The sequence below is a fragment of the Methylobacterium sp. ARG-1 genome (assembly GCF_001262595.1).
Classification (GTDB): Bacteria; Pseudomonadota; Alphaproteobacteria; order Rhizobiales; family Beijerinckiaceae; genus Methylobacterium; species Methylobacterium brachiatum.
The window spans coordinates 55006-109275 of record NZ_LHCD01000011.1 but is presented as its reverse complement, the minus strand read 5'-3'; the positions used below and the strand labels follow the sequence as shown (position 1 = coordinate 109275).

Here is a 54270-nt window from a genome sequence, read left to right as displayed (position 1 = left end):
GCGAGGGCGCTGCCGAGCAGCGCCGCGAGGAGGGGCCGTGCCGGGCGCCCGATCACGGCTACAGCTTCTCGACGGGTGTGGTCAGGACGTAGCCCACGCCGCGCTCGGTGACGATCAGGCGGGGCGCACTCGGGTCCACCTCCAGCTTGCGGCGCAGGCGCAGAATCTGGACGTCGATGCTGCGGTCGAACACGTCCTCGTGGACCCGCGTGGCCTGCAGGAGGTGCTCGCGGCTCAGGGGGCGCTGGGGCGCATCCAGGAAAGCCACGAGCAGCGCGTACTCGCCGTTGCTCAGCGCGACGCCCTCACCGGCCGGGTTGGTCAGGCGCCGCCGCCGCCGGTCGAGCACCCAGCCGTCGAAGCGACTGCGATGCGAATCCTGCGCCTTTGGCGGAACGGGCGTCACCTCGGCCCGCCGCAGGATGACCCGGATGCGGGCCAGAAGCTCGCGCAGGCCGTAGGGTTTGACGAGATAATCGTCGGCGCCGAGTTCGAGGCCGATCACGCGATCGATCTCGTCGCGGCGATGGCCGGTCGTGATGATCACCGGCAGATCGCTCCGGGTCCGCAGGTCGCGCAGCAGGTCGAGACCGTTCTCCGAGCCCAGGCGCAAATCGAGCACCACGAGGTCGAAATTGTCCTCCACGAGCCACCGCTCCGCCTCGGCCCGGTTGGTTGCCGCCGTCACGTCGACGTCGTGGTCGGCGAAATGATCCGAGACGATGCGCTGCATGCCCGCATCGTCCTCGATGAGCAGGATGCGGGTCTTGCCGGGGCGCGGCCTCCGGCCCTGACCCCTATCCAGGCTGGGTTCGATCATGGGCACCTCACGCTTCGCGGCAGTGCGCCGCCCCGACCTCCGCGGCTGGATGGCGGCACCGTGTCGGGGACGCCGCCACCCGGGGGATCATCGAACCGTCGTCGCCAGCCCCTGCCCGACCGCCCTTCTAAGGGTGTCCGGGTGTCGGCCCTTCACCGCTGAGTTGATATCACGGCCCCAAAAGGATTGCGCCCACCACATTGTGCGAGGCAGCACAACGCGGACGAAAACTCTGAATGACGCCGTCTCGATCCGGAAAGAAGCAGTTCAGTTACGTTTGTAACCGGAGGCCGTGATGGCTGACATGCCGATGTAACTGCCGAATATGATCGTCACCCTTTCTGGATGAAGGGGTGATTATGACCGACGCTCTGATCCGAGATGTCTGCGGCGTAGGCCCGGGGCGCTTCAACAAGATTGTGCCCGATCGGTTGCCTCGTGGCGAAGATCTTCCAGCCTGTGGCCGCCCCGGTCCTCCGCTGGAGCGTATCGCGATAGCCTCGTCGCCAATCGCACCGGCCCGGCCCGCGCTCTTCGTCTTCGGACGGTGGCTTTTGGATACCCTCGTGGTCAGCTTCGCCCATGGCGGCTGTATCCATCACACCCATCCGGATTACGTCGCGTTCCTGCGCGGCATCAACAGCAACGCGCGGCGCTAGACCAGATCCAGCCCGAAACCCGTCGCTTCGGCAAAGACGTCGCGGCGAGCGCCACGGACTTTGGCGCTTCGATCTGCTCGGAACAGGCTGCGCGTCTCCAAGCAATGCGTGCGGACACTCCAGATCTGCCGCGTCGTCGCGCGAGTTCGCGCCGTGAATGCCAAATCCAATCGTCGATCGATCCCGAAACAGCGCGTTCCTGCGCAGTCCAATTGGGAAGCATCTCACATGTCGCTCAGCGTCTTGTGTATCTCGTGGGGAACCACGGGCAATCTCAGCCCCGTGCTGACGGCCGGACGGCAGCTGCGCCGGGCGGGGCATCGTGTGCGCATCATGGCCGATCCGGTGATGCGCAGCGAGGTCGAGGCGGCCGGCTTTCCCTTCATCGGATGGCGCCGGGCTCCCGTCGGCACCGATGCGGACCCCGCCGATTTCTCCGACCTCGCCGACTGGTTCCGCAAGACGCTGTTCGTGCCGGCCGGCGCCTACGCGGCCGACACGCTCGATGAGATCCGGCGCGTTCCGACCGACGCCGTCCTGAGCCTCGACCTGCTGCTGGGCTGCGCGCTGGCGGCCGAGGCGGCGGACCTGCCGCACGCGATCCTGTCGCCGCATATCAGCATTCGCCCGCTGCCCGGCATGCCGCCCGCCGCCAGCGGCCTCACGCCCCCGCGGACCGCCGAGGAGCACGCCGCGATGGCGGCGGCCACCGACGCGATCACGTCGGCCATGGAGAAGGGCCGCACGGCCCTCAACGCCACGCGGCGCGGCCTGGGATTGCCGCCGGTCGCGAGCGCGTTCGATTATTTCGATCGGGCCGACCGCGTCCTCCTGGCGATCAGCCGGGCCTTCGACTTCGGCGCGGCGACGCTCCCGGCGAATTACCGGTACATCGGCCCGCTGCTCGACGAGCCGGGCTGGACGCGGGGTGGCCCGTCGGCCTGGCCCGGCACCAGCCGGCCGCGCATCCTCGTCGCCGGCAGCACCGGCGCCCAGAACCAGACCGAGCTCCTGCAGCGGATCGTGCGCGCCGTCGGGACGGTCGACGCCGAGGCGCTGGTGACCACCGGTCCCCATGTCAGGCCGGAAGACCTGGCGATGCCCGCCAATGTCCGCGTCGTGACGGCGGCCTCCCACGAAGCCCTGATGGAGGAGGCGGCCCTGGTGGTCAGCCAGGGCGGGCACGGCACCGTGTCCCGCGCGCTGCTGCACGGCGTGCCGCTGCTGGTCATGCCGATGGCCCGCGACCAGACCGACAACGCCGCCCGGGTCGGCGCGCGCGGCGCCGGCCTGCGCCTGGCCCCCGACGCGCCGCAGGCCGAGATCGCCGCGGCAATGCGCCGGCTGCTCACCGAGCCGCAGTTTCGCGTCGCGGCCGGCACCCTCGGCGCGGCCGTCCGGGCGGATCTCGATGCGGCCGGTCTCGTCCGCGAGATCGAAGCGATGGCGGCGGCGCAGCGCCCCGGCAGGGCCGATTCGGCAGACCGGCGTTGGGCGTGATCCCGCTCACCGACGGGTGGATCCGGCCGCGCAGACGCCTCCGGCCGGGCACCGCCGCGTTCTCGGCCCTGATCGGTCTGCTGGCGGCGCTCCCGACCTTCGGCATCGACATGATCCTGCCGAGCCTGCCGGACACGGCCGCCGCCCTGCGGGTCCCGTCCTCCGCCATCGGCTCGGCCATGGGGATCTATCTGCTGAGCCTCGGAATCGCCCTGCTGGTCTACGGGCCGCTCTCGGACCGGCTCGGCCGCCGGCCCACCATCATCGGCGGCTGCCTCCTCCTGATCGGCGGCAGCCTCGGTTGCCTCGCCGCGCAGACGCTGCCGCAATTGCTGCTGGGCCGGGCCGTGCAGGGGTTCGGCGCGGCGGGGCCGGGCCTGGCCGCCATGGCGATCGTGCGTGACGTCTCCGAGGGCGAGACCGCGCGCGCCCGGATGTCGTTCGTCGTCCTCGTGATCAACGTGGTGCCGACGATCGCCCCGACGGTCGGGGCGGCGCTGATGGGTCTCGGCGGCTGGCGCCTGATCCACGCGGCGCCGATCGCCGCATCCCTCGCGGCTCTCGTGGCCGTCCGGCATGTCGACGAGACCGCGCGGTGCACGCCATCGCCAGGCCTGAATGCGCGCGCGGTTCTGCAGGGCTACGCGCGCATCCTCGCGGACCCGGTCTTCCGCGGCAACGCCCTGTGCAACGCCGCTTCGGCCGGGGCGGTCTTCGCCTACATCACCGGCTCCGCGCTGGTCTTCATCGACGCCTTCGGCGTCAGCCCGCAGACCTACGGCATCGTCTTCGGCGCGAGTTCGCTGTCCGTCATGGCCGGCGCGTTCCTGAACGGCCGCCTCGTCGCCCGGGGCGGGCGGCCCCGTCAGGCGATCGGAGCGGGTCTCGCCCTGGCGACCGCCGTCGCGGCGATCCTGATGGGCTCGGCCTTGGCCGGACGTCCCTCGCCGGGCCCGGTGGTCGTCGCCATGGTCGGCACGGCGCTGGCCTTCGGCCTGATCTCGCCCAACGCGCTGCATGGGGCCACGGAGCCAATGCCCGAGGCTGCCGGCGCGGCCAGCGGCGTGGCGATCTGCCTGCAGATGCTGGTCGGCGCCCTCGCCAGCGATGGCGTGGCGCGGACCTTCGATGGCCGCTCCGCCCTGTCGATGGCCGCCGTGATGCTCGGGGCCTGCCTGGCGGCGATCGCCGCCATCGCAAGCCTCCCGAGTCCCGCCGCCGGGCGATCGAAGCCCCGATCCTGATCATACGGAGATTCCCATGACCTTCGAACCGCCCCGGTGGCAGCCCGTCCATCTGGCCCGCGACGGCGTCCGGCTCGCCCATGTCGAGGCCGGGCCGATGACGCCCCAGGGCCACCCCCTGGTGCTGATCAACGGCTGGACCGGCGATCACGGCATCTTCACGCCGCAGATCCGGCATTTCTCGCGGCTCCGGCGGGTCGTCGCCGTGGATCTGCGTGGTCACGGCGCCAGCGACGCGCCGGAGCAGGATTACACGGTCGCGGGCTTCGCCGACGACGTCGCCTGGCAGTGCCGCCAGCTGGGCTTGGTCAAGCCGATCGTCATCGGCCACAGCTTCGGCGGCGCGGTGGGGCTCGAATTGTGCGGGCGCCATCCCGACCTCGCCGCGGGCCTGGTGATGATCGATTCCATCGTCCTGCCGTCGCCGGACCAGCACGGCAATGTCGAGCTGGCGCAGCTCCTGTCCGGCGTCGGCGGTCCGGATTACCCCGCGGCGGCGCTGGCGGCTGCCTGGTCGATCGGGGGCGCCTTCGACGAGCCGACCCGGCGCCAGGCGATCTTCGACACGTATGTTCTCGGCCCCTGCCGCAAGACGCCCCAGCACGTGGCGCATTCCACGCTGCACAACATGGTCCAGAACCACGATCCGATCCCGGCCGCGCGCGCCTGCCGGATCCCGATGGCCTACATCTCCGCCGACGTGCCGCTGATCGAGTCGGCGCGCGATCTCGAACGGCTGAGCGAACTCTGCCCGCAGCTGGTGACCGCCAAGACGCTGCTCGCCGGCCATTTCAACACGATCGAGGTGGCCGAGCAGGTCAACGCGATGATCGACCGCTTCCTCGCGGTCGGGCTGAAACCCCGGGCACGCTGACCGGGCTGCCGGATGACGCGCGGCGCCGGGGCGATCTCCGCTCCGGCGTCCGGCATTCTTCCGTTACTGCGCGCGCCTGCGGCCGCTGAAAGTCCGGCCGGAAGCCGGCTCGTCGCCCAGGAGACGCCGGGCCGATGCGATGACCTGGAGGGTCTGGGAGCTGAGCTGCTCGCTCCGGGCCCGCAGGTCGAAGCGCCTCAGGCGCGCGATGAGGTGCTGGCCGTCATCGGTGCCGCCGATCACCGAGTCGGTGATCAGTCGCCGCAGCAGCATTTCGAAGCGATCGTCCGGACTGGGCTCGCTTGCGATCATGGCGATACCTCCTTGCGAAGCATCGTCGTTCTGAGCCGCGCCCGTTACGGCACGATTTCGGAATCGCTGACGACCGAAATAGCCTGGCGCCCCGTGCGGGTCCGCGGGATCCGGGTCGCCGGCATCGACGCCCGGCGGTCGATCGAGCGGAGATCGGCCGCACCGGCGCCGCGCCACCGGGGCTCCTCGGGCGGCCCGAATGTTATGACCGTAACCAACGGCCGCTCTTTCGAAATCGTCCTGTAGTTCGGCCTTTCGAGAATCCTCTCGCTTGAACAGCAGCGAGGATGTGTCGATGAAGTGTCACAGGGACGAGCACGGATACGTCGGAAGCGCCGGGGCCCGCCACGCTGTCCCGACCCTGTCCGTCGCTGAACTCGAGGCCGACCCGCACGGCGTGTTCCGCACTTGGCGGCCCCGGGTGCCGTTCATCATCCATGAGATCGGCGGCTACATGGTCCTGCGCGCGCAGGACGTCGATCAGCTGATGCGGGATCCGCGCGTCCAGGCGACCGAGACCCTCTATCCGGAGATGCGCGAGATCCCGCAGGGCCGGCTGTTCGACATCTTCGCGCACGGCATGCTCACCGCCAACGGTGCGGTCCACCGGCGGCGCCGGTCACCGTTCACCCGGACCTTCGCGACCCGCCTGGTCGAGAATCTGCGCCCCCGCATCCGAGACGCCGCCGAGGCCCTCGTCCGGGATTGCATGGAGGAGGGCGAGGTCGATCTCGTCGCGAGCTACACCGCCCTGATCCCCGCCCAGACCATCGCCGACATCCTCGGGCTGCCGCGCGGGGACATCCCCCGGTTCACGCGGCTCGCCTACGAGGTCTCGCGGGTCCTGAGCTTCACCTTCGGGCCGGAGGACCTGCCCGAGATCGAGGCGGCGGCGGTCGCCTTGCAGGATTACGTCGTCGAGATCCTCGAAGCCCGGCGCGCGGCACCCCGGGACGATTTCCTGTCCCGCTTCCTCGCGGAGGCGGATGCGGCCGGCGAGCTGACGCCGGATGAGGTGGTCATCCAGCTCGTGCAGATGATCATCGGCGGCACCGACACCACGAGGGGGGCCGGCGCCATGCAGATCGCCCTGTTGCTGCAGCATCCCGAGCAATGGGAGGCGGTCCGGCAGGATCCCGGCCTCGTGCCGGCCGCGGTGGCGGAATCGTTGCGGTTCGAGCCGAGCGTCGGCTCTGCCGGACGCGTCGCCAAGGAGGATATCACCCTCGGCGGGCACGTCGTACCGGCCAACAGCCTGATCATGCTCTCGATCCTGTCGGCGATGCGCGACGAGCAGGCCTATGAACGGCCCGACGCGTTCAACATCCACCGCACCGACCGGCCGCGCCTGCACCCCGTCTTCGGGGGCGGGGTGCACCGGTGCCTCGGAGAGGCCCTGGCTCGGATCGAGCTGGAGGAGGGGCTGGGCGCCCTGATGCGGCTGGCTCCGCGGCTGCGCTTCGCCGGCCCGGTTCCGATGCTGCACGGGCACAGCGGCATCCGCCGCATCGATGCGCTGCGGGTCGCCTGGTAGCCCCGCGGCCGGGCGTTCCAGCCGTAACCGTTTCGGCGTCCATCCGCAGCCGTCGCGTAACGGGCGGCCCCCAGCCTCGCGCCTGGGTCGCCGCATCGGCGCGGTGCCCGCTCCCCACGCGAAGACAGGACGAGCGCGATGAAGATCCTCCTCTGCTCCACGCCCGCGACGGGCCATCTCAACCCGATACTGGCCATCGCCCGCATACTGGCCGACGAGGGCCACGAGGTCATGGTGCTGTCGGGCTCGGCCTTCCGCGACCGCATCGAGGCGGCCGGCGCCCGGTTCGCAGCGCTGCCGGGCATCGCCGATTTCGACGGGCGCAATCTCGTCGCGGTCGTTCCCGAGCTGGCGCAGACCCCGCCCGGCCCGGACTGGCTGCGCGTCGCCATGGAGCGGATCTTCATCGAGCGGATCCCGGATCAGCATCGCGGCCTCCAAGAAGCCCTTCGGGCTTTCCCGGCCACGGTCGTGATCGGCGACGACATGTTCTTCGGCGTCCTGCCCCTGCTGCTCGGGCCGCGATCGAAGCGGCCGGCCATCGTCTTGTGCGGCACGTCGATCCTGCATTGCTCACGGCCGGACAAGGCCCCGATCTTCCTCGGGCTGCCGCCGGCCGAGACTCTCGAGCAGCGGGACGCCTATGCGCGGATCGCGCGGGCGCACGATGCGGCCGTCGATCGGCCCGTCGCGCGCCGCCTGGCGGGTGTGCTGGAGGAGCTCGGGTTTCCGGTCCCGTCCTGGACCCTGTTCGATGCGGTGGTGCAACTCGCCGACACCTACCTGCAACTCACCGTCCCGAGCTTCGAATACCCGTTCCCACTGCCGCCGGCGGTGACCTTCGTCGGCACGCCGCCGATCGTGCCGGGTCAGGCGCCGCTGCCGGCCTGGGCGAACGATCTCGACGGCTCCCGCAAGGTCGTGCTCGTCACACAGGGCACCTTGGCGAACCACGATTTCGGCCTACTGGTCGGCCCGACCCTCGCGGCGCTCGCCGGTGAGCCGGACATCCTCACCGTCGTCACGGCCGGCGGACGCGCGCGCGACACCATCCCGGGGCCGATCCCGGCCAATGCGCGGCTCGCCGACTACCTGCCGTTCGAGTGGATTCTGCCGCGGATCGACGCGATGGTGACGAATGGCGGCTACGGCAGCGTCAACCAGGCCCTCAGCTTCGGCGTGCCCCTCGTCGCCGCGGGCCTGACCGAGGACAAGGCCGACGTGAACGCCCGCATCGCCTGGTCGGGGGCGGGCATCGACCTGGGCACGAACAATCCGACCCCGGAGGCGCTCCGGCGCGCCGTACGGACCGTGCTCGACGAACCCGGTCACCGCCGGGAGGCTCGGCGCCTCGCCGCCGAGTTCACCGCCTACGATGCCCGGGCGGGGATCCTGCGGGTCCTCGCACGGCACGCCGAACCCGGGCGGGTGCGCAGCGCCGCCTGAACGACCCGACGGTCAGATTTCCGGCTGCCGAGAGTGACAGTCAAACCCCGCATGATCCGGGCGGCACCGATTCGAGAGATCGGTGCCGCCCGCGTCTGTTCGCGGCCCGAACATCTGACGTATCGGCCCGAGCGAACGGCATGTCTGCTGTAATCATTCCTGCGCGACGCGAAATCCCGCTGCAATCCCGCCTGCCTATCCCTCGGGTTCCAGCAACGGGAATACGCCGACATGATCCTCAACCGTGCAGCAGCGTCCGCGGGTGCTTTCGGCGGGACTCTTCTTCTCGTCCTGATAATGGCGCCTGCCGCCCGGGCGGAGCCCGTCCCCCGGTTCACGCAGGCCGACGTCCCGACCCTCGACCCCGTCATCCGGCCTGTCCGGTCCTGGACGAACCGGGAGTCCCGCCCGGCAACCGTCGAGGACGAGCACGTCCGGGCGCAGCGGATCATCAACCGCGTCTGCGTGGGCTGCCGATGAAGCCCGTCACCGACGGGCCGACTTGGCCCGCTCGACGGCGCGGCGCAGGATGCGCGACAGATCGGTGACCGAGTACGGCTTGCGCAGCAACTCGAATCCGTGTGTCCCCTGGGCCGCGAGCACGTCGCTGTAGCCCGAGGCCAGGACGACCGGCAGGTCGGATTGCCGGCGGCGGATCTCGCGGGCCAGGTCCACCCCGTTCATGCCTGGCATCACCACGTCCGAGAACACGACCTCGAAGCGGAACGGGATGCGCTCGAACTCGCGCAGCGCCTTCTCCGCGTCCGTCGCCCAGACCGTATGGTAGCCGAGTTCCTGCAGGGCCTGCGTGGCGAAGGAGCCGACCTCCAGGTTGTCCTCGACGAGGAGGACGCAGGTGCCGTGGCCGTCGGCCAGCGCCGCGGGCTCGGGCGTCTCGGCCTCGGGCAGGGATGCGGCCACCGCCCGCGGGAGGAACAGGGTGAAGGTGCTGCCCTCGCCCAGCCGGCTCTCGGCGACGACCTCGCCGCCGGATTGCTTGGCGAAGCCGAACACCTGGCTGAGGCCCAGCCCCGTACCCTGTCCGACCCCCTTGGTGGTGAAGAACGGTTCGAAGATCCGCTCCAGGTCGCCGGGGGCGATGCCGGTGCCGGTATCGGCCACCGAGACCGCGACGAAATCCCCCCGCATCGGCGGATGCGCCCGGACGGCCGGGACCAGGCCCACGGGCCGGACCCGGATGGTGATCCGGCCCTCGCCCGACATGGCGTCCCGGGCATTGACCACCATGTTGACCAGCGCGGTATCGAACTGGCTGGGATCTGCGTCGACCAGGCACGGGCTCTCCCGCCCCATCGCGTCCCGCAGGGGCACGACCTGCATGTCGACATGGATGCGCGAGCCCGTGAGGGTTCTCACCATGTCGGAGACCGAGGCCACGCCGCGGCCGACGTCGAACACCTCGGGCTGGAGCGCCTGGCGCCGGGCGAAGGCCAGCAGCTGGCCCGTCAGCTTGGCCGCCCGGGCGACCGTGTCCGAGATGGCGTCGACGTAGCGGGTCCGGCGCTCCTCGGGGAGGTTCGGGCGCTTGAGCAGGTCGGTCGACGACTTGATGACGGTGAGCAGGTTGTTGAAGTCGTGCGCCACCCCGCCGGTAAGCTGGCCCACCGCCTCCAGCTTCTGGGACTGGCGGAGCTGCTCCTCGAGGGCCTTGCGGTCGGTGACATCCCGGCCCGCCGCGTAGAAATGGTCGCCGCGCGGGACCACGTTCCACGAGATCCAGCGGTAGGCGCCGTCGCGGGTCCTGAACCGGATGTCGACGTCGTCGAGGTCGCCCGCGGTGATCACGCGCTCGAACGCCTGCGCCGCGAGCTTCTTGTCGTCCGGGTGGACGAAATCGTCGAACCGCGCTCCGACGAGATCCTCGGACGTCCAGCCGAGGGTCGCCGTCCAGGCCGGATTCACCGCCCGGTACAGGCCTTCGAAGCCGCAGACCACGAACAGGTCGCGGCTCGCCCGCCACAGCGTATCGCGCTCGTCGGTCCGCTCGCGGGCGGCGGTCTCGAGGTGATCCTCGAGCCGGCGCCGGTCGGTGATGTCGTTGAACAGGATCGCGACGCGCCGCCGCGCCGGCTCGCCCACGCGCAGGGCATGGACGTCGAACCACCGGCCCATGGACACCGCGGCGCTCTCGAAGCGCACGGGCTGCCCCGTCATGGCGACCGCGCCGTAGGTCTCGAACCAGGACGGTTCGAGGTCGGGGACAAGCTCGCTGACCCAGCGCCCGGCCGCGTTCCGCAGGCCGGTATGGCGCTCGAAGGCCGGGTTGACCTCGATCAGCCGGTAATCGACCGCGCGGCCTTCGGCGTCGAACCGCATCTCCACGACGCAGAAGCCGGCGTCGATCGCCTCGAACAAGGTCTGGTAGCGCGCCTCGCTCTCGGCCAGGCGCTCCTCCTCGGTGCGGAAGCGCGTGACGTCCAGCTGGCTCGCGAAGAAGTAGCGCAGCTGCCCGGCCGGATCGAAGACCGGGCTGACGTAGAGCTCGTTGCGGAACGGCGTGCCGTCGCGGTGATAGTTCAGGATCTCGACGACCACGTCGCGCCGGGCCGCGATGGCGTCGCGGACCTTGGCGACGTCGGACGGGTCGGTGCCGGGTCCCTGGAGGAACCGGCAATTGCGGCCGATCAGGTCCTCCGCGCCGTAGCCGCACAGCTCCTGGAAGGCGCGGTTGGCGAAGACGATCGGATTGTCGGGCAGGTTGGGATCGGTGACGATCTGCGGCATGCGGGTCTTCTCCGCCGCCGTGAACAGCAGATCGGCCCCGGCCGCGGAGGTGCGCTGGCCGGCGCTCGGGGTATGCACATGGCTCTCGTTGCGCGACCGCAGCCGCTCGATCTCGGCCTCGGCCTCACGCAGACGTCGGCGCAACGTGTCGTTTTCGACATCCATGGGGCGAAATCCCGACCTCGCATCGCCATACCTGCCCGCCGCTCTCACAACGGCCGGGTCGTCCGGCTGCTCCATACCGTATTTGCCGGGGCAACCTCCATGAGGAGTGAAGCCGGATGAGCGGACAACTCTGGGGTCCGGATGGCCGAGCCGCGGATCTGCGGCAGGCCGGTATGGGGCGTCAGGCGGACAGCACCGCCGGGATGGCCGAGCGCAGGCGGGAATAGCCGCGGTTGGATCTCGGCCAGGCGGCCTCGTCCCATTCCCGGCGAATCCGGGTGCACGCATCCGGCAGCGCATCGGCCGACGGACCCACCGGAGCCCAGGCGGTGACGACGGGCAGGTCCCCGGACCAATCCTCTTCGACCAATCGCGCCGCGCACCCGAACTGGGCCGCCGCACGTTCGAGGCCATCGGCCATCGCCGCCGCGTCGGCCGCACGCACCCGATCGGACGCGCCGGGGGCGTGGGCCAGCAGGCCGCCCACGCGGACGACACGGGCTGCCCCCAGCGGCAGGCTCTCCGGGCTCAGGTCGTCGAGATGCAGCAGCAGCGCTACGTCGCCGGCCGGTATGGCATCGGAGCGCGGCAGCGCGACCTCGCGGGGCGGCATCGCCTCGTCGAGGGCGTCCGGGTATTCGTCGAGGCCGGCGGGATCGAAGCGCCCCTCCGTATACCGCCGGATGTTCTCGGCGCGGGCGACGTAATGCTTGCCCCGCGTGTGCAGGCCCGCCACCCAGCGCCAGGACAGGGTGTTGCTCGCCGGGTCGCCGTCGACGAGGTGGCGCAGGAAGAATTCGGCGCCGAGCGCCCAGGGCAAGCGCAGGGTGAAGATCCAGATCGAGGCGAACCACATCCGGGCGTGGTTGTGCAGCCAGCCGGTCTCGACGAGCTCGCGCGCCCAATCGTCGAAGCCGTCGATGCCGGTCCGGCCCTCGACGGCGGTCTCGTAGGTCCGGCGCAGGCCGGGCTCGGCGGCGAGCCGCGCCCGGTCGGACGCGGCCAGGGCGAGGGCCTCCGACCAGGCGGACGGATGGGTCTCCAGGTGGCCCTTGAAGTAGGTCCGCCAGAACACCTCGGACACGAACTTCTCGGCGCCGCCGTCGCCGAAGGCGCGCTCGGCCGCGCAAGCGACTTCGGCCTCCGTGACGAGGCGCCGACGCAGATAGGGCGAGAGGGCCGACGTGGTCGGCTCGAGGCCGGGGCCGCGATCGGTGTTGCGGGCGGCGGCGTAATCGGCCCCGGCGCCTGCCAGGAAGGCGGCGAGCCGGTCGAGTCCGGCAGCGCGGGTCATGGGAAAGGTGCGATCCATGCCCGGGAGTTAGCGCGCGGCCCGCGCCGTGCGGATGCGACCCATTCCCCGGACCGTCCGGAGGGGCGCGCGGTCGAAACGCGGCCGCAAACATTGCATCCCGGCGCGAGAAGCATCAAACACACGCCAGATTTTCGGACCGTTCGGTGTGCCGCCCTTGGGCGAGGCGCGCCGAAGAGTCGGCAGTTCGGCGCCGTCCGTGATCGTCCAGACAACAGGAACAGGTGATGAAGACGCGCGCTGCGGTCGCGTGGGAGGCCAAGAAGCCTCTCACGATCGAGACCATCGACATCGAAGGGCCCAAGGCCGGCGAGGTTCTCGTCGAGCTGATGGCCACCGGCATCTGCCACACCGATGCCTACACCCTCTCGGGCCTCGATTCCGAGGGCAAGTTCCCGGCGATCCTCGGCCATGAGGGCGCGGGCATCGTCCGCGAGGTCGGCGCCGGCGTCACCACGCTGAAGCCCGGCGACCACGTCATCCCGCTCTACACGCCGGAATGCCGCAACTGTAAGTCCTGCCTGTCGCAGCGCACCAACCTGTGCACCGCGATTCGTGCGACCCAGGGCCAGGGCGTTATGCCGGACGGTACGAGCCGGTTCTCCTGCGTCTCCACCGGCGGCAGCCCCTCCGGCGCGAACACCGTGTTCCACTACATGGGCTGCTCGACCTTCTCGAACTTCACGGTCCTGCCCGCCATCGCGCTCGCCAAGATCCGTGAAGACGCCCCCTTCGACAAGATCTGCTACATCGGCTGCGGCGTGACCACCGGCATCGGCGCGGTGATCTACACCGCCAAGGTCTGGCCCGGCGCCAACGTGGTGGTGTTCGGTCTCGGCGGCATCGGCCTCAACGTGCTCCAGGCCGCCCGGATGGTCGGTGCCGACAAGATCATCGGCGTCGACATCAACCCGGAAAAGCAGGCCATGGCCCGCAAGTTCGGCATGACCGACTTCATCAACCCGAACGAGGTCGGCACCGACAAGGTGGTCCAGGCCATCGTCGATCTCACGGGCGGCGGCGCCGACTTCTCCTTCGACTGCACCGGCAACGTCCACGTGATGCGCCAGGCCCTCGAGTGCTGCCATCGCGGCTGGGGCGAGTCGATCGTCATCGGCGTGGCCGAGGCCGGCCGCGAGATCTCGACCCGTCCGTTCCAGCTGGTCACCGGCCGCGTCTGGAAGGGCTCGGCCTTCGGCGGCGCCCGCGGCCGCACGGACGTGCCGAAGATCGTCGACTGGTACATGGAGGGCAAGATCAACATCGACGATCTGATCACCCACACCATGCCGCTGGACGAGATCAACCACGGCTTCGACCTCATGCACGAGGGCAAGTCGATCCGGTCCGTGGTCGTCTACTGACCATCACCACCCCTCCCCGTGCGGGGAGGGGGCAGGGGCGGGGGTGGTCGGGTGACCCTCTCCCGGCCGAGGCCGGCTGAGCCACCCCCAGCTTCAACTCCTCCCCGCAAGAGGGAGGAGCGCCGCGCATTCCTGAAGACGATCGTCTCAGCCCACTCGCAGGAGATCACAGCCGATGGAAACCGTCTCGAAAGCCCGCGCCCATGGCGGCACGCAGGGCGTCTACAAGCACGATGCGCAGACCACGGGATGCCCGATGACCTTCGCGGTGTTCGTGCCGCCCCAGGCCGAGAAGGGCCCGGTCCCGGTGCTGTGGTACCTGTCCGGCCTCACCTGCACGCACGCCAACGTCATGGACAAGGGCGAGTACCGTGCCGCCGCCGCCGCGCACGGCGTGATCATCGTGGCCCCCGATACCAGCCCGCGCGGCCCGGGCATCCCGGACGAGGAAGGCAATTGGCAGTTCGGCTCCGGCGCCGGCTTCTACCTGGACGCCACGCAGGCGCCCTATGACAAGAACTACCGGATGTGGAGCTACATCACGGAGGAGCTGCCGGCCCTCATCGCGAAGGAATTCCCCGCCGACATGACCCGCCAGGGCATCTTCGGCCATTCCATGGGCGGCCACGGCGCTCTGACCATCGCGCTGACCTACCCGGAGCGCTTCAAGTCCTGCTCCGCCTTCGCGCCGATCGCCCAGCCCTCCACGGCCGGCTGGTCGAAGCCGGCCTTCGAGAAGTATCTCGGTTCCGACCCGGCCGCCTGGCGCGCCCACGACGCCACCGCGCTGATCGAGGACGGCAAGCGCTTCCCCGAATTCCTGGTAGATCAGGGCACCGCCGACAGCTTCCTGCAGGACGGCCTGCGCCCCTGGCTGCTGGAGGAGGCCTGCAAGAAGGCCGGCATCGCGCTGACCCTCAACATGCGCGAGGGCTACGACCACTCGTACTTCTTCATCTCGACCTTCATGGCCGACCACATCGCCTGGGCTGCCGCGCGCCTGAAGTAACCTCCTGACAGCGCGCCCCGTCGTCTGCGGGGCGCGCCGCGATGCTTCCCGGCCCTACTCGATGACCTCGACGATCCGGCGCGTCCGCGGCTCGACCAGCACGGGGTGGTCGTTGACGATCGTGTAATTGTAGTTCGGAAGCGCGAACTCGGGCGGTACGTCGTAATAGACCACGCCGTCCTCCGGCAGCACGGTTCCGACCCGCACCGGTCCCGCATAGGCGAAGGACGGGCGCCGCTCGCCGAGCACGTAGATGCGGAAGCGGTCGCGTCGGTCGATGCCCAGGATGTTGTTGGCCGTGCCGACTGCGGCACCGATCGCGCCGCCGACGGCAGCGCCCAGAGGACCCGCGATGGCTTCGCCGCGCTCCCGACCATCCCGCGCGCCGCGCTCCAGGCCTTGGGAGTGCGCTTGCGTCGCGAGGCTGAGCATCAGCACGATCGGTAGAGAGATCCAGGTTCGCACGGTGTCCTCGTCGGGCGGTGTGAAAGGGATTGCGGCGTGAAAGGGATCGCGGGTCAGCGGCACCACGGGGCGGCCCCGCACCATCGGATCGGAGCCTGCTCGATCGCCCCGGTCGTTGCGGGATCGGAGGCAGCCGGAGACGCGGCAGGCCGATCCACGGGACGGTTGGCCTTCGCCAGCATCACGGCCGAGAAACAGCAGAGCGCGAGGGCCGCGACCCAGAGCACGCCTCTCGCAGTTCGGATCGTTCGCTTGGACATGAGCCCGAAGGTGGGGGGCTTCGGTTAGCGAACCCTTGCACGCCGAACCCGTGCACGCCCCGGAGCGCTTTCGGCCCGCTCCGATACCGGGGCTCGGTGGACGCGCCGCCTGGCGCGAGACCCTCAAGCTCGACGGACCTGGAACGACAACGGCGCAGCAACCGGGGAGGTCACTGCGCCGCTTGATCGGGCCGTCCGAGGGGGCGGAGACGGCCTCAGCCCTGGATACGCCCGGGCTGCTTCCCGCGAGGTGCGCGAGAGCACATCCTGCCGGTGGAAGCTCTGCGCGATCGGCCGTCGCGGCACCCGCCTGGGTTGAGCCTCGTGCCCGGCGGCCAGGGACGGAGCGCCCGGCACCATCGTGTTTCCGCGGCAGGGTTAAGACGTTTGCCGGCGCGAAGCCGTATTGAGCAACGGTTTTCCGTATCCGTGCGTTACCAATCGCATCGACGCGAGTCTTGGCGGGATCGATCGCAGGCCAGGACGGAAGCCGGCCGGGGCGAATGGCTCCGGCACCTTTGGGTTGGTCTGCGATCGTCGTCCGGCCCACGGTCCGCGGCAGGTTCCACTGGACGTCAGGAAGGCACTTCCATGCCCTATACGGTCGAAATCACCACGCCGCCCGTGAAGAGCGCGGGTGAGGAGGAACTGCCGGAAATGTACCAATTGCCCGAGCCGTTCGACACGGTCGCCGACGCCAAGGAGGCGGCGGTCGCGCATATCGCCGGCCTCGGCCTGGAGCCCGCTGCAATCATCTACAACGTGTTCGATCGGGAGGGCTTCACGGTCGCCTCGAATATCGAGCAGCCCGCCGAAGCGGGATGACGCCGCAGGGGCCGTTGATGCGCCCGGCCTCCGGGTTGCCGGTCAGCCGGGCCGTCGCCGTACCATCATAGTTCGGCGTCCGGCGGCGTGTCCGGCGCGAGAGCGAAGTCTGACGGCATAGCGGGCTCGTCCACCAGGCCCGCCGGATGGTCGACCGGGGGGAACAGATCGGCGAGCCCGGTGGCGACGCCGTGCAGGATCGGATCGTGAGAGGACCCGAAGGTGGGGGCGTGCAGATCGAGTGTGCGCATGGTCGGATGTGGGCCCGAACGTTCTGGGGATGTGGGCGGCCCGCGGACCGACTTTGATCTGGGTTAAACCTCCGTAACGTCGATGGTTCAGACGATATTTATCGTTCTGGTTGTGTTCCGCCCTATTCGCCAAAAGAATCGCTTCGCGATCCGGGGTGTTCAGAGCAGCTGCCCCTGACCGATCCACACGCACCGGGCGCGCTGCGCGGTCACCGTCCGAGCCAGATGGCGGTGCTCAGCACGACCCCGATGCCGCCGATGAACCCGCCGAACCCCAGCACGATCCAGGCATCCAGCCCGCGCGGCCGCGCCGCATTCCGAACCCTGGCGGAGGCCGCCTGGGTCTTGCGGGCCAGCGCGATCCGCTCGGGCGATGGCGGGTTGCCCGCAGCCTCGTCATCCGTCCCGAGCTGGGACAGGCCCGGATCGTAGGCCGCGATCTTGTCACCGGTGGCGCCGCTGTCGATGTCGGCTTTGAGCATGGCCGTGGTCGGCCGGTCCGAAGCGGGCGGCTCAGCGACATGCAGGTTGCCGGGCGGCGGCGGGGTCTCGGAGCGAAGCAGCACGGGGCGCCTTTCAGGGCAGCGGCGTCCGGCATCGTTCGATGCGGCACCGCTCGGGGGGAGGGGGCGACGGTTTCAAACCCGGTACTCCGGGGCCTCTGGCTGGTCCTGGCGGACGAAAAAACCCCGTCCGGCGCGCGCCGCGACGGGGTCGGTTCGAGCGGGGCCGGTTCAGCCGCCGCCACCATTCCCGCTGCCGCCGCCGCCGCTCCCCGTCGTGCCGACGCGCGCGGGCTGGTTGGCGTTGCCCGCCGCTGCCGAGTCGGCCGCGATGCCGTCGGCAGCACGGCCGGTCGGCGAGTAGCTTGCGGCCTCGTCCTCTCCGGTCGAGCCGGGCTGGCGCGTGACGACGCCGGGCGCGCCGGGCGGGACGATCACGGTGGTGCTCGTGGGGGTCTCGATCACCTGCGACAGGGCAGGCGTCGTCAGCGCCGCGACCGATGCCGCGGCGAGGATATACTTGATCATGGGGGTCTTTCGTCTGTGTCCGAAGAGGAAACAGGCGATCGCGCGGCATGTGTCCCGAGGCCGGTGTCACAGGTGAGGGCAACTGACCTGCGGATCAGGAGACGTCCGTGAACAACGCCGCGTAGCCGTCCTCGCGCACCCGGTCGAGATAGGCCCGGTACCGGGCGTGACCCGGCTCCTGCGGGGCGATGCGGCCGTAGGCGAAGTCCGCCGCCGTCCGCTCCGGGATCAGCGCCAGGGGTGCCGCGGCCGGGGCGAGCTGCGTGCCGCGGTCGGCATGGAGCGTGGTCAGGATGCCGTACATCTCGCCCTGGATGTTCGGGCGGCACAGCACCGCGAGGCGATGCTGCCCGTGCCAGTTGGTCACCAGGTAGATCATGCCCGACTGGCTCGGGACGGCGACGCTGCTAGACTGGGCGAAGGGCGCGTCCATGCGCTCGGCCTCGCGGAACACCAGGCGCGACAGGCCGGAATCCCAGGTGATCTCGGTGCGGTCGGCGAAGATCGCGCCGGCGGTCCCGAAGAAGGGGCGCAGGGTGAGGTCGCATCCCTCGATCCAGGCCACGCCCTCCCGCGCGTAGGAGCCGAGCTCGTCCGGAGCGTGCGGCGGCGGCTCGGGCGCGGGCGGGTCGAGGGCGGCTCGGACATCAGGTCTCCCGCGCCGGATTCGGCGGCCACGAGAAGCTTCGCCATCGTTCGGCGCGCAACCGCACAGGCCGGTCGCCGCCCGGCGGATCGGTGCGGCCCGGGTCCGGACATGTCCGCCCTCCGACGCCGCGCGACGGGGCCAGCGGGGCGCTTGACTTATGCGCAATCTGCGTCTTAGTTATGCTCAAATTGAGCATAGTTGATGCCATGACCGAGTCCGAATTCCTCGCCGGATACGACCCAGCCGCCTTCCAGCGGCCGGCGCTCGCCGTCGATCTGGTCCTGCTGGGCCTATGCGAGGGCCGCCTGACCGCGCTCCTGGCGGAGCGCACGCAGCATCCCCATGCCGGGCGCTGGGCGCTGCCGGGCGGCTTCGTGGGCATCGCCGAGACCCTGGACGCGGCGGCCGAGCGCGTGCTGCGCGAGAAGGCCGGGATCGCCCGGGCGCGGCTCGAGCAGCTCTACACCTTCGGCGCCCTCGACCGCGATCCGCGCATGCGCATCGTCTCCGTGGCCTATCTGGCATTGCTGCCGGAGCCGGCCTTCGCCGCGGCGCTCGACAGCGGCAAGGGGCTGGTGGCCGCGACCCTCGCGGTGCCCTGGGCGGGCGAGGCTGGCGGCCCGGTCTCGGCCCTGTCGGAGCGCGGAGAGCCGCGCGCGCTGGCCTTCGACCACGCCGACATCCTGGCGCTCGCCGTGCTGCGGCTGCGCGGCAAGCTCGACTACTCGGACGTCGCCTTCGCGCTCCTGCCGGAGCACTTCACCCTCCGGCAGCTTCAGGACGTGCACGCCGCGATCCTGGGCACCCCGCTCAACAAGCCCGCCTTCCGCCGCCGCATGCTCGACCGCGGCTGGCTGGAGCCGACCGGCGCGCGCGAGGCCGGCACGGCGTTCCGCCCGGCCGAGCTCTACCGGTTCCGACCGTCCCGTTGACCCGCCAGGAGGATGTCATGGCAACGATCCGCAATATCGGCCTCATCGCCCAGCTGAGGAGCGAGGCGAGCAGCCACATCATCCGCTACCGCGGCGGCCGCGTCCGGGAGAGCGGGCGCGGGCTGGTCTTCTGGTTCCGGCCGGAGACCGCGAGCATCAGCGAGGTGCCGGTGGACGACCGCGAGACGACGCTGTTCGTGCGCGGCCGTAGCCGGGACTTCCAGACCGTGGCGGTCCAGGGGACGATCGGCTGGCACGTGGTCGATCCCGAGCTGCTGGCGACCCGCGTCGATTTCTCGATCAACCTCGCCACCGGGCGCCTGCAGGGCGAGCCGATCGAGCGGATCGAGGCGCGCCTCAACGGCATCGCCGGCCAGGCGGTGCTGCAGCACCTCGGCGCGAAGCCGATCGGCGCCCTGCTCGATGCCGGCCCCGAGCCGCTGCGCCTCACCCTGGAGGCGGTCCTGGCCGAGGCCCCGGCCCTCGCCGAGATCGGGGTCGCGGTGGTCTCCGTGCGGCTCACCAACCTGGCGCCGACGAGCGAGCTGGAGCGCGCCCTGCAGACCCCAACCTTCGAGGCCCTGCAGCAGAAGGCCGACGAGGCGACCTTCGCCCGTCGCGCCCTCGCGGTCGAGAAGGAGCGCGCCATCGCGGAGAACGAGCTCGCGACCAAGACCGAGCTCGCCCGGCGCGAGACGCTGCTGATCACCCAGGAGGCGCAGAACGCCCGCGATCGTGCCGCCGGCCTGGCCGAGGCCCAGGGGCTGGAGGCGGCGGCTGAGGCCGAGCGGATCCGGCTGGTCCAGGGCGCCACGATCGAGGCCGAGCAGCGCCGGGCGGCGATCTACCGGGACATGCCGCCGACCGTCCTGCTCGGGCTGGCCGCCCGGGAGCTGGCTGGCAAGCTCGACACGATCGAGCACCTCAACGTCACGCCCGATCTCCTAGCGTCGGCCCTGGGCGAGTTCCGCCGGGCCATGCCCCTGCCGGTCGCGCCGCGCTGAGGAGGCGTGCCATGCCCTCCGTCACGCCCCGGGTGGTCTTCGTGATCCGGGACACCGATTACGAGCTGCTGCTCGCCCGGCACGCGACGCGGGGCCAGGTGCGGTTCTTCCTGGAGAGCCGCGGGCAGTCGATCGCGGCGATCGAGGACCGCCACGCGCGCTTCCACGCGGTCCTCGCCCAGGCCCGCGCCACGGTGCCGACCGAGTGGCGGCAGGCGCTGGTGCGGCGCCCGGACCTCGACCGCTTCCTGTTCGCCCCCGAGGACGTCGTGGTCGCGGTGGGCCAGGACGGGCTCGTGGCCAACGTCGCGAAATATCTCGACGGGCAGCCGGTGGTCGGCGTCAATCCGGCGCCCGACCTCTACGACGGCGTGCTGTCCCGCGCCGCCGTGGAGCGCCTCGGCGCCCTGCTGCCGGCAAGCATCGCCGGCGCGGCACCGATCGAGCGCCGCACCATGGTGCAGGCCATGCTCGACGGCGGTGAGCGGCTGCTCGCCCTGAACGAAATCTTCGTCGGCCATCGCAGCCACCAATCCGCCCGCTACCGGATCGAGGATCACGGCCGGGCCGAGGACCAGTCGTCGAGCGGCCTGATCGTGGCGTCGGGCACCGGCCTGACCGGCTGGGCCCGGTCGATCGCCGAGGCGACCCACATCGCCCTCGATGTCGGCGTCGAGGAGGCGGCGGTCGGCTACTGGGTCCGCGAGCCGTTCGCCAGCGTCGCCACCGCGACGGGCCTGCGCGCGGGCAAGCTCGCTGCCGAGTCCCTCACCGTGACCTCGCGGATGAACGAGGGCGGCGTCGTGTTCGCCGACGGGATCGAGCAGGACTTCCTCGCCTTCGACTGGGGGCGGCGCGTGGCCATCGCCCCCGCGACTCGGACCCTCAACCTCGTCGTCGCCTGAGGCCGCGGATCCAAGTGCGAAGGGGCCGCGTCGAGACGCCGGTGATCGCGCGCGGCAATCCGTCAGGGGACACGCCGCCGGCGCGTCACGCGGCGACGGGCCTGACCACCACGGCCTCGGCGTCGACGAGGGTCGCCATGACGCCGGACTGGACCTGGGCGAAGACCGCGTCGCGATCGCCCGTGCTCTGCATCAGCACGACGCAGGAGAGGGCGATGACGTGCGGGGCACGGTCGGCCCCCTCGGCGAGGAACTCACGGATCGCCGCGGCGAGGGACGCGTCCGGGTCCTCCTCCGGCAGGGTGCTCAGAACATGCGCGCAATCCCGCCGCAGCGCGGCCAGCTCCGTGTCGATCACGGACACCCATTGCCGGGCCTGGTCATAGATGAGCCAGCGCACCGAGCCCGGGGCCGCCGGGGCCAGGCCAGCGAGATAGCGCCGAGCGGCTGCGTCATCGAACATGCCGGGGGCTTTAGCGCCGGCCCTGCGAAACGCCAACGCGTCGGAGGGCCGGTCGGGACCGCCGCCCTGTTGCCGGCGCGGATCCCGGACGGCATGGTGTCGGCCCCGGAACAGGCGAAGCGAGCGTGCGAGCCATGGGTTTGCTGGACGGATTGCTCGGCCACGGCAGCGAGGTCGACGTCGCATCCCTGGAGCGGCGGCTCGCGGGCATCCTGATCGATGGCGAGACCGCGCGCCTGGCGTTCAAGATCATCCGGGACGTGTTCGTGTTCACGGAACGCCGGATCATCCTGATCGACGTGCAGGGCGTCACCGGCAGCAAGGTCGAGTTCACCTCGATCCCCTACCGGGCGGTGGTCCGCTTCTCGGTGGAGACGGCCGGCACCTTCGACCTCGACGCCGAGCTCAAGATCTGGGTCTCGGGCACGCCGCAGCCGATCGAGCGCACCCTGAAGAAGGGGGCCGACGTGCGCGGCATCCAGCGCGCGCTGGCGGAGGGTGTGCTGCGCTAGCGCCGCGTCCCGAACGGCAGATACCGGCTCACCGGGTCGTCGCGCCGCTCCGCGATCCGACCGGGGCCATCGCCGCGAACACGCCGTCCCGGCGCACCAGCGCGTGGAACAGCGCCGCCGCGACATGGGTCAGCACCAGGGCGAAGAACGCGAAGGCGAGGTAGGAATGCGCGTTCCAGAGCACCGTATGGAGCGTGGGGTTCTGCGGCAGGATCGCGGGCAGCCGGAGGCCGCCGTAGAGCACGACCGGGTAGGCGCCGGCCGACAGCATCGCCCATCCGAGCAGCGGCATCGCGACCATGAGCCCGTAGAGCCCGTAATGGGACAAGTGCGCGGCGAGCCGCATCGGGGCCGGCAGGTCCGCCGGCAGGGGCGGCGTCCCGCTTCGCGCCCGCACCGCCAGGCGGATGATGGCGAGGACGAAGATCGCCACGCCCAGCGACTTATGGGTCGCCAGCAGCGGCACGTATTTCGGCATGATCGTCGAGACCATGCCGACCCCGATGAAGAACATCGCGATGATGCACACGGCCATCGACCAGTGCAGGAGCCGCTGGAGCCCCGTGAAGCGCTTCGCGTCGGGTGTCATCGCTGCGCCTCCGAGGTGCGCTTGGGATAGTCCTTCGCCTCCGCGGTGCGCAGATCGTAGGATTTCGCGTAGGCCGCCGAGCGCGCCGCCGGGAACGGGTCGTCGGAGACCCGGATGCCGTCCGGCAGGATCGTCGGATCGAAGTTGATGTCGCGGCACGGGCCGTCCGCCTCGGGCTCGATGCGCTCGACCACCAGGGTGCCGGCCTCGATGGTGCGCCGTCCCTCCGGCCAGGCCCGGCTCGGATCCGCGGTCGGGTCGCCGGGCTCGGCGACGGTGAGGATCAGGCTCCAGCGCTGCGGCGCGGCCGCGACCCGCTCGGTGATCTCCTGCTCCAGATAGGCCTCGCCGTGCTTGGCGAGGTCCTCGGGGGTGATCCGCTCCGCCTGCGCCTGCGGACGGAACGACCAGCGCACCGCCTGCTCGGCGCCGGACGCGTTGGTAAACAGGAAGGCGTTGAGGCTGTTATAGGGCTCCTGCGCGTAGCTCGCGGTCCAGTCGGGGCTCTTGGCCCAGGCCCCGAAGGCCGAAAATTCCGGATGCGCCGCGACGAAGGCCGCCATCGCGTTCGGCTCCTTGCTCGCAGGCACCCGCAGCAGGGCGTAGAAGGCCTCCGGGTTGGAGACCGGGAAGACCGGGGCGTTGATCATGGCGGTGCGCCACACTGCGCCGTTCTCCGCGGTGATCTGAAGCCCCAAGCCCCGCACCCGGACGGTGGCATCCGCGGCGCCGGGATTGGGGGTGCCGAGGTTGAACCGCCCCAGGGCCGGATGGCGCCCGGTCTCGAAGGCCTGGGCCCGCGAGAGCGCGGTGCCGTTGCCATTGGCCTCGAACACGCCGGTGAAGCAGATGCCCTTGGCGTGGTTGCGCCGATACCCGGGAACCGGCCCCGTTGGCGGCGCGAGGGCGTCGACGAGCTTCGTCGGCGTCAGGCGGTCGGGCGAGAGCCAGCCCGCGGTGTAGGCGAGCGCGCCGGTCGCGCCGGCGCAGACCGCCGCGATCACGGCGAGGGAGGTCAGGGTCGAGCGTGGCCTCGACGAAGGCAGCGGCATGTGAAGGTCTCCCTTGGACGTCGCGCGGCGCCGGCCGCGGACGGCTCCGGCGCGGCGACGAACGATCCCGGTCCCGAACGGCGGCGGAGCCCGGCTCCGCCCGCGTTCAAGGCCTCCTAAGCTGCCAGAAATTTTGAATTCAGGAAAGCAAAGCTTCGGCGCGCTGTCGAATACGGGATGCGGTCGCGGAAAGACGGGTTTTGGCCTGCGCCGCTCACGCCGCTCACGCCGCCCGCGGCGCGAGGTGCCGGGTCCGCACCGTGCCGTCGATGCCTCGAAGCGCCTGGAGGACCGCATCCGCCTCCGGCAGCTGCACCGAGGCGTCCACCACGACGTAGCCGTATTCGCCGTCGGTCTGCAGGTACTGCGCATCGATGTTGAGCGCGCGGCTCGAGAAGATCGCGTTGATCTTGCCGAGCACGCCCGGCACGTTCCGGTGCACATGGAGGAAGCGCGCCCCGGACAGGCGCGGCGGCAGCTGCACCTGGGGGAAGTTGACGGCGCCGAGGGTGGAGCCGGTCTGCGCGTAATCGACCAGCTTGCGGGCGACCTCCGCGCCGATCCGGTCCTGCGCCTCCTCGGTCGACCCGCCGATATGCGGGGTCAGGATGACGTTCGGGAGGCCCTGAAGCGGCGAGACGAAGCGCTCCGCGTTGGATGTCGGCTCGACCGGGAAGACATCGATCGCCGCGCCGCCGAGACGCCCGTCCCGCAACGCCTGCGCCAGGGCGTCCAGATCCACCACCGTCCCGCGGCTGTTGTTGATCAGGTAGGCGCCGGGCTTCATGGACCGGATGCGGTCCGCATCCATCAGCCCGTGGGTCCCGGGCGTCTCGGGGACGTGCAGGCTGACGACGTCGCTGGCGGCGAGCAGGGCCTCCAGGCTCTCCACGGGCTCGGTGTTCCCGTGCCGCAGCTTGTCGGTCAGGTCGTGAAAGATGACCCGCATGCCCATCGCCTCGGCGAGATTGGACAGCTGCGAGCCGATATTGCCGTAGCCGACGATCCCGAGGGTCTTGCCGCGGACCTCGAAGGATCCCGAGGCCGACTTGTCCCACCCGCCTGCATGGGCGGAGGCCGAGCGGGGCAGGATGCGCCGGAGCAGCATGACGATCTCGCCGATCGTGAGCTCGGCGACGCTGCGCGTGTTCGAGAACGGCGCGTTGAACACCGGCAGCCCGCGGGCCCGGGCGCTCTCGAGGTCGACCTGATTGGTGCCGACGCTGAAGCAGCCGATGGCGGTCAGCTGCGGCAGCGCATCCAGCAGCTCGGCGGTGATCTTGGTCCGGGACCGGATTCCGAGCACGTTGGTATCGGCGATGCGCGGCGCGTCGGGCAGGCCGATGGCATGCGAGAGCACCTGGACATCGTCGAGCCCCGCCTGCGCGAAGACCTGACGGGCCGTGGACGCGATGTTCTCGGTCAGGACAATACGATCCGTGGGCAAAACCGGTCCCTCTGTGGACGGAAAGGCACAGGTTATCACGTTCCTCGCGAACGGGTTCATACCCCGGCGCATGCGACGGATCACGACATGCGTGTCCGCTTTCGTGATGCCCGCGGCGTCACGGCATTGGCTGAACTGGAATTTTTCTGTTGTGAGACTCGATTGGTAGAAATTTGTTACCCGGACAGATGTATAGAAACTACGCTATGATTTGCATTTTTCATCGATTAAGCAATGCTGCCGACTTTATAACGTAAAAATCGGGGCCTTTACGCGAGCGCGTTCGACATGCACAGTCGATCCCGTTGACCTGATCGGCTGCCGGATCACACTGTATCCGCTGCTGCTTCGAGCCGTCCTCCGCCGCACGGCTCCATCCCGCAGGGGGATCGACCGCGTGTATGGGAAAGCTGACATCGCACGGTGGCGCATCGGCAGTCCGGGTCCCTTCCGGGCCGCCCGCGAGCAGGGGCCGGTCGGACGGGCGCGCCCGAACCGCCAAGGCAACGACCGATGACGCGCGGTCGCACAAACCCGTCCCGCCGCGGCGTGCTGGCGCTCGGCGCGGGCGCGCTCGGAACCCTTGCCGGGTCGGGAAGCGGCGGCGCCCAGCCGGGTGCAAAGCCCACCTTGGTCCGAATCGGCCGTCTGACAGCTCCCCGGGCCTGGGTGATCGGCAGGCATGACGGCGCGTTCGAGGCCGCGCTGGGCACGCGGGTGGAGTGGTTTCCGTTTCCGTCGGGCGGGCTGGCGCTGCAGATGCTCGCGGCCGGCAGGCTCGACCTCGCGATCTTCGGCAGTGCGCCGATCGTGGCTGGCCTCGCCCGCGGGCTGCCGATCCAGATCCTCGGCTCGCCCGAGGTGGTGGCGACCAGCGAACGCCTCGTGGTCAGGCCCGAGATCACGGAGATCAAGCAGCTGGAGGGCAAGCGCATCGCCGTGGCGCCGTCCTCCACCATGGCCTGTGCTCTGGACGCGGTGATCCGGATCAACCGGCTCGACCCCGCGGCGATCAAGCGCCTGCCGCTCGGCCAGCCCGAGACGATCGCCGCCTGGAAGCGCGGGGACATCGACGGCACCTACATCAACGGGCCGTTCTGGGGCGACCTGCTCGGTTCGGGCGGACGACAGCTCCTCGTCTCCGGCGATCTCCAGCCGCACGGCTTCCTCTTCTGGAACTCCGCAGTGGTGCGGACGGACTTCGCGCAGCGGTGGCCCGAGACCGTGATCACTTGGCTGCGGACCGTGCAGGCCCAGCTCGATCGCTACCGGGCGGATCCCGAGGGCACGGCCCGAACCCTGGCCGAGGATTTCGGCGCACCGTTCGAGCCCCTACGGGACACCCTCGCCGGCCTGTCCTATCCGACGTTCCAGGAGCAGCTCGGCCCGAAATATTGGGGGTGCACGGCCAAGGCGAACACCGCACCGTTCCTCAAGGCGCTGTCGGACACCGCCGACTTTCTGATCGAGACCGGCGAGATCAAGCGCGGCGGCATCCCGGCCGCCCTGGGGCCCTTGGTGAACTACGATCTGCTCAATCGCGCCTTTCCCGCGTGAGCCGGCGCTCGCTCCGCCGCGGCGGCTCGGATCCGGTCGCGCGGCCCGTTTCGTGCATGGGTCAGCGTGGCCTCAAGCCCGCTGTCGAGCCAAGCGGGCCTGCGCCTCGTGGTGGCCTGGAGCGGTGTGAGCATCCGTCGAAACGCAGAAACGACGAACCGCTTCCTTGAGGCGGCAAACGGCCCGGGTTAGCGTACGGCTTCGGTCAACCGGCTTGCGTGAGTTGGGTGATGGCGACCTTGAAAAAGCTTCCCACCTGGATCGAAGGCTACAGCCTGACGACGGCGGAAATCCTTTATCATCTCCCCGATTACCCGAACCTGCTCCAGACCTTCATCTGGCAGCAGCTGGATCTGTTCCCCGATCTTCCCGAGCTGAAGAAGTTCCTGGCGTTCTGGCAGGCGCAGCTCGACGGTCCCGTGCATTCCGTGACGGTCATGCATTGTCAGCTCGTGAAGCCGGCTGAATTGCGCGCGGTCTCCGGGGACTTCCTGCTGCACTGAGCCGAATCCCGGCGCGCCGGTCGCGGAGATCCGGCGCGCCGCAGGTTCACGGGCCCGGGCCGCCGGAGGCTCGTCTGCACGCGGATTCGGTCCCGAGTACCGAGCCAGGTTTGCGTCGCGATCGATCGGTATCCGTTGCACAACCCGCACCGCGCGACGGGATGTGCTTCTGCGCGTCGCGCCCTCCCGGAAGGAATGCTAATACAGCCGCTCTTATCGGGGTGGAGCGGAGCGGTTCTTCATGGCAGCGGCCCGTCGCGTCGGCCTCGTCCTCTGCCCCGATTTCGACTTCATGGGCCTGGCCGTGACCTCGCCGTTCGCGATGGCGAATTGGTACGCCGGCGAGCGGCTCTATGACGTCCGCCTCCTGTCGGAGCAGGGCGGCCGGCTCCGGGCCGGCCTGGGCGCCGACGTCGCCACCGAGCCCGTGGCCGAGCCGGACGCCTTCGACACGATCCTGGTCGCGGCCGGCGTCGGCATCCCGACGACGGCGCCGGGGCTTGCCGCCTATATCCGCGCCGCCGCGCAATCGACCCGCCGGCTCGCCGGCCTGTGCCTGGGGGCCTTCATCCTGGCCGATGCCGGCCTGCTCGACGGGCGGCGCGCCACGACCCACTGGTACTTCGCGCCCCAGTTCCGTGCGCGCTATCCCGCGTGCAAGCTCGATGTCGACAAGATCTACATCGCCGATGACAACATCTGGACCTCCGCGGGCATGTCGGCGGCGCTCGATCTCGCGGTCGGCATGGTCGAGCGCGACCACGGCCGGGACCTTGCCACCTCCGTGGCCCGCGGGCTGGTGATGGAGCGGCGCCGGTCCGGCGGCCAGGCGCAACGCTCGGCCCTGCTCGAGGTCGACCCGCCCACCGATCGGATCCAGACCGTCCTGGCCTATGCGCGCCGCAACCTGCGCAAGCCCCTGACCGCCGAGGATCTGGCGGCGGTGGCCTGCCTGAGCCCGCGCCAGCTGACGCGGCTGTTCCGGGCCGAGACTGGGACCTCGCCGGCCAAGGCCGTCGAGACGATCCGGGTCGAGGCGGCCAAGCTGATGCTGGAGGAGAGCCGGCTGCCCCTGGAGGAGATCGCCCAGGCGGTCGGTTTCGCCAACCGCGAGCGGATGCGCCGGTCCTTCCTGCGAGTCTACGGCGAGGTCCCCCGGGCGATCCGGCAAGCCGCCGGGCCGCTCGCCGTCATGTGAGGCGGACCCAGCTCGCGGGCGGTGCGCGGGCCGTGTCCGAAAACGTGGCCTTTATGGCGTAGGCGGCGGGCACGGCCATGCTTAAGCAGGGCGCAGGCCCTTGCTGATATTCGGACGGACGCAATCATGGTGAGCCTGACAATCAATGGTCGCCAGCATGCAATCGATGCCGAGCCCGACACGCCATTACTGTTCGTCCTGCGCGATACGCTCGGCCTGACCGGCACCAAGTACGGCTGCGGCATCGGCCAATGCGGCGCCTGCACGGTGCTGCTCGACGGCCAGGCGACGCGCTCCTGCCAGATCCCGATCGAGAGCGTCGGCACGCAATCCGTCGCGACGATCGAGGCGGTCGAGCAGGACGCGGTCGGCCGGAAGGTCGTGGCCGCCTGGGTGGCGCTGCAGGTACCCCAATGCGGCTATTGCCAGTCGGGCCAGGTCATGGCCGCGACCGCGCTGCTGCAGCAGACGCCGCACCCCACCGATGCCGACATCGCCGACGCGATGACCAACCTGTGCCGCTGCGGGACCTACAACGCCATCGCCGCCGCCGTGCGGCAGGCCGCAGCCTGAGGAGAGCGGCATGGACCAGTTTCTCACAAAGGCCCGCGCGGACGCCGTGACCGTGGTCGAACCACCCGCGCGGGACGGGGCCCAGGGGGCGTCGCGGCGCGGCTTCCTGGCGGCCGCCGGCAGCGCCCTGGTGCTCAGCGTGGCCCTGCCGGGCCGCAGCGCCCACGCCCAGGCGCAGGGCCCCGCGGAGGGCGCGGGCGCGATCGCGCCCAAGCCCGGCACCCGGGTCGCCGCCTTCCTGGAGATCCACCCGGACGGCACCGTCAAGCTGCTCAGCCCCTTCGTCGAGGGTGGCCAGGGCATCGCCACCGGCATGGCGCAGATCGTCGGCGAGGAACTCGACGTGCCGCCCGCACGCTTCGTCGTGGAATGCGCGCCGCCGGGCCCTGACTACGCCGTGGTGAACGGCCTGCGCATGACCGGCGGCAGCTTCTCGACCCGGTCGAGCTACGCGGTCATGCGCCGGCTCGGGGCGACCGCCCGCGACATGCTGATCCGCGCCGCCGCCGCCCGGCTTAAGGTCCAGGAAGCCGAGCTCACCACCCGCGACGGAACCGTGATCCATGCGGCGACCAACCGGTCGCTGCCCTACGGCGATCTCGCGGCCGACGCCCTGCTGCTGAAGCCGAACGAGGCCGTGGAGCTGCGCGATCCGTCGACCTTCCGGTACATCCGCCAGCCGGTCCCGCGGCTCGACGTGCACGACAAGGCGACGGGACGGGCGGTCTACGCGATCGACCAGACGCTCGACGGCATGCTCTACGCCGCCGTGCAGCACGCGCCGCATCTCGGCACCGAGCCGGAGGCGCTCACCAACGAGGCCGAGATCCGGGCGATGCCGGGCGTCCATTCGGTGCACCGCCTGCCGGGCGCCGTCGCGGTCGCGGCCGACAGCTGGTGGCGGGCCCGCAAGGCGGTCGAGGCGCTCGGCGTGCGCTGGTCGGCGCCCAAGCCCAGCGGCCTCGACACGGTGGCGGCCGACTTCTCGTCCGACGGGATGGTGGCGGCGCTCAAGGCCTCCACCGGTCAGGGCCTCCCCGCCGAGGCGGTGGGCGACACGGCCGGCGCCTTCGCCAAGGCCGCCAAGGTGATCGAGGCGGAATACGAGGCGCCCTATCTCGCCCATGCCCAGCTCGAGCCGCCCTCGGCGCTGGCACGCTTTTCCGAGGACGGGACGCTCGACCTCTGGCTGCCCAACCAGATGCCGGAGCTGTTCCAGGCGATCGCGGCGCAGGTGGCCGGCCTGCAGCCCGCCCAGGTGCGGATCCACTCGCCGATGCTCGGCGGCTTCTTCGGCCGCCACTTCGCCTACGGGCCCGGCAACCCGTTCCCGCAGGCGATCCGCCTCGCGCAGGCGACCCGGCGCCCGGTGAAGGTGCTGTGGTCGCGCGAGGAGGAGTTCCGCTCCGACGCCCTGCGCCCGCTCAGCTACAGCCGTTTCCGCGCCGCCCTCGACGCCCAGGGGCGGCCCAGCGCCATCGAGGTCCGCACCGTCGGCGAGGGGCCGATCGGGCGCTATTTCGGCGCGCTGTTCAAGAACCCGGTCGATTCCTCGGCCGTGGAGGGGATCGTCGAGAAGCCCTACGCCATCCCGAACCGGCGGATGACCTTCACCAAGCTCGCCCACCCGGTCACGATCGCGTTCTGGCGCTCCGTCGGCCACTCGATGAACGACGCGTTCTACGAGAGCTTCCTCGACGAGATCGCACAGGCGGGCGGCCAGGACCCGTTCGCGCTGCGCCAGGCGCTCCTCAAGGACAGCCCGCGCCACCTGGCGCTGCTCGCGGCGGTGGCGGAGATGTCCGGGGGCTGGCGGCGCGGCCCCTATGCGGCCGAGGGCGGCATGCGCGCCCGGGGCCTCGCCATGGCCTCGCCCTTCGGGTCGGAGACGGCCACGATCGCCGAGGTCTCGGTCGAGGGCGGCGAGGCCCGGGTCCACACCCTGTGGATCGCGTTCGATCCCGGCAGCGTGGTCAACCCGGCGATCGTGCGGGCACAGGTCGAGTCGGCCGCCGCCCTGGGCCTCTCCTCGGTGCTGTTCGAGCAGATCGTCTACCGCGACGGCGTGCGCCAGGCGCAGAACTTCGACACCTACCCGATCCTGCGCCGGGAGCACATGCCGGCGGTCCATGTGCGCATCGTCGAGAGCGGCGCCCCGATGGGCGGCGTCGGCGAGCCGGGCCTGCCCGGCGTGCCGCCCGCCGTGCTGAACGCCGTGGCGGCCCTGACCGGGCAGCGGATCCGCGCCCTGCCGATCGCCAACACCAAGCTCTCCGCGGCCTGACGGCGGTTTGCGGGACCGCCCGGGCGCTCGGGCGGGGAAGGGGGCACGCGCCGTCTTGCGCGCCCCCGTGACGGCCGGCACCCGACGGGGTGGCCGGCCTGGAAAGGGAGTCAGCCGATGCTGGATGTGGTCGACCGGGCCGAGCGGATCGCCGAACCGTCCGAGGCCGCCCTGACCGCGCACAAGGCCCCCGAGGCCCCGCCGGCCACCCCGGTGGGCTGGCGGCAGCTCGAAGTGCTGCCGGTCGGCCTGTTCGCCGCCGTGATGGGCTTGACCGGCCTCAGCGTCGCCTGGAGCCTGGCCCAGGCCCGCTACGCGGCGCCGGCCTGGATCGCCGACGTCCTGGGATGGGTGGCGCTCGCCGCCTTCGTGGCGATCGCGGCGGGCTACGCCGTGAAGGCCGCCATCGCCCCGCAGGCGGTGCGCGCCGAGTTCTTCCATCCGGTCGCCGGCAACCTATTTGGAACGCCGCTGATCAGCCTGCTGCTCCTGCCCATCCCGCTGGCGCGGGCCAACCTCCTCGCCGCGCAGATCCTGTGGGTCCTGGGCGCCGTCGGCATGACCGTGTTCGCCTGGCTGATCGTGACCCGCTGGCTGAGCGAGCGCCAGCAGGCGGCGCACGCGACGCCGGCCTGGATCGTCCCGGTGGTCGGCCTGCTCGACGTGCCGCTCGCCCTGCCGGGGCTGGGCCTGCCGCCGATGCATGCGGTCATGATGTTCGGGCTCGCGGTCGGCCTGTTCTTCGCGGTGCCGCTGTTCACGCTGATCCTGTCGCGGCTGCTGTTCGAGGCGCCGCTTCCGGTGGCGCTCCAGCCGGCTCTGCTGATCCTGATCGCTCCCTTCGCGGTCGGATTCTCGACCTATGTGACGACCACCGGGACGATCGACCTGTTCGCGGAGGCGCTCTACACCGTCGCGCTGTTCCTGCTGGCGGTGCTGCTGCCCAAGCTCGCCCGGCTCGTCCAGGCCTGCCCGTTCCGGGTCGCCTGGTGGGCGGTGAGCTTCCCGCTCGCCGCCGCGGCGGTCGCGTCCCTGCGTATCGCGGCGGCGCGGCCGGGCGCGCTCGCCGACGGCACCGCCCTGGTGCTTCTGGGGCTGGCGACGCTGGTGATCCTGTGGCTGCTCGTCCGGACCCTGACCGGTCTCGCCCGCGGCGAGCTGCGCACCCTGACCCAGTGAGGCCGGACGCGCATCCGGGCAACGGACGCGCTACGCCACCACGAACCCGTGCGCGAACGGATCGCGGTCGTCGATGAAGATCGTGTTGATCCCGGTCTGGCGCGCCCAGCCGGCCACCGAGGGCACGATCGCGGGCTTGCCGGCCACCGTGGTCGCGGCCTCGACCCGGCCGTGGAACAGCGAGCCGATGATCGATTCGTGCACGAAGGCGTCGCCCACCGCGAGCCGGCCCTTGGCGGCGAGCTGCGCCATCCGGGCCGAGGTGCCGGTGCCGCAGGGCGAGCGGTCGATCGCCTTGTCGCCGTAGAACACGGCGTTGCGGGCCTGGGCCTCGGGATGGCGCGGCGCGCCGGTCCAGAGGATGTGGGACAGGCCCCGGATCTCCGGATGCTCCGGGTGGACGAAGTCGTATTGGGCGTTGAGCGCCGCCCGCAGGCGCGGTGACAGGGCGATGAGCGCGCCGGCGGAATGGTCGGCCATGTCCCGGAAGCTCTTCTGCGGCTCGACGATGGCGTAGAAGTTGCCGCCATAGGCGACATCCACCACGATCTCGCCGAAGCCCTCGACCTGTGCGGTCAGCCCCTCGGCATGGAGGAAACCCGGCACGTTGCGCAGCCGCACCTCCTCCACGAAGCGGCCCTCCTGCCGGTAGGTCACCTCCACCTTGCCGGCCGGCGCGTCGATGGCGAGCTTGCCCGGCTCGCGCGGGGTGACCAGGCCGTTCTCGATCGCCATCGTGACCGTGCCGATCGTGCCGTGGCCGCACATCGGCAGGCAGCCGCTGGTCTCGATGAACAGCACCGCCACGTCGCAATCGGGCCGGGTCGGCGGATACAGGATCGCGCCCGACATCATGTCGTGGCCCCGGGGCTCGAACATCAGCCCGGTGCGAATCCAGTCGAAGGCGCGCAGGAAATGGGCGCGCTTCTCCAGCATGGTCTGGCCCTCGAGGATCGGGCCGCCGCCCGAGACCAGGCGGACCGGGTTGCCGCAGGTATGGCCGTCGAGGCACGAGAAGGTGTGGTTCGCCATCGTGGAAGCTTTATCGGAAGCGCTGGGGCGAGAACGGCGCCAGGTCGATCGCCGGCGCCGCGCCGGTGACGAGGTCGGCGACGAGGCGGGCCGTGCCGGCCGACTGGGTCAGCCCGAGATGGCCGTGCCCGAAGGCGTAGACGATCCGGCGGGTGGCCGCGGCATGGCCGATCGCCGGCAGGGAATCGGGGAGGGACGGCCGGAAGCCCATCCAGGGCCGGCCGCCCTCAATGTCCAGGCCCGGCAGGAATTCCTTCGCCTTGCGCAGCATCGCCGCCGAGCGCCGGAAATCCGGCGGCCGATCGAGGCCGCCGAGCTCCACCGCGCCGCCGACCCGGATGCCGGACGACAGGCGGGTGACCACGAAGCCGTGGCCGCCGAAGGTGACCTGTGTGCGCAGGTCGAGGGCGCCTGCGGGCAGTGTCGTGTTGTAGCCGCGCTCGGTCTCCAGCGGGATCCGCTCGCCGAGGCTGCGGGTGATCCGGTGCGAGAACGCCCCGGCCGCGACCACGACCTGCGCGGCCCGGCGGGTCCCGGCCTCCGTCACAAGGGCGACGCCGTCGTCAGCGGGCCGGAGCGCCGTCACGGCGGCGCGCTCGATCGTGCCGCCCTCCGCTTGCAGGCACTCGGCCAGGGCGAGCACGTAATCCTTCGGGTCGGCGATCGAGAACCAGCCCGGGGTGAACGTCCCGTGCGTGAAGCGCGGCGACAGGCCGGGCTGGAGCGCCGCCATGCCGGCGGCGTCGAGATGCGTGAAGGCGATGCCGTGATCGGCCCGCACCTGCCAGCCCGGCAGCGCGGCCTCGAACTCGGCCTGCCCCTCGTAGACCTGGAGATTGCCGTCCTTGCGCAGCATCGCCCGGGTGCCCGTGGCGTCGAGAAACGGTTCCAGCACAGCCCGCGAAAAATCCATGAGCGCGGTCTGGGCTGCCGTCGCCCGGCGGACCCGCTCGGGCGCGCAGGCCCGCCAGAAGCGCAGCATCCAGGGCAGGATCCGCGGCGCGTAGGCCGGCGGCACCGAGAGCGGCCCGAGCGGGTCGAGCAGCCAGCGCGGCGCCTTCCGGAGGATGCCCGGCGAAGCCAGCGGCAGGATGTCGGAGAACGCGAAGGCTCCGGCATTGCCGGCGCTCGCCCCGGCCGCCGGGCCCTCGCGGTCCAGCACCGTGACCGACAGGCCCCGGGCGCGCAGGGCCAGCGCTGCGGACACGCCGATGATGCCCGCGCCGATGACGACCACGTCGCGCGGCCGGGAGGGAGATGCGCCCATCCTAACGGGCCACCGAAGACCGGTACGCGCCGCGGGATCGTCGGGTACCACGCCGCTCGCCCCCCGGTCCGATCCCGAGCCTGGTTCCCCGATCGAAGATTCGTCGCGCGTCCAACATGCAGATCATGATGCCCCGGGACGGCCAGGAAGCATAGTTCGGGCCGCACCCAGGCATCGAACTTGAATGGTCTCGCGAGGCGACGTCGTGCCGGGCTGCGCATCCAATCATGGTTCGGTCCCGCCGGAAAACAGGCTGAGAACGACTATCGCGTCAGTATCCGATATTCGGATACAGCTTTCCATCGAGACATGCTGGTCATGGCGCGTTGTCCGCCGCCATCAGTGGCGCCGATAACCGGGCGGTGCGCCGTCAGCCGGACCGGGCCATGCCCAGCGTGCGCAGGCTCGCCACCACCGGTTTCCAGTTCCGGGTCAGGCGCGCCTCCAGGATCGATCGGACCGTGTGGACCGGAAGGACGATGCTCGCCAGCAGAAACAGGACGACCGAGACGCGCCGTGCCGGCCCATACCAGGCCGGAAGGGCATTGACGGTGCGAACGAAGGTCGTCCAGGTGATGCGCTTGTGATCCAAGATATCGCAGTAATTGCCGTAGCGGAGATAGACGTACATATCGGTCGGATTGCCGATATCGCGGGCAACGCCCTGGTCGTTCAGCGCCTGTTTGAGGTGGGAAACTCGATCGGCAAACCGTTTCTGCTGTCGCCGCAGCAGCGGCGTCGTCGGCAGCTGGTTGGTCCCGGACTTGTTCTTGCTGTGCAGGCGATAGCGGCCGAGCGGCTCGGCGAGACTGATGATGTCGCCGTAGAACGGCGCGGCCAGCAGCATGACGCCGTCCACCGCGGAATCGTAATGCGCGTCATCCAGAAGCGCGCATAGGTCCCTGCGGAACACGTTGCCGGAGGTCGGAGGCGAGATGTAGGTGCCGGCCTTCTCGACGGATGCGACGAAGGAGGCGCGATCGCGGGCATTCGCGAGCTTCGGGAAGGCCGAGCCCAGATCGGAGCCGGTGTCGTCGATCCGTAGAAGAGGGAACTGAATCTTCGCGACGTTCGCGTCGAGGTGCCGGATGATCGTCTGTATCGCGCCCGGTACGAGTTCGTCATCCGCGTCCAGAAACAAGATGAACGGCGCGTTCGTCTTCGCGACGCCGTATCGGCAGGCGCTCACCTGGCCGCCATTCTCTTTCCGGAACGCGCGAACGCCGAATGTCTGGATCGCCTCCCAGGAGCGATCCGTCGATCCGTCGTCGATGACGAGGACCTCGCACTGCGTCGTATCTTGCGCCAGCACGCTCGCGATCGAATGACGGACGTACTCTTCATAATTGTAGCAGTTTATTATGATCGCAAGCTTCGCAGCCTTGGGTTCCATTGCGTCTGCCTATATCAATATGGTGCAGTGTATTTATTCTGAGGCGCGATCCATGTTGGGTATCTCTATTATCCACATTTGGTGAGGCCCGGTAAATACCGCTCCGCTCAAATTAAATCGGGATTAAGTGCAAATTCAGTCATAGACCCTGTAGATAGTGCATCCGAACCAGATTGGTTCGCGCCGTGAGCGTGAGAGCAAGTCACGCAGCAAGCGAAGTGCTGGTACGCAAAGGCTTTCCGCCGGCCCGCTGTCGCGGGGCGGCGCCGAGCGGGCGCGCGAGCGGCGCGGTGCACACGATCGGAGGCTGGGACGCGTCGGTCCAGGTCACGGTCTGGCCCTTGCCGCGCAGTTCGTGGGTCGCGTCGGCGTAGCGGAAGCCTGAACCGCTGAGCTGGATCGGCAGCGTGACGCTCGGGCCGGTCGGCGGCTCGACCACGGCTTGCGCCCCGGTGGATACCGTCCGGAAGGTTGCAATCAGACGTTGATTGTCGGGGCAGGCGAAGACGACGCGGTGCGGCGCGGACCGGGCTGCGTCGGCCGCGCCGCCCGTCGCGGGCTCTTCGGCGGCACGCGCGCCGATCCAGGCCGATCCGGCGAAGAGAAGGCAAACGGCTTGGGCAAGTCTTCGCATGATCGGGGCATCTCCGGCCGGGGAACGCCCCGGACCGTGGCAAAATCCGGCGGACGAAGCGAGTTGCGCATACCGGTTATCAATCGCTCCCGGTCATACCGGAGGTCCGGGTCCGGTCGATGACGCGCGGCTTTGCGTCCCGCGCCGGGCCGTTTGGGTGGGGGAACCAGCGGTGAGCGAACCTGCCGGGGAAGGCGGCGCGAAGGCGCCCGAGAAGGCCCGCCACATCCTCCCGACCGCGAGCACGATGATCGGGATCAGCACCACGCTGATCGGCCTGGTGAAGCTCCTGGAGCACTATTCCGGCCCGAGCCAGGTCGACGTCTTCAGCGGCATCGTCGCGGTGCTGTTCCTGCTGAGCGCCATCCTGTCCTACCTGTCGACCCGGCTCGAGGCCCGGCCGCGCCTCAGCCGGCTCCTCGAGCAGGTGGCCGACAATTTCTTCCTGCTCGGCCTGGTGGGGATCACCGGCGTCGCGTTCCTGTTCGCCTACGAGGTGATCTGAGCCAGGAGTCTCAGGGCGTGCAGGCGAGGTCGCCGCCCGGGCACTTGATCTGCGCGGCCAGGTCGTCGCTGCGCCGGCGGGTCAGCTGCGTCCGGCAGGCGGCCTGGAGCAGGGGCATGATCGTCCCGTTGGCCTCCGGCGCGGTGGCGTCGTAGCCGGTGCGCAGGTCGCATTCGCGGTCACGGAAGGCGATCCAGGCCCGCTGGGCAGCGACGAGATTGTGCCGGCCGTTGCCGTCGAGCTTGTCGCGCAAGGCCGCGTAGCGCCGGTTCAGCTCGGCATCGGCCTCAGCGAAGCTCTGGGCCGCGCAGGCATTCGCCTCCATCTGGTTGGGCGCCTGCGTGCAATCCGCCGCGAAGCCGGCGGTCGGTACGAGGAGCAGGAGGCCGAGGCGGGCGATGCGCAGCATGGGGGCTCCTAATCCGCGCCGCCGGTCGGAAAGCTGCGCCGGCCGCGGAAGGCGTAGTATCCGCCATCGGCGTCGTACAGGACGTCGAAGCCGTTGAGCAGGCGCAGCCCGGTGTTGACGAAGGGGTGCGGCCGGGTTGTGTTCAGGACGATGCGCTCGGGCGCCAGCGGCGAGGCGGAATCGCCGCTGGCGATCGTGTAGCCGGCGGCGTCGCCGAAGCGGAAGCGCAGCCGCGCCCCGGGCCGGAGCGCGCCGGGCCCGTCGAGGCTGTCCGCTACCTGCTCCGGCGGGAGCGTCAGGAACATGCCGGTCACGCCGGTATCAATGAGGGCGCGACCGCAGGCGCCGGGCTCCCGGTCGTCCACCGCGATGCAGACCGGAACGCCGAGCCAGTCCCGGGCGACGCGCGGATGCGGGTCGAGCTTCAGGAAGCGGAAGCGCCCCCGCGTGTTGGCGCGGGTCAGCCCGACATGCACGCCCCGCCGCGTCACCACGTAGCCGCGATGGACCGCGCCGGGGCCCGGCGGCTCGGCATTGAGCAGCGGATTGGTGTCCGGCGTGCTCTGGGCCTGGCTGTCATCCTCGCGCCCGAAGCCGATGCCCATCATGGCCACGTGGTCCGGCGCCTCCTCGGCTGTGCAGTGGCGGGCCTTGTCGGTGCAGGCGATGCGCTCGACTGCGAGCACCGGGATCGGCCGCGTCGACAGGCTGGCGCCGTCGCCGCCCCACAGGGTCACCGGCACCGTCACCCAGCGGCCGATCATGATCCGGCCGGAACTCGAATAGGTCAGGCGTCCGGGGCGGCCCGGCAGGGCCTCGACATTCGGGATGCGGACGGCCGAGACGACGATGCCGGTGGAGCCGGTATCGACCAGCACCGGCCGGGGCTCGCCGCCGAAGGACAGGCTGAGGCGCGGCGAATGGGCGATCGGTTCACCGGGTTGCGGCGCGTTGAGAAAGGACAGGAAGAGGCCGCGCCGGTCCTGTCCGTAGCTCGGGCGCTCAGTCGCCTCCGCGGCCCGCCCGAACAGCAAGGCGTCGAGCGCCGCGGCCAGGGCGAGAAGGCGCGGTCTAACCTGTTTCGGGATGGCGTGGCGCATCGTCGGACCCGGGATCGATCGTGCCAGCGTAGCATCCCGCAGGCTTCGGGCCGAGCCTCAGCGCCGGGACCCGGGGCTCTCCTTCAATTCCCCCAGCAGAACCAGGATTCGGCCCAGCAGCGCCCGGGCGTGGAGCGCGGCACCGCGGCCGGTGCGATCGTCGGCCAGCCCCGCGCAGGCGTCGTAGGCCGCCCGCAAGGCGGCCAATTGGCGGGCGCGCAGCGCGGGATCGTCGGAGCCCATGGGCTACCTCCCGACAGGCGGGTGTCTGCGGTACGTCCCCGCGGACAAGCCTCCTCAACCACCCATAGTCGGGGAGTTGGAAAACCGTGTTTGAACGGTCCCTACGACCTTTAGCGCCGGAACACCTGGACATGCGTCGCAGGCTCCCCGACCGCGCGGTCAAGGATTCGGGTGCCGTCTCGGCCGGCACCAAACCGTCAAACAAGGGGTTTCCACGCCCCAGGACGGCACGTACCGCCCCGGGCCGGCAGGTAGACCATTCTAGGAAGGGAATCCAGAGCGCCGTCGTCGCCCAGTCGTTCCGGCCCGTCGCGCATCCGGGGACGTCCGCACCGGCAGCCAGGTAAATAAAATATCAGAATTTCTGTTAAAATTCGTTAACCTTGATCCCCGCAGCCGATGAACCATTGCGTCTGGTTCGGCATCTGCTCTCATGCATCATGTCGAGTCAGGTGTGATGGAGATGAAGACTTACTCGATCTTTCTTCGTGACCGGACCCAGGCGGGTGGGGATCATCCGCGTCTTCTCGCCTACGAGATCCCGGATCGGCGCGCGGCACAGGCGCTCGTCTCGGTGATCGCCGCCTCGTATCAGGATCACGGCTTCAACCCGGCGACGCGGGTGCACTGGTTCCGGCACAAGGACGGCGTGCACGAGATCTATGCCTGGCCGCAACGCTAGAGGTTCGGTCCCGCGTACAACGCCACGGGAACGGGCGAGGAGCCCGGCGCCCCATCCTGGGGAGCGAGCCGGTCCGGGACCGGCCCGGCAATCGACTCATCGCAGGCCCAAGGCCATCGATCGAAAGGCACACCCTGTGAGACTCGGGCCGTGCTTGCGAGCCGGTCACGTGCCGCAGAACGTCCGGTAGCCGACCCCGCCGCCCTCGGGCGGCTCAGAATAGCGCGCCATGGCGGGCTGGTCGTCGTAGGGCTTGGACAGCACCGCCAGAAGCTCTTCGAACAGCGCAACATCGTCGTGCTCCACCGCAGCGGCGATCATCGCCTCGACGCGATGGTTGCGCGGGATGAAGGCCGGGTTGACCCGGCGCATCGCCGCGGCGGTCGTGGCGGGGTCGCGGGCCTCCCGGGCGAGCCGCTCGCGCCAGCCCGAGGCCCAGGCGTCGTAGGCGGTCGGATCCACGAACAGGTCGCGCACGGCGGCATCGGCCTCCGGCTGTGCGGCAGCGGCGCAGAGGGTCCGGAAGGTCAGGGTGAAGTCCGCCTGGTTCTCGGCCATCCGCTTGAGCAGGTCGCCGGCCAGGGCCGGATCGCCGTCCCGGACATCGGACAGACCGAGCTTGGCATTAAGCCCGCTGTGATAGGCGGCCTCGAAGCGCGGTGCATAGCCGGTGAGCGCCGCCTCCGCCTCGGCGACCGCCTCGGTCTCGTCCGCAGCCAGGAGCGGCAGCAGGGTCTCGGCCAGGCGCGTCAGGTTCCACAGGGCGATACGTGGCTGCTCGCCGTAGGCGTAGCGCCCATTCCGGTCGATCGAACTGAACACCGTCCGCGGGTCGTAGGCGTCCAGGAAGGCGCAGGGCCCATAATCGATCGTCTCGCCGGCCACCGACATGTTGTCGGTGTTCATCACCCCATGGACGAAGCCGACGAGCAGCCAGCGCGCCACAAGCGCGGCCTGGCGGGCGACGACGCCCTCGAGCAGCGCCCGGTACGGCTTCTCGGCGCCGGCCGCCTCGGGATAGTGCCGGGCGATCACGTGGTCGGCGAGCGCCCGCAGACCCTCGACGTCGCCCCGGGCCGAGAAGAACTGGAAGGTCCCGACCCGGATGTGGCTCGCCGCCACGCGGGTCAGCACGGCCCCCGGCAGCAGCGTCTCGCGCGCCACCGCCTCGCCGGTTGCCACGGCGGCGAGCGCGCGCGTGGTCGGGATACCGAGCGCCGCCATCGCCTCGCTGACGAGGTATTCGCGCAGCACCGGCCCGAGCGCCGCGCGGCCGTCGCCCCGCCGGGAGAACGGTGTCGGGCCGGAGCCCTTTAGCTGGATGTCGCGACGCTGCCCCGTCCGGTCGAGCACCTCGCCGAGCAGGATCGCCCGGCCGTCCCCGAGCTGCGGCACGAACTGGCCGAACTGGTGCCCGGCATAGGCTGCCGCCAGCGGCGTCGCCCCCTCCGGCATCCGGTTGCCGGCGAGCGCCGCCACCCCCTCGGGTCCGGCGAGCCAGTCCGGGTCGAGGCCGAGATCCTCGGCCAGCGCCCGGTTGAGCCGGATCAGCCGCGGCGCCGCCACCGGGGTCGGCGCTCGGAGGGCGTAGAAACGCTCCGGCAGGCGGGCGTAACTGTTATCGAAGGGGATCAGACTCATCGCCGGCATCTATGAACGCGCCCGGCGGCCAGCAAGCGCGGCCTCCGTGTAGGGAAGACGGTTCAGGCCGTGCGTCGTTCCCCGCCGGCGCAGTCGTCGTGCCGAACATCCGGCCGGTTTTGCGACCGAAATGCCCGGATCCGCGTTCGTCCCAGGCATCCGTCGATCCCCGTCCCGTCCGGCGCCGTCGATCGGCACTGTGGCAGGCAGGGCTCAGGCCGGCTTCTCTGGACGAAAACATGCGGGCACGGCTGACCGGATGCTTGTAAGACTTATCCTCACGGGCGATGCCGCTGCCATGGCTATGCACGGACCCGTATCGATCCCGCCGAAGCCCGCATCGCGGGCGGCGGCTCGTGAGCCCCGTCCGGCCGGGCAGGGGGCCGCCGCGCGACCGCGCGGTCCGGGCAGGCGATAAGCATGCCGGCTGCAATCCTTCCCGGGGGTGGCGAGCTCGGCGCGATCGTCCGGGCCTACGATTGGTCGTCCACGCCCCTCGGCCCGATCACCGGCTGGTCCCAGAGCCTGCGGTCCGCGGTCAGCACCCTGCTGCTGTCGCCGGTGCCGATCGTGCTGCTCTGGGGGCCGGACGGCATCATGATCTACAACGATGCCTACTCGGCCTTTGCGGGCGGGCGGCACCCGCAACTGCTCGGCTCGAAGGTCCGCGAGGGCTGGCCCGAGGTCGCCGACTTCAACGACAACGTCATGCGGGTGGGGCTCGCCGGCGGCACGCTGTCTTACAAGGACCAGGAACTCACCCTGCACCGCTACGGCCGGCCCGAGCAGGTCTGGATGAACCTCGACTACTCGCCGGTGCTCGACGAGGCGGGGCAGCCGGCCGGGGTCATCGCCGTCGTGGTCGAGACCACCGAGCGCGTGCTGGCCGAGCAGCAGCTGAAGGCGAGCCAGGCGCTGGCCCAGCTCTATGCCGACCGCATCCAGCTCGCCCTGTCGGCCGGCGCGATCATCGGCACCTGGGTCTGGGATCTGCAGGCCGACACGTTCACCGTGGACGAGGCCTTCGCCCGCAGCTTCGGCCTGGATCCGGCCCTCGGGCGGGTCGGGCTCAGCCTGGAGCAGGTGATCGCCACGGTCCATCCGGAGGACCGCCAGGGGCTGATCGCGGCGATCAACGAGGTGATCGGCCGCGGCGGCGCCTACGCGCACCAGTACCGGGTGCGGCGCACCGACGGGAAATACTACTGGATCGAGGCCAATGGCCGGGTCGACCTCAAGCCCGACGGGACGCCGCTGAGCTTCCCGGGCGTGCTGATCAACGTCGAGGACCGCCGGGCCGTCGAAGCCGAGCGCGACCGCGCCATCATGATGCTGCGCACGCTCACCGACACGCTGGAGCAGCGCGTCGCCGAGCGGACCAGCGAGCTGATGCGGGCCGAGGACGCCCTGCGCCAGTCGCAGAAGATGGAAGCGGTCGGCCAGCTCACCGGCGGCGTCGCGCACGACTTCAACAACCTGCTGACCATCATCCGCTCGTCGGTGGACTTCCTGCGCCGGCCCGAGCTGCCGGAGGCGCGCAAGGCCCGCTACCTCGATGCGGTTTCCGACACGGTCGACCGGGCCGCCAAGCTCACCGGCCAGCTCCTCGCCTTCGCGCGCCGGCAGGCGCTCAAGCCCGAGGTGTTCCATGTCGGCCAGAAGGTCCGCGGCATCGCCGAGATGCTCGACACGGTGATCGGCGCCCGGATCCGGGTCATCGCCGAGGTGCCGGACGAGCCCTGCTACATCCGGGCCGATGTCAGCCAGTTCGAGACCGCCCTGGTGAACATGGCGGTCAACGCCCGGGACGCTATGGACGGGGAGGGGACGCTGACCCTGCGGCTGGCCGGCGGGCGCACCATGCCGGCGATCCGCGGCCATGCCGGGGCGGACAGCGCCTTCGCGGCGGTGTCGCTGACCGATACCGGCGCGGGGATCGCCGAGGCCGACCTCGGCCGCCTGTTCGAGCCGTTCTTCACCACCAAGGAGGTCGGCAAGGGCACCGGCCTCGGCCTCAGCCAAGTGTTCGGCTTCGCCAAGCAATCGGGCGGCAACGTCGACGTGACCAGCGCCCCGGGGCAGGGGGCGACCTTCACCCTGTATCTTCCGCAAGTCGAGGTCGATTGCGCGGCCGACGCGGCCGACGGCGCCGCGGTGCCGCTCTCGCCGCTCGGCGCGGGGCAGCGGGTGCTGGTGGTCGAAGACAATGTCGAGGTCGGCCAGTTCGCCACCCAGATCCTGCAGGATCTCGGCTACGAGACCGTCTGGGCGGCCAATGCCGAGGCGGCGCTCGAGCGGCTCGGCGCGGATGGCGGCGGGTTCGAGGTGGTGTTCTCGGACGTGGTCATGCCCGGCATGGGCGGCCTGGCGCTCGCTCAGGAGCTCGCGCGCCGCTTCCCGGACCTGCCGGTGCTGCTGACCTCCGGCTATAGCCACGTCCTGGCCCAGGAAGGCACCCACGGCTTCGAGCTGCTGCACAAGCCCTATTCCGCCGAGCAGCTCGGGCGCGTCCTGAGCCGGGTGGCCGGCCGGCCGATGCCGGCCTCCGTCGAGTGAGGGCTTCGCGCTACGCCGTCGGCAGCACCGCGCCGGGACTCGGGGTGCCGCAGGCGTGGCAGAACCGCTCGAAGGTGCTCTTGCGCTGCGTGCAGGCCGGGCAATCCTCGAACAGGCCGAGCCCGCAATGGGGGCAGAAATTGGTGTTCGGATCGCCCAGAGCGACCGGCCGCTCGCAGCCCGGGCAGACCTTCTTGGCGAGCCGGGCCAGGGCCTGATCGGTGGCGATCTCGGTGCGGCGCTCCTCGTTGGGCCGCGCCTCGACCTGCGCCTGGCGTTCCCGGTAGGCGTGCAAGGCGTTGATCGCCGCCCGCCCGCCGACCAGGGTCACGGCCACGCCGACGCCGTACTGCACGTAGCCGCCGTAGCTCGGCATGTACGGGACCAGCTCGACGAAGAACGCGAAGGCGGCGGCGAAGGCGAAGCCCCAGACGAACGGCCAGTTGCGCGTGGTGCGCCGCTTGAGCAGCAGCCAGCCGGCGAGCACCAGCAGCGGCAGGGTCAGGGCGAGCCGGTATCCGAACACCCGCAATTCCTGGCCGCGTTCGGCCGCGTCGAGCTTCTCCTGGGCCGCGGCGCGCAGGGCGTTCTCCGTGCGGACCTGCTCGCGGTCCCGCTCGGCCAGGTCGGCCTGCGCCCGGGCCAGCGTGGTCAGCCGGTCCTCGACCGCCCGCTCGGCATCCTTGAGCGCGTCGAGCTGCTTCGTGCGCGCGATCAGGCCGGGATCCTGGTCGACCCGCTGAGTCGCGTCCCGGGTCTTCAACCAGTTGGCGAAGGTCTCGCGGGCGCCCTCGGTCGCCCCCTGGGCCGCCTCGAGGGCGAGCCGATCCTGCGCGATCCGGCGCCGCGTGTCGTCCATCTCCCGGCGGACCTGCTTGAGCCTCTCGCTCGACGCCCGGGCCTGGTCGGAGTCGAGGAACTGCTCCAGCGTGTAGCGCTGCTCCACCTGAGGCAGGTCGCCGACGACCAGGGAGCCCAGCCCGATCAGGAACCACGCGAACAGCAGCGCGACGAGCCAGAGGGCCAGGTTGAACCAGCGTTCGGACAATCGGGACCCAGCACGCACGCCAGCGACTCCACGGTTTCGGTTCCACGTGCCGCCGGGCACGCGTCGGATCCTCGGCCCGCTCCGGTCTCTCGCGAGCTCCGGCATCTGAACCGATCACCTTGACCATGCAGATCGCCGCTCGGGTAGCAACCGGACTTGGCCTTTCGTCCCGAAGCGGGCGCAACGCCTGTGCCCCGAGCCCGTCGGAAAGAGGCGCTGTCTCGACCCGTGAACGCGTCGTCGGATCTTCAGGTCTTCGGCAGTCCACGCACGTCGCTCGGGATGGATCGCTTTCTAGTTGAAATAATACGGCTCAGTACATGGACATACGACCTGGCTTTTCGCCTGTACTCCGGGCCAGGACAAGGAACGGATCGAACGGGACCTCTCGAACCTGCATACGCAGTGGTCGGCCTATCTGGCGACTTACCTGACCCCGGAAGAGGAGGCCCTCGCGAAGGACCTGCAGGGGCGGATCGACCGGAACGGCGGCATCGCGGCCGAAATCCTCGAGCGTCTCGCCGCCGGCGGGCCTTCGGATTTCGAGACGCCGTATGCGGACCTGCTGACGAGTATGCAGGCCGCCACCGCGACGCTCGGCAAGCTGACCACGTTGCAGGTCCGTGAGGCGGAGGCGGAATTTCAGCGCTCCGAGACCACCGCGGGCTGGTCGCGCCTCGCCCTGCTGACCGCGCTCGGTCTCGCGGCGCTCAGCATTGCCTACGGTGGCTACCCGATCGTCGTGCAGGTCGCCCGACCGCTCGGCGGCCTGGTCAGCGTGCTCCAGCGCATGGCCGGCGATGAGATCGACGCGGACATCAAGGAAGCGGCCCGCGGCGACGAGATCGGCGCGGTGGGCAAGGCGGTCGAGGGCATCAAAGCCATGGTCGCCCGCAAGGCCTTGGAGGAAGCCGAGGTCAAGCGGCGCGCCGAAGCGGCCGCGGCGGCCGAGCGCAAGCGCACCATGGTCGAGCTGGCCGATGGGTTCGAGCGCGCGGTCGGCGGCATCGTCGGGATGGTGTCGTCCTCCGCCACCGAACTCCAGGCCACCGCCCAGCAGATGACCGCCACGGCAACCGAGACGGCTTCCCAGTCCACCACCGTGGCCGCAGCCGCCGAGGAGCTGGGCTCGTCGGTCCAGGAGATCAGCCGGCAGGTCTCCGGCTCGGCTCGACTGGCCCAGTCGGCGTTGGGCGAGGCCGACCAGACGGTGCAGCTGGTTCAGGCGTTGCAGGCCATGTCGGCCCGCATCGGCGACATGGTGGGCATGATCTCCACCATCGCCAGCCAGACCAACCTCCTGGCGCTCAACGCCACGATTGAGGCAGCCCGGGCCGGAGAGGCGGGCCGCGGCTTCGCGGTGGTGGCGAGCAAAGTGAAGGCGCTCGCGGGGCAGACCGCCAAGGCGACCGATGAGATCGGCCGCCAGATCAGCGCGGTGCAGGGTGTTACCGCTCAGGCCGTGACGGCGATCGGCGGAATCACCGGGCGGATCCGCGAGATCGACAGCATGGCGACCTCGATCGCCGGCGGTGGAGCAGCAGGGTGCGGCGACGCAGGAGATCGTCCGCAACGTGGCTCAGGCCTCGTCCGGTACCAATGCGGTGACCGGCAACATCGCCAGCGTGGCATAGGCGTCAGAGGAGACAGGGGCGGCGGCCGGTCAGGTCCTGTCGGCGGCCTCCGAGATGTCGCGCCAGTCCGAGCATCTCGGTACCGAGGTCGCCCGCTTCCTCGAAAGCGTCCGCGCCGCCTGACCCCGGCTCGATCATTGTCCCAAGGTCCGCTTCCCTTCCGAACGGTCGTGGAAGCGGACCGGCGCAGATCCAGCTGTCCCACATTCGGCAGCCGAAGGGGCGTCCGATGCCAGGACCGGGTGCGAACCCCGCCCTGCGCCGGCCGCCGCGGAACCAAGCCGGGTACCGGACGGGCCTCAGCGGGCCGGCGCGGCCCGCGGCGCGGGCGCTGCCGTGCGCCCCCGGCCCGGCACGAGCGACAGCCCGGCCGAGATCAGGGCGAACAGGATCAGCGGCACCAGGGCCAGGGTGAAGCTGCCGGTGCCGTCCTTGATCGCGCCGATCAGGTAGGGGCCGAGGAAGCCGCCGAGATTGCCCACGGCGTTGATCGCCGCGATGCTGGCGGCGGCCGCGGCCGGCGGCAGCTCCTCGGTGGCCAGGGCCCAGAACGGCCCCTTGAGCATATAGACGCCCACCGCCGCCACGGTCAGCGCGCCGACCAGCGGCAGGATGCCGGTCAGGACCGTGCCGCCGGCGAGCCCGGCGGCCAGGACCAGGAACGGGATCGCCAGATGCCAGCGCCGCTCGCCGACCTGGTCGCTGTGCCGGCCCCACAGGATCATCGCCACGGAGGCGACGCCGTAGGGGATGCTGTTCAAGAGGCCGGTCTCGAAGTTGGTCAGGCCGTAGCTCTTGACGATCTGCGGCGTCCAGAAGGTCAGGCCGTAGCTGCTGGCGGTCGAGCCGAAATAGATCGCCGCGAACAGGATCAGGCGCCGGTCGCGCAGCATCGTCCCGAGCGACGGCGAGCCCGCCCCGCCGGTACGCGCGGCGTTCCGGGCGGATTCCTCCCGCAGGCGCGCGTCCAGCCAGTCCCGCTCGGCCGGGGGCAGCCAGGCCGCGTGCCGCGGCCCGTCGGGCAAGAACCACAGCACGGCCCCGGCCATCAGGACGGCGGGCAGGCCCTCCAGGATGAACAGCCATTGCCAGCCGGCGAGCCCCAGGCCGTTCAGGCCGAGCAGCGCCCCGGAGATCGGCGAGCCCAGGAACGACGAGATCGGGATCGAGATCATGAAGATGCCGACGATCCGCGCCCGGTAGGCCGAGGGGAACCAGTAGGTCAGGTACAGGATCACGCCCGGGAAGAACCCGGCCTCGGCGACGCCGAGCAGGAAGCGCAGGCCGATGAACGACCACGGCCCCTGCACCAGCGCCATGGCCATGGAGATGACGCCCCAAGTCGCCATGATCCGGGCGATCCAGATCCGCGCCCCGAAGCGCTCCAGCATCAGGTTGCTGGGCACCTCCATCAGGAAATAGCCGAGGAAGAAGATCCCGGCGCCCCAGCCGAACACGGTCGCGGTCAGCCCGACATCGTGGTTCATCTGGATGGCGGCGAAGCCGACATTCACCCGGTCCAGGAAGGATACGAAATAGGCGAGGATCAGGAACGGCACGAGCCGCCACCCGATGCGCCGCATTGCCGACCGTTCGATCTCAGACTCGGCCATGATGATCCTCCTCGGCGGCGGCCGTCTCCGGGCCGCTCACGGGTGCAGGCGCGGGCTCCGGGAACGCCGGTTCGGCGCTCCGGCGACGGAGATGTCGACGTCGAAGGGGCAGGCTGCTGCGGAGCATTCGTCGGACGGCGCGACCCGGTCGCACGCGCCCGGATCAATCCGGGACGGCATCAGAGCGTCGCCGCGGCGCATCGCGTGCGGATCATCTCGGGCTTCCTCGCAGCCTGTCGGTTCGAACGCCGATCTTGGCCAGCCGATCTAACGCGAAAGCCCGATGATCGGAAGTCGCCGGGGAATGAAGACTTCCGATTTGTCGCTGGTTTGGGAACTTGAGCGCGATCGCGCGTGCCGTGAAGGCTGCGATCGATCGCGCCCGGGGCCGGGGCCTAAGAGCACCTCATAAAACTCCCGGTTCCCGGGAGCCCTCCCTTCGCACGCGACGGTGCGGCGGGAGTTTTGTGAGAGGCTCTAAGCGGGCTTCCGGGCGCGCTTGGCCGGTGCCTCGACGGAGGCCGCGGGCTCGGCGGCCGCTGTCTGGGCCGGCTTCCGGCGCTTGTGGCCGAGGCCGGCGGTCCGGGCGAATTCCGCCCGCATGGCCGAGTAATTGGCCGCCGTGGTCGGATAATCGTGCGGCAGGCCGAAGCGCTCCCGGTACGCCTCGATGGTCAGGCCGTGTCCCGTGAGGTGCCGCTTCAAGGTCTTGTACGGCTTGCCGTCGATGAAGCTGATCAGCGCGTCGGGCGTGATCGACTTCCGGACCTGGCCGGGGGTGAGTTTCTTGGCTTCCGGCTCGGCCGGAGCTCCTGCCTGGCCCAGCGCGGCCAGGGCCTCGTGAACACGCGACAGCAGGGTCGGCAGTTCGAGCATCGGGACGGAGTTGTTGGACACGTAAGCCGACACGATGTCGGCGGTCAGCGCGATGACGTCGACGTGATCGTCTTGCGGAAACCCGGCTTCATCTTCCATGGGTGGCTCTCGATGGGGGACTGCGCGATGAACACCGCTCTGTCTGCCGCCAGTCAAGCACCTGCCTGGGCAAAAACAAGTGATCGCCTCTGTTATCGACCGATATATCTGTTGAATACCAACATAAATTGGTGACGCCGTCGCGGCAGATCGGGTGCGGCGGCGCAGGGTGCCGACGGCGGCCGGCAACGGGGCGGCGCCGTTCAGGAAGTCTTAACGCTGACGTGGTCTTTGAAGGCGTCGCTGCGGCTTCGAGGGGTACGAAGCCGAACGGCAGGCGGGCCGAGTCTGCCCTTCACGCTCGGCCCGCGCCCTTTCAGAGGCGGCACCGCTCAGGCGCTGGCCGCCCGTCCGATCGGCGTCGCGATCGCCCCGCGCCCGACGGACGGCACGGCCGCCTGCAGCGCCGGGCCGGACCCATATTCCGCCCGATAGGTGCGTTCCAGGGTCATCAGCGTGCGCATCGGCGCCTCGGCCAGATCGAGGAGCCGGGCATCGCGCCATCGCAGCTTGCTCAGATGTTTGCGGCTGAACCACCGCGGCTTCTCTTCCTCGACGAGCAGGACCAGCTTGCCCGTCCACGTTCTCCGAAACCAGAACCGCCCCGTGAGCTTGCCCGCGCCGAACATGGCAGCACCTCGCATGAGAGTCCGGAACGATAACGCCCCGGAAGCTCGGCGGTTTCCGGCTCAGCCACCGGCGCGCGCCGGCAGCCGACGGGCTGTCCAGGCCGCTAGGACGAGCCCGACGAGGCCGCCCGCGACGGCGGAAGCCGCCTTCACCAGGAAGTCGTCGACGCGGCCGTGACGCGTGCCGGTCAAGGTCTGTCCGGCTTCCAGCCCGCCGGCCAGGAGCACGGCCGCGATCAGGATCCAGGGCCAGCGGCGCGGATAACCGAAGGTCAGGAGCAGGAAGGTGAGCGCGTAGGCGGCTGCCCGCTCGATGCCGGGATCCGCCGTCACCACCGGGCGCAATCCGATCGGCACCAGCGTGATGGCGACGATTGCCGCCACCAGGATCCAGGCCGCGATCCGCACCAGGGTCAGCACCCGCTTGCCCATCCCGCGCCCCGCACCACCGCCCCGACCGCCTCCGCATACAGGGGACGGGGCCGGGAGGCTGTTGCAGTTCGGCGGCCAGGACCGGGAAAGCCGTCCTCACGCCCCTTGGTTGAACGATTTAGCGCGACATCAACCACTTGGTGCTGGGCCCGATCAAAGCGGCGTCCGACACCGGACCTGTTGCTCGTTCGTTCTAGGCAGGGGACGGCCGAATCAGGCATAGAGGCGGCATGCGCATGCCCGTGCTCAGCCTCCTCACGATGTTCGTCCTGGTCGACATCGGGTCGGCCGCGATGGCGGCTGCGCCGACCGAGCCGCGGGCGCTCGAACTGGCCTGGCACCGATGCCTGCGCGAGGCCTACGCGCACCAGCCGCCCGGCCAGAGCCGGGCCGGGGACGAGCGCAACGCCCTCGACGAATGCAAGGCCCAGGAAGACGCCTTCGTGGCATCGCTGATGGCCGCCGGCCCCCCGGACGGGGGGCGGTCCGGAACCGTCTGGGCCCGGACCTGGGCGGCGTTCGTCGAGCCGCTCACCGCCTGGATCGGCGGCCTGCGGCGCTGACGGCGCGGGTCAGGAAGTCGACCACTCGCGCTTCACCTCCTCGGCCGGCCGGTCGAGATGGACCTTGCCGCCCTCGACCGCCCGCACGAAGTCGAGCGGGATGTAATGGTGCAGGCCGCCCGCCGCCGCGTCGGTCTTGGTCAGCTTGATCTCGCCTTTGTCGATGTGATCGACCGTGCCGACATGGGTGCCGTCCGAGCCGAGAACCTCGGCATGTTCCTGAATCTGCGCAGCGTCGACCATCGGTATCCTCCCTGTGAGGCCGTCAAACCCCGCCCCGCGGGGCGCAGTTCCGGGCTGCGCCATCGGGACCCAGAGTGATCCCCGGGCGGCCGCGGCGTCGCACCGCGCGGGCACCGCTGAACCGCGCTCCGTGCGGATCGTTTGAGTGCCATGACCGATACGAGTGCGAACCCGATGGATCAGGTTGCCGACGCAAGGCGTCATGAGATGGCGACCGAACACTTGCTGTTCGGGACGATCCGCTTCCTGGCCCAGCGGCATCCGGAGCTTCTGGACGAGCTCGACCGCAGCCTGGACCACCTGTGGGATCGGGCCGAGGGCGAGGACCGGGACGACGAGGCCGTGCGCAAGATCGCCGGCCGCATCATCAAGAGCCTGCGGGCCGAGAGCTGACGGCCCGCGCCGCGAACCGGCGGGCTATCGGTTCGTGCAGCCGATACAGATGCCGCGGGTGATCGCGTCGTTGCGCTGCTCAGCCGGGTTGCGCCGCTCGATGCTGCCGGTCTCGTTGGGGCCGAGCGCGCTCGGATTGGGCACCGTCTGCCCGGTTGCGGCGGTGTGGGGCGCCTTCGCGGCTGTGGCCGGGCCGCCGCCGGTGCCCGTCTGGCTCACGGACTGGGCCCAGCCCGGCTGCGTTCCCAAGGCCAGAACGACGAGCGTGGCGATCTTCAAGGGCGCGCGCATGATAACCTCCCGGCGCTTTTTGTCTGCGTAGAACTGACGCAGATACGGACCGAAAGTTCCGCGTCCGGGTCGGGCATCCCCGCTTGGATACGGGTTGCGCGGCGGGCCTGTGCGGGCCCGCACGGCCTCGCCATCCGGCGTAGCGCCTCCTCCCAATTGAGGCTTGGCGTTGACGCGAGACGGCGTGTCCCTGGCGGCGTCGTGCTCCGGGGACGCTTCATGAATCCGACCGTCAAGACCGTGCTGCTGAACGAGCGCGCCGGCATCCAGTCCGCCATCGCGGCCCGCGAGGGAACCGTCTCCGACCTGATGGTCCAATTGAACGGCGTCGAGAACGACATCCGGCGGTTGCGCCACCGTCTCATCGATCTGGACGCGTTCCTGGTGAGCCAGCGGGTCGAGCTGCCCGAGGACGCGCCCCAGCCGAACGCGCCGACGCTGCCCGTGCAGATGGGCCCGCCCGCTCTGCCGGCCTGCACGCCGCTCGACGATTTCGTCCGCCACAGGTCCGGCAAGCGCAAGCTCCTCGCCGACGCCGCGTCCGGCCGCGTCGAGGCGGTGCGCCGGTCGGGCTGAGCGGACCGGGCGAGCGGACCGGGATTGCCCCGCGCCCCCTTCCTGGGGCCTATCTAGGCCCTACGCGGATCCGAGTGGGGTGAGGGATGGGCAACCGGGATGGCGCCGGCGCGTCGAACGCACGGATCGCCGAGGTCCAGCGCCTCGCGACCGCCCTGGCCGCCCGAGTGCGGTACGCGCAGCTGGTCCAGCGGCCGGTCTACGAGGCGCAGATCAACGCCCTGGTCGGGGCGGCGCGTCTCCTCGACGAGGAGAAGGTGCCGTGGCCGCCCATGGTCGAGGAGGTGCTGATGGAGCTGGCCAAGTCCCTGGACGGCTCCGAGGCGCCGGATCTGCCCGGGGAGGGGGCCTGATCAGCTGAAATCGCCGAGCCAGCGCAACGAGCGCCGCAGACGCTCGGTGCCGCCCTGGGCGAACCACAGCCCGTGCGCGAAGATGACGACGGCGGGATTGAGCGCGACGAGATCCGCCGCGGCCCGTGCCGCCGCGGCCCGGCGCAGCTTAATCACGAGGCGCAAATAGGGCGGCGGCTTCCCGTCCGGCGCGGTCATGCCGGCCAGGCGCAGCAAGGGGCGCAGGAGCGCCGGCATCTTCGCCGCTTCCAGGTTGAGCACCAGGTCGGTCAGCACCAGGGTCCGGCTGCGCCCGTGGAAGAACGCGACCTCCCGGAAGCCAAGCCCGCCCGGAACCACGATCTGGCGCAGATCCGCATCCCATTCGGGCGGTGGGGCGTCGGCAAGCTCGCGGTCGATCTTCAGGCCGGAGCGGCGCACCTGGCCGCGCTGGCGCAGGTTCGGCGCCGCCCAGGTCAGGGCCTCCGGGCAATGCGTCTGCCAATCCTTCAGGAAGGTCCAATGCGCGATGTTGGGCGCGACGAGGTGGCGGATCGGCCCCAGCGCCACCAGGGCGCGGTGCAGATCCGCATCGTAGCGCGTCGGTGAGTGCAGCCACAGGCTGCCGTCGCCGAGCCGGATCACGGTCATCCGGACCGGCAGCGGCATCCCGAGGATCCGCAGGGGACCGCTATCGACGATCCAGACGCCCTCGGCGACTGGCTTGAGCACGTCGAGCGGCGGATAGGTCGCCTCTGCCAAGATCCAATCCTCCAGTCGCCCCGGCGTCACGGCCGGAAAGTCAGGCAACCGCCGGAGGCCGAAGGGTTTCCCGGATGGATCGACGCAGATCCGATCGCGGGCCCGATCGCGTGCGCTCAGGCCTGGAGATAGCCGGGCGCGGTGACCGGACGGGGCGGCAGCGCGCGCCACAGGGCGATCCCGAGGCCCAGGATGGTGAGGAGGTCGCAGGTCAGCCCGAAGACCGAGCCGACGAGGAGGTTGTGGCCGGCCCAGCACAGGGAGGCGCCCAGGAACAGCAGGCGCATCGTCTGCGGCGCGGCGTTGAGGCGGGCGGCGGTGGCCAGCAGGGCGCCGAGCGCCGCGCAGGCCGAGGGCGTGCCGTTCCAGGTGGTGATCGTCAGCCAGGCCGCGATCAGCGTGGTGGCGGCGAACAGAGGATGGACCCAGGCGTTCCGGTTCGGCGCGCCGAGGCAGGTCAGGGCGACAAGGCTCTGCACCACCGAAATGGCGCACATCGCGGTGCCGGTAAGGGCGCCCAGGGTCAGGTAATGGGCGCCGAAGCAGGCGGCGCAGGCCGCCGAGCCGCCAAGCATCCATGCGCGGCGCGGCATGAGGCCGGCAATAAAGCCGAGCGTCAGGCCCAAGGATCCGAAGATGTCGAGATGGGTCCCG

Annotated in this window: 56 protein-coding genes and 2 pseudogenes (2 of these 58 cut by a window edge); 28 read left to right on the top strand and 30 right to left on the bottom strand. The window is 70.4% G+C overall.

Annotation, left to right across the window (positions count from 1 at the left end):
* Together AKJ13_RS13060 and AKJ13_RS13055 are read right to left on the bottom strand one after the other, a co-directional pair.
* Positions 1-56 carry the start of a cytochrome c peroxidase gene (locus AKJ13_RS13060; RefSeq protein ID WP_050733727.1) on the bottom strand. The gene continues 949 nt to the left of window position 1, outside the view, so 56 of the gene's 1005 nt are visible here — the first part of the coding sequence; it begins with the start codon at positions 54-56; the stop codon falls past the left edge of the window.
* A gap of 2 nt (positions 57-58) precedes the next feature.
* On the bottom strand, positions 59-820 hold the full coding sequence (locus AKJ13_RS13055) for a response regulator (protein ID WP_050733726.1): 762 nt from the start codon (positions 818-820) through the stop codon (positions 59-61).
* Between the two features lie 359 nt (positions 821-1179).
* Between AKJ13_RS13055 and AKJ13_RS31350 the strand changes: the two genes are divergently transcribed.
* The 7 genes from AKJ13_RS31350 to AKJ13_RS13020 all read left to right on the top strand — a co-directional run bounded on the left by AKJ13_RS31350 (position 1180) and on the right by AKJ13_RS13020 (position 8389).
* On the top strand, positions 1180-1479 hold the full coding sequence (locus AKJ13_RS31350) for a hypothetical protein (RefSeq protein ID WP_144426239.1): 300 nt from the start codon (positions 1180-1182) through the stop codon (positions 1477-1479).
* A 228-nt stretch (positions 1480-1707) separates the two neighbouring features.
* Positions 1708-2979: a nucleotide disphospho-sugar-binding domain-containing protein gene (locus AKJ13_RS13050; protein WP_050733725.1), complete on the top strand. Its 1272-nt coding sequence runs from the start codon at positions 1708-1710 to the stop codon at positions 2977-2979.
* The gene (locus tag AKJ13_RS13045; RefSeq protein WP_050733754.1) at positions 2976-4223 is read left to right on the top strand and encodes a multidrug effflux MFS transporter; all 1248 of its coding nucleotides are present in this window, start codon (positions 2976-2978) and stop codon (positions 4221-4223) included. Before AKJ13_RS13050 ends, AKJ13_RS13045 begins: the two co-directional genes overlap by 4 nt.
* Before the next feature lie 16 nt (positions 4224-4239).
* A complete protein-coding gene (locus AKJ13_RS13040) occupies positions 4240-5097 on the top strand; it encodes an alpha/beta hydrolase (RefSeq protein ID WP_050733724.1) in 858 nt (285 codons plus the stop codon).
* A gap of 12 nt (positions 5098-5109) precedes the next feature.
* Entirely contained in the window at positions 5110-5655 is a 546-nt protein-coding gene (locus tag AKJ13_RS31870) for a hypothetical protein (protein ID WP_160320601.1), read from the top strand.
* A gap of 49 nt (positions 5656-5704) precedes the next feature.
* A complete protein-coding gene (locus tag AKJ13_RS13025) occupies positions 5705-6943 on the top strand; it encodes a cytochrome P450 (RefSeq protein WP_082316940.1) in 1239 nt (412 codons plus the stop codon).
* 138 nt (positions 6944-7081) lie between these two features.
* Positions 7082-8389 carry a glycosyltransferase gene (locus tag AKJ13_RS13020; protein WP_050733721.1) on the top strand — a complete coding sequence of 436 codons (1308 nt, stop codon included), beginning with the start codon at positions 7082-7084 and terminating at the stop codon, positions 8387-8389.
* 486 nt (positions 8390-8875) lie between these two features.
* Here AKJ13_RS13020 and AKJ13_RS13010 read toward each other — a convergent pair whose 3' ends face one another.
* Positions 8876-11299, bottom strand: a complete 2424-nt coding sequence (locus AKJ13_RS13010; protein ID WP_050733719.1) for a PAS domain S-box protein — start codon at positions 11297-11299, stop codon at positions 8876-8878.
* Positions 11300-11480: 181 nt separating this feature from the next.
* Entirely contained in the window at positions 11481-12593 is a 1113-nt protein-coding gene (locus tag AKJ13_RS13005) for an FAD-binding domain-containing protein (RefSeq protein WP_200905625.1), read from the bottom strand.
* A gap of 245 nt (positions 12594-12838) precedes the next feature.
* Here AKJ13_RS13005 and AKJ13_RS13000 point away from each other — a divergent pair, with 245 nt between their 5' ends.
* Both AKJ13_RS13000 and fghA read left to right on the top strand, forming a co-directional pair.
* Entirely contained in the window at positions 12839-13975 is a 1137-nt protein-coding gene (locus tag AKJ13_RS13000) for an S-(hydroxymethyl)glutathione dehydrogenase/class III alcohol dehydrogenase (protein ID WP_050733717.1), read from the top strand.
* A gap of 175 nt (positions 13976-14150) precedes the next feature.
* Complete coding sequence (gene fghA / locus AKJ13_RS12995) at positions 14151-14984, top strand: S-formylglutathione hydrolase (protein WP_007564514.1); 834 nt, start codon at positions 14151-14153, stop codon at positions 14982-14984.
* A gap of 54 nt (positions 14985-15038) precedes the next feature.
* Here the strand turns inward: fghA and AKJ13_RS12990 are convergent, their stop codons facing one another.
* The gene (locus tag AKJ13_RS12990; protein ID WP_064774621.1) at positions 15039-15449 is read right to left on the bottom strand and encodes a DUF1236 domain-containing protein; all 411 of its coding nucleotides are present in this window, start codon (positions 15447-15449) and stop codon (positions 15039-15041) included.
* An 851-nt stretch (positions 15450-16300) separates the two neighbouring features.
* On the opposite strand from AKJ13_RS12990, the gene AKJ13_RS12985 reads away from it, so the two are divergent.
* Positions 16301-16534: a hypothetical protein gene (locus AKJ13_RS12985; RefSeq protein ID WP_007564517.1), complete on the top strand. Its 234-nt coding sequence runs from the start codon at positions 16301-16303 to the stop codon at positions 16532-16534.
* 65 nt (positions 16535-16599) lie between these two features.
* Here AKJ13_RS12985 and AKJ13_RS12980 read toward each other — a convergent pair whose 3' ends face one another.
* The 4 genes and pseudogenes from AKJ13_RS12980 to AKJ13_RS12965 all read right to left on the bottom strand — a co-directional run.
* On the bottom strand, positions 16600-16785 hold the full coding sequence (locus tag AKJ13_RS12980; protein ID WP_050733716.1) for a hypothetical protein: 186 nt from the start codon (positions 16783-16785) through the stop codon (positions 16600-16602).
* 209 nt (positions 16786-16994) lie between these two features.
* A complete protein-coding gene (locus AKJ13_RS12975) occupies positions 16995-17351 on the bottom strand; it encodes a hypothetical protein (protein WP_050733715.1) in 357 nt (118 codons plus the stop codon).
* 168 nt (positions 17352-17519) lie between these two features.
* The gene (locus AKJ13_RS12970) at positions 17520-17816 is read right to left on the bottom strand and encodes a hypothetical protein (protein ID WP_050733714.1); all 297 of its coding nucleotides are present in this window, start codon (positions 17814-17816) and stop codon (positions 17520-17522) included.
* A gap of 94 nt (positions 17817-17910) precedes the next feature.
* Positions 17911-18420 (bottom strand): annotated as a pseudogene (locus AKJ13_RS12965) (transcriptional regulator); the annotation flags it as partial.
* 251 nt (positions 18421-18671) lie between these two features.
* Between AKJ13_RS12965 and AKJ13_RS12960 the strand changes: the two are divergent.
* Genes AKJ13_RS12960 through AKJ13_RS12950 form a run of 3 tightly spaced genes read left to right on the top strand, consistent with a single transcriptional unit; the run spans position 18672 to position 21306 of the window.
* Positions 18672-19397 carry an NUDIX domain-containing protein gene (locus AKJ13_RS12960; protein WP_050733713.1) on the top strand — a complete coding sequence of 242 codons (726 nt, stop codon included), beginning with the start codon at positions 18672-18674 and terminating at the stop codon, positions 19395-19397.
* A gap of 17 nt (positions 19398-19414) precedes the next feature.
* Positions 19415-20401 (top strand): SPFH domain-containing protein, encoded by a 987-nt coding sequence (locus AKJ13_RS12955; RefSeq protein WP_050733712.1) that lies wholly within the window; start codon positions 19415-19417, stop codon positions 20399-20401.
* A gap of 11 nt (positions 20402-20412) precedes the next feature.
* Positions 20413-21306 carry an NAD(+)/NADH kinase gene (locus AKJ13_RS12950; protein ID WP_050733711.1) on the top strand — a complete coding sequence of 298 codons (894 nt, stop codon included), beginning with the start codon at positions 20413-20415 and terminating at the stop codon, positions 21304-21306.
* 85 nt (positions 21307-21391) lie between these two features.
* Here the strand turns inward: AKJ13_RS12950 and AKJ13_RS12945 are convergent, their stop codons facing one another.
* Positions 21392-21769 carry a hypothetical protein gene (locus tag AKJ13_RS12945; protein ID WP_050733710.1) on the bottom strand — a complete coding sequence of 126 codons (378 nt, stop codon included), beginning with the start codon at positions 21767-21769 and terminating at the stop codon, positions 21392-21394.
* Between the two features lie 134 nt (positions 21770-21903).
* On the opposite strand from AKJ13_RS12945, the gene AKJ13_RS12940 reads away from it, so the two are divergent.
* Complete coding sequence (locus AKJ13_RS12940) at positions 21904-22281, top strand: PH domain-containing protein (RefSeq protein WP_050733709.1); 378 nt, start codon at positions 21904-21906, stop codon at positions 22279-22281.
* A 28-nt stretch (positions 22282-22309) separates the two neighbouring features.
* Here AKJ13_RS12940 and AKJ13_RS12935 read toward each other — a convergent pair whose 3' ends face one another.
* The 3 genes from AKJ13_RS12935 to serA all read right to left on the bottom strand — a co-directional run bounded on the left by AKJ13_RS12935 (position 22310) and on the right by serA (position 25369).
* Positions 22310-22870 carry a cytochrome b gene (locus AKJ13_RS12935; protein ID WP_050733708.1) on the bottom strand — a complete coding sequence of 187 codons (561 nt, stop codon included), beginning with the start codon at positions 22868-22870 and terminating at the stop codon, positions 22310-22312.
* On the bottom strand, positions 22867-23922 hold the full coding sequence (locus AKJ13_RS12930; RefSeq protein ID WP_050733707.1) for a catalase family peroxidase: 1056 nt from the start codon (positions 23920-23922) through the stop codon (positions 22867-22869). Before AKJ13_RS12930 ends, AKJ13_RS12935 begins: the two co-directional genes overlap by 4 nt.
* Before the next feature lie 223 nt (positions 23923-24145).
* Complete coding sequence (gene serA, locus AKJ13_RS12925; protein ID WP_144426238.1) at positions 24146-25369, bottom strand: phosphoglycerate dehydrogenase; 1224 nt, start codon at positions 25367-25369, stop codon at positions 24146-24148.
* Between the two features lie 513 nt (positions 25370-25882).
* Here serA and AKJ13_RS12920 point away from each other — a divergent pair.
* The 6 genes from AKJ13_RS12920 to AKJ13_RS12895 all read left to right on the top strand — a co-directional run bounded on the left by AKJ13_RS12920 (position 25883) and on the right by AKJ13_RS12895 (position 32663).
* A complete protein-coding gene (locus AKJ13_RS12920; protein ID WP_082316939.1) occupies positions 25883-26926 on the top strand; it encodes an ABC transporter substrate-binding protein in 1044 nt (347 codons plus the stop codon).
* Between the two features lie 230 nt (positions 26927-27156).
* Positions 27157-27429, top strand: a complete 273-nt coding sequence (locus tag AKJ13_RS12915) for a protein usg (RefSeq protein WP_007564551.1) — start codon at positions 27157-27159, stop codon at positions 27427-27429.
* Between the two features lie 241 nt (positions 27430-27670).
* Positions 27671-28627, top strand: coding sequence for a GlxA family transcriptional regulator (locus AKJ13_RS12910; RefSeq protein WP_050733704.1), 957 nt, complete (start codon positions 27671-27673; stop codon positions 28625-28627).
* 126 nt (positions 28628-28753) lie between these two features.
* Positions 28754-29200 (top strand): (2Fe-2S)-binding protein, encoded by a 447-nt coding sequence (locus AKJ13_RS12905; RefSeq protein WP_050733703.1) that lies wholly within the window; start codon positions 28754-28756, stop codon positions 29198-29200.
* Positions 29201-29210: 10 nt separating this feature from the next.
* Positions 29211-31484 carry a xanthine dehydrogenase family protein molybdopterin-binding subunit gene (locus AKJ13_RS12900; RefSeq protein ID WP_050733702.1) on the top strand — a complete coding sequence of 758 codons (2274 nt, stop codon included), beginning with the start codon at positions 29211-29213 and terminating at the stop codon, positions 31482-31484.
* A 117-nt stretch (positions 31485-31601) separates the two neighbouring features.
* Positions 31602-32663 carry an SLAC1 anion channel family protein gene (locus AKJ13_RS12895; RefSeq protein WP_244471591.1) on the top strand — a complete coding sequence of 354 codons (1062 nt, stop codon included), beginning with the start codon at positions 31602-31604 and terminating at the stop codon, positions 32661-32663.
* A 30-nt stretch (positions 32664-32693) separates the two neighbouring features.
* On the opposite strand, the gene AKJ13_RS12890 is transcribed toward AKJ13_RS12895, so the two are convergent.
* The 4 genes from AKJ13_RS12890 to AKJ13_RS12875 all read right to left on the bottom strand — a co-directional run bounded on the left by AKJ13_RS12890 (position 32694) and on the right by AKJ13_RS12875 (position 36989).
* Positions 32694-33695: a 4-hydroxyproline epimerase gene (locus AKJ13_RS12890; RefSeq protein WP_050733701.1), complete on the bottom strand. Its 1002-nt coding sequence runs from the start codon at positions 33693-33695 to the stop codon at positions 32694-32696.
* Between the two features lie 10 nt (positions 33696-33705).
* Entirely contained in the window at positions 33706-34962 is a 1257-nt protein-coding gene (locus AKJ13_RS12885) for an FAD-dependent oxidoreductase (protein ID WP_050733700.1), read from the bottom strand.
* Between the two features lie 370 nt (positions 34963-35332).
* A complete protein-coding gene (locus AKJ13_RS12880; RefSeq protein ID WP_050733699.1) occupies positions 35333-36355 on the bottom strand; it encodes a glycosyltransferase family A protein in 1023 nt (340 codons plus the stop codon).
* Positions 36356-36557: 202 nt separating this feature from the next.
* The gene (locus tag AKJ13_RS12875) at positions 36558-36989 is read right to left on the bottom strand and encodes an MliC family protein (protein ID WP_050733698.1); all 432 of its coding nucleotides are present in this window, start codon (positions 36987-36989) and stop codon (positions 36558-36560) included.
* Positions 36990-37161: 172 nt separating this feature from the next.
* On the opposite strand from AKJ13_RS12875, the gene AKJ13_RS12870 reads away from it, so the two are divergent.
* Entirely contained in the window at positions 37162-37494 is a 333-nt protein-coding gene (locus tag AKJ13_RS12870; protein WP_050733697.1) for a hypothetical protein, read from the top strand.
* Positions 37495-37504: 10 nt separating this feature from the next.
* Here the strand turns inward: AKJ13_RS12870 and AKJ13_RS12865 are convergent, their stop codons facing one another.
* The 3 genes from AKJ13_RS12865 to AKJ13_RS12855 are packed head-to-tail and all read right to left on the bottom strand — an operon-like array spanning position 37505 to position 39246.
* Positions 37505-37903 carry a lysozyme inhibitor LprI family protein gene (locus AKJ13_RS12865; protein WP_050733696.1) on the bottom strand — a complete coding sequence of 133 codons (399 nt, stop codon included), beginning with the start codon at positions 37901-37903 and terminating at the stop codon, positions 37505-37507.
* Positions 37904-37911: 8 nt separating this feature from the next.
* Positions 37912-39003 (bottom strand): hypothetical protein, encoded by a 1092-nt coding sequence (locus AKJ13_RS30375; RefSeq protein WP_050733695.1) that lies wholly within the window; start codon positions 39001-39003, stop codon positions 37912-37914.
* Between the two features lie 57 nt (positions 39004-39060).
* Positions 39061-39246, bottom strand: a complete 186-nt coding sequence (locus tag AKJ13_RS12855) for a hypothetical protein (RefSeq protein WP_050733694.1) — start codon at positions 39244-39246, stop codon at positions 39061-39063.
* 457 nt (positions 39247-39703) lie between these two features.
* Between AKJ13_RS12855 and AKJ13_RS12850 the strand changes: the two genes are divergently transcribed.
* The gene (locus AKJ13_RS12850) at positions 39704-39928 is read left to right on the top strand and encodes a hypothetical protein (RefSeq protein ID WP_050733693.1); all 225 of its coding nucleotides are present in this window, start codon (positions 39704-39706) and stop codon (positions 39926-39928) included.
* Between the two features lie 165 nt (positions 39929-40093).
* Here AKJ13_RS12850 and AKJ13_RS12845 read toward each other — a convergent pair whose 3' ends face one another.
* On the bottom strand, positions 40094-41569 hold the full coding sequence (locus tag AKJ13_RS12845; protein ID WP_050733750.1) for a protein adenylyltransferase SelO: 1476 nt from the start codon (positions 41567-41569) through the stop codon (positions 40094-40096).
* 420 nt (positions 41570-41989) lie between these two features.
* Here AKJ13_RS12845 and AKJ13_RS12840 point away from each other — a divergent pair, with 420 nt between their 5' ends.
* Complete coding sequence (locus AKJ13_RS12840; RefSeq protein WP_050733692.1) at positions 41990-44125, top strand: ATP-binding protein; 2136 nt, start codon at positions 41990-41992, stop codon at positions 44123-44125.
* A 10-nt stretch (positions 44126-44135) separates the two neighbouring features.
* On the opposite strand, the gene AKJ13_RS12835 is transcribed toward AKJ13_RS12840, so the two are convergent.
* Positions 44136-45191: a zinc ribbon domain-containing protein gene (locus AKJ13_RS12835; RefSeq protein ID WP_050733691.1), complete on the bottom strand. Its 1056-nt coding sequence runs from the start codon at positions 45189-45191 to the stop codon at positions 44136-44138.
* 355 nt (positions 45192-45546) lie between these two features.
* Between AKJ13_RS12835 and AKJ13_RS12830 the strand changes: the two are divergent.
* Positions 45547-46930 (top strand): annotated as a pseudogene (locus AKJ13_RS12830) (methyl-accepting chemotaxis protein).
* Between the two features lie 176 nt (positions 46931-47106).
* Here the strand turns inward: AKJ13_RS12830 and AKJ13_RS12825 are convergent.
* The 4 genes from AKJ13_RS12825 to AKJ13_RS12810 form a co-directional block, all read right to left on the bottom strand.
* The gene (locus tag AKJ13_RS12825) at positions 47107-48420 is read right to left on the bottom strand and encodes an MFS transporter (RefSeq protein WP_050733690.1); all 1314 of its coding nucleotides are present in this window, start codon (positions 48418-48420) and stop codon (positions 47107-47109) included.
* A gap of 477 nt (positions 48421-48897) precedes the next feature.
* Entirely contained in the window at positions 48898-49395 is a 498-nt protein-coding gene (locus tag AKJ13_RS12820) for a MucR family transcriptional regulator (RefSeq protein WP_050733689.1), read from the bottom strand.
* Between the two features lie 332 nt (positions 49396-49727).
* Entirely contained in the window at positions 49728-50024 is a 297-nt protein-coding gene (locus AKJ13_RS12815) for a hypothetical protein (protein ID WP_050733688.1), read from the bottom strand.
* 60 nt (positions 50025-50084) lie between these two features.
* A complete protein-coding gene (locus AKJ13_RS12810) occupies positions 50085-50456 on the bottom strand; it encodes a hypothetical protein (RefSeq protein WP_200905624.1) in 372 nt (123 codons plus the stop codon).
* Positions 50457-50686: 230 nt separating this feature from the next.
* Here AKJ13_RS12810 and AKJ13_RS12805 point away from each other — a divergent pair, with 230 nt between their 5' ends.
* Positions 50687-51019, top strand: a complete 333-nt coding sequence (locus AKJ13_RS12805; RefSeq protein ID WP_050733687.1) for a hypothetical protein — start codon at positions 50687-50689, stop codon at positions 51017-51019.
* Positions 51020-51028: 9 nt separating this feature from the next.
* Here the strand turns inward: AKJ13_RS12805 and AKJ13_RS12800 are convergent, their stop codons facing one another.
* On the bottom strand, positions 51029-51262 hold the full coding sequence (locus AKJ13_RS12800) for a DUF2171 domain-containing protein (protein WP_050733686.1): 234 nt from the start codon (positions 51260-51262) through the stop codon (positions 51029-51031).
* A gap of 207 nt (positions 51263-51469) precedes the next feature.
* Between AKJ13_RS12800 and AKJ13_RS12795 the strand changes: the two genes are divergently transcribed.
* Positions 51470-51655, top strand: coding sequence for a hypothetical protein (locus AKJ13_RS12795; RefSeq protein WP_007564603.1), 186 nt, complete (start codon positions 51470-51472; stop codon positions 51653-51655).
* 24 nt (positions 51656-51679) lie between these two features.
* Here the strand turns inward: AKJ13_RS12795 and AKJ13_RS12790 are convergent, their stop codons facing one another.
* Complete coding sequence (locus AKJ13_RS12790) at positions 51680-51946, bottom strand: hypothetical protein (protein WP_050733685.1); 267 nt, start codon at positions 51944-51946, stop codon at positions 51680-51682.
* 219 nt (positions 51947-52165) lie between these two features.
* Here AKJ13_RS12790 and AKJ13_RS12785 point away from each other — a divergent pair, with 219 nt between their 5' ends.
* Together AKJ13_RS12785 and AKJ13_RS12780 are read left to right on the top strand one after the other, a co-directional pair.
* On the top strand, positions 52166-52522 hold the full coding sequence (locus tag AKJ13_RS12785) for a hypothetical protein (RefSeq protein ID WP_050733684.1): 357 nt from the start codon (positions 52166-52168) through the stop codon (positions 52520-52522).
* An 86-nt stretch (positions 52523-52608) separates the two neighbouring features.
* A complete protein-coding gene (locus AKJ13_RS12780) occupies positions 52609-52875 on the top strand; it encodes a hypothetical protein (protein WP_050733683.1) in 267 nt (88 codons plus the stop codon).
* On the opposite strand, the gene AKJ13_RS12775 is transcribed toward AKJ13_RS12780, so the two are convergent.
* Both AKJ13_RS12775 and AKJ13_RS12770 read right to left on the bottom strand, forming a co-directional pair.
* Complete coding sequence (locus AKJ13_RS12775) at positions 52876-53616, bottom strand: DUF4336 domain-containing protein (RefSeq protein ID WP_050733682.1); 741 nt, start codon at positions 53614-53616, stop codon at positions 52876-52878.
* Positions 53617-53732: 116 nt separating this feature from the next.
* A protein-coding gene (locus AKJ13_RS12770) for a YgjV family protein (protein ID WP_050733681.1) crosses the window boundary here: on the bottom strand, positions 53733-54270 show its 3' portion. Its footprint extends 41 nt past the window's final position; only the last 538 of its 579 coding nucleotides appear in the window; its start codon lies beyond the right edge, outside the window; the stop codon is at positions 53733-53735.

What these genes read in the sequence shown, in the direction of transcription:
- AKJ13_RS12815 (WP_050733688.1), bottom strand. Translation starts at nt 50,024, where the DNA reads ATGTTCGGCGCGGGCAAGCTCACGGGGCGGTTCTGGTTTCGGAGAACG.
- AKJ13_RS12810 (WP_200905624.1), bottom strand. Translation starts at nt 50,456, where the DNA reads ATGGGCAAGCGGGTGCTGACCCTGGTGCGGATCGCGGCCTGGATCCTG.
- AKJ13_RS12875 (WP_050733698.1), bottom strand. Translation starts at nt 36,989, where the DNA reads ATGCGAAGACTTGCCCAAGCCGTTTGCCTTCTCTTCGCCGGATCGGCC.
- AKJ13_RS12845 (WP_050733750.1), bottom strand. Translation starts at nt 41,569, where the DNA reads ATGAGTCTGATCCCCTTCGATAACAGTTACGCCCGCCTGCCGGAGCGT.
- AKJ13_RS31870 (WP_160320601.1), top strand. Translation starts at nt 5,110, where the DNA reads ATGACGCGCGGCGCCGGGGCGATCTCCGCTCCGGCGTCCGGCATTCTT.
- AKJ13_RS31350 (WP_144426239.1), top strand. Translation starts at nt 1,180, where the DNA reads ATGACCGACGCTCTGATCCGAGATGTCTGCGGCGTAGGCCCGGGGCGC.
- AKJ13_RS12805 (WP_050733687.1), top strand. Translation starts at nt 50,687, where the DNA reads ATGCGCATGCCCGTGCTCAGCCTCCTCACGATGTTCGTCCTGGTCGAC.
- AKJ13_RS12920 (WP_082316939.1), top strand. Translation starts at nt 25,883, where the DNA reads ATGACGCGCGGTCGCACAAACCCGTCCCGCCGCGGCGTGCTGGCGCTC.
- AKJ13_RS13020 (WP_050733721.1), top strand. Translation starts at nt 7,082, where the DNA reads ATGAAGATCCTCCTCTGCTCCACGCCCGCGACGGGCCATCTCAACCCG.
- AKJ13_RS12960 (WP_050733713.1), top strand. Translation starts at nt 18,672, where the DNA reads ATGACCGAGTCCGAATTCCTCGCCGGATACGACCCAGCCGCCTTCCAG.
- AKJ13_RS12840 (WP_050733692.1), top strand. Translation starts at nt 41,990, where the DNA reads ATGCCGGCTGCAATCCTTCCCGGGGGTGGCGAGCTCGGCGCGATCGTC.
- AKJ13_RS12955 (WP_050733712.1), top strand. Translation starts at nt 19,415, where the DNA reads ATGGCAACGATCCGCAATATCGGCCTCATCGCCCAGCTGAGGAGCGAG.
- AKJ13_RS13000 (WP_050733717.1), top strand. Translation starts at nt 12,839, where the DNA reads ATGAAGACGCGCGCTGCGGTCGCGTGGGAGGCCAAGAAGCCTCTCACG.
- AKJ13_RS12820 (WP_050733689.1), bottom strand. Translation starts at nt 49,395, where the DNA reads ATGGAAGATGAAGCCGGGTTTCCGCAAGACGATCACGTCGACGTCATC.
- AKJ13_RS12905 (WP_050733703.1), top strand. Translation starts at nt 28,754, where the DNA reads ATGGTGAGCCTGACAATCAATGGTCGCCAGCATGCAATCGATGCCGAG.
- AKJ13_RS12780 (WP_050733683.1), top strand. Translation starts at nt 52,609, where the DNA reads ATGGGCAACCGGGATGGCGCCGGCGCGTCGAACGCACGGATCGCCGAG.
- AKJ13_RS12850 (WP_050733693.1), top strand. Translation starts at nt 39,704, where the DNA reads ATGGAGATGAAGACTTACTCGATCTTTCTTCGTGACCGGACCCAGGCG.
- AKJ13_RS12900 (WP_050733702.1), top strand. Translation starts at nt 29,211, where the DNA reads ATGGACCAGTTTCTCACAAAGGCCCGCGCGGACGCCGTGACCGTGGTC.
- AKJ13_RS12790 (WP_050733685.1), bottom strand. Translation starts at nt 51,946, where the DNA reads ATGCGCGCGCCCTTGAAGATCGCCACGCTCGTCGTTCTGGCCTTGGGA.
- AKJ13_RS12865 (WP_050733696.1), bottom strand. Translation starts at nt 37,903, where the DNA reads ATGCTGCGCATCGCCCGCCTCGGCCTCCTGCTCCTCGTACCGACCGCC.
- AKJ13_RS12800 (WP_050733686.1), bottom strand. Translation starts at nt 51,262, where the DNA reads ATGGTCGACGCTGCGCAGATTCAGGAACATGCCGAGGTTCTCGGCTCG.
- AKJ13_RS12825 (WP_050733690.1), bottom strand. Translation starts at nt 48,420, where the DNA reads ATGGCCGAGTCTGAGATCGAACGGTCGGCAATGCGGCGCATCGGGTGG.
- AKJ13_RS12855 (WP_050733694.1), bottom strand. Translation starts at nt 39,246, where the DNA reads ATGGGCTCCGACGATCCCGCGCTGCGCGCCCGCCAATTGGCCGCCTTG.
- AKJ13_RS13025 (WP_082316940.1), top strand. Translation starts at nt 5,705, where the DNA reads ATGAAGTGTCACAGGGACGAGCACGGATACGTCGGAAGCGCCGGGGCC.
- AKJ13_RS12970 (WP_050733714.1), bottom strand. Translation starts at nt 17,816, where the DNA reads ATGATCAAGTATATCCTCGCCGCGGCATCGGTCGCGGCGCTGACGACG.
- AKJ13_RS12885 (WP_050733700.1), bottom strand. Translation starts at nt 34,962, where the DNA reads ATGGGCGCATCTCCCTCCCGGCCGCGCGACGTGGTCGTCATCGGCGCG.
- AKJ13_RS12795 (WP_007564603.1), top strand. Translation starts at nt 51,470, where the DNA reads ATGGCGACCGAACACTTGCTGTTCGGGACGATCCGCTTCCTGGCCCAG.
- AKJ13_RS12935 (WP_050733708.1), bottom strand. Translation starts at nt 22,870, where the DNA reads ATGACACCCGACGCGAAGCGCTTCACGGGGCTCCAGCGGCTCCTGCAC.
- AKJ13_RS12880 (WP_050733699.1), bottom strand. Translation starts at nt 36,355, where the DNA reads ATGGAACCCAAGGCTGCGAAGCTTGCGATCATAATAAACTGCTACAAT.
- AKJ13_RS13010 (WP_050733719.1), bottom strand. Translation starts at nt 11,299, where the DNA reads ATGGATGTCGAAAACGACACGTTGCGCCGACGTCTGCGTGAGGCCGAG.
- AKJ13_RS12980 (WP_050733716.1), bottom strand. Translation starts at nt 16,785, where the DNA reads ATGCGCACACTCGATCTGCACGCCCCCACCTTCGGGTCCTCTCACGAT.
- AKJ13_RS30375 (WP_050733695.1), bottom strand. Translation starts at nt 39,003, where the DNA reads ATGCGCCACGCCATCCCGAAACAGGTTAGACCGCGCCTTCTCGCCCTG.
- AKJ13_RS13040 (WP_050733724.1), top strand. Translation starts at nt 4,240, where the DNA reads ATGACCTTCGAACCGCCCCGGTGGCAGCCCGTCCATCTGGCCCGCGAC.
- AKJ13_RS12785 (WP_050733684.1), top strand. Translation starts at nt 52,166, where the DNA reads ATGAATCCGACCGTCAAGACCGTGCTGCTGAACGAGCGCGCCGGCATC.
- AKJ13_RS12985 (WP_007564517.1), top strand. Translation starts at nt 16,301, where the DNA reads ATGCCCTATACGGTCGAAATCACCACGCCGCCCGTGAAGAGCGCGGGT.
- fghA (WP_007564514.1), top strand. Translation starts at nt 14,151, where the DNA reads ATGGAAACCGTCTCGAAAGCCCGCGCCCATGGCGGCACGCAGGGCGTC.
- AKJ13_RS12890 (WP_050733701.1), bottom strand. Translation starts at nt 33,695, where the DNA reads ATGGCGAACCACACCTTCTCGTGCCTCGACGGCCATACCTGCGGCAAC.
- AKJ13_RS13050 (WP_050733725.1), top strand. Translation starts at nt 1,708, where the DNA reads ATGTCGCTCAGCGTCTTGTGTATCTCGTGGGGAACCACGGGCAATCTC.
- AKJ13_RS12940 (WP_050733709.1), top strand. Translation starts at nt 21,904, where the DNA reads ATGGGTTTGCTGGACGGATTGCTCGGCCACGGCAGCGAGGTCGACGTC.
- AKJ13_RS12945 (WP_050733710.1), bottom strand. Translation starts at nt 21,769, where the DNA reads ATGTTCGATGACGCAGCCGCTCGGCGCTATCTCGCTGGCCTGGCCCCG.
- AKJ13_RS12895 (WP_244471591.1), top strand. Translation starts at nt 31,602, where the DNA reads ATGCTGGATGTGGTCGACCGGGCCGAGCGGATCGCCGAACCGTCCGAG.
- AKJ13_RS12910 (WP_050733704.1), top strand. Translation starts at nt 27,671, where the DNA reads ATGGCAGCGGCCCGTCGCGTCGGCCTCGTCCTCTGCCCCGATTTCGAC.
- AKJ13_RS12950 (WP_050733711.1), top strand. Translation starts at nt 20,413, where the DNA reads ATGCCCTCCGTCACGCCCCGGGTGGTCTTCGTGATCCGGGACACCGAT.
- AKJ13_RS12915 (WP_007564551.1), top strand. Translation starts at nt 27,157, where the DNA reads ATGGCGACCTTGAAAAAGCTTCCCACCTGGATCGAAGGCTACAGCCTG.
- AKJ13_RS13005 (WP_200905625.1), bottom strand. Translation starts at nt 12,593, where the DNA reads ATGACCCGCGCTGCCGGACTCGACCGGCTCGCCGCCTTCCTGGCAGGC.
- AKJ13_RS12930 (WP_050733707.1), bottom strand. Translation starts at nt 23,922, where the DNA reads ATGCCGCTGCCTTCGTCGAGGCCACGCTCGACCCTGACCTCCCTCGCC.
- AKJ13_RS13055 (WP_050733726.1), bottom strand. Translation starts at nt 820, where the DNA reads ATGATCGAACCCAGCCTGGATAGGGGTCAGGGCCGGAGGCCGCGCCCC.